Raw genomic sequence first — 57671 nt, forward strand, 5'->3', positions numbered from 1 at the left:
TTATCTACAATATTCACAAACAGGCTGTCATGCTCGGTCACCAGCGTTTCGCGCATGGTTTTCAGCAGCTTTAATAGTTCCGGCTGCAGATCTTTAGGGTTATCCTGCGGATTGAAAGCGTTATCGTACAATAAGGTTTCCAGTTTACTGATGGTATCCGCAAAACCACGGAAGGTGATCCGGCGTTTCAGATTCCTAAAATCGCGGTAGTAACACCGGTAAATAACCTGCCTTAATAAAGATGATACCGAGCGGGTAGTTTCTGTAGTTACGTTGGGGTTACCGTCGCGGTCTCCGCCGGGCCAAAAGCCCAACTCTAACACTTGCGGATTGCCTGCTATATCAAACTCATCTTCCAGTTTGGCCTGAATGCCCGATAATGCATGATAAAATATATTTTCTAAAAACCAAACCAGGCTAACCGCTTCGTCTACCGGTGTTGGCGAAGTTTTATTAAAGAAAGGCGTTTTACCCAGTTGCTGGAGCAAAGCATCTATCGTAGGGATATCGTTGGTTTTTAAAGCCTCTATCAGGTCGGTCATGATCCCCAGCACCGTACCCGGATAAAACTGCGTTGGGTGTGCCGTAAGTACCAGCCTTAACGAAAAATCCTGCAGTTGCTTGCTGATGTTTGCCCTTGCCTGCTCGCTTTGCGATGCCTGCTGCACCATACTTTGTAAGGTGCCCGTATCATCTATCCGGCCAACTTTGCTGAATGATGAATCTTCGATAGCATCAAACAAAACCACCTGGCGCTCAATATATTGTATAAACCTAAATAAACGGTTTATTTGCTCCCGCTTATCAATACCCGGTACATATTTTTTAAAAAAAGATTCGATGATATCTGTTGGAGAAGCCTGTTCTACCGCCCCTTTATCGCAATGCGAACTAAAGAAAGGCAACAGAATACCGGTATCCTTTACCTGATAAAAAGGTAATGTTTGAAACAAGCTGTTGTACAACTCAAACCGTTTTACAACTTCGTGATTAAATATCGATTCTTTTTGACTGAGCCTTAAGGTTGATGGCATAACTGAACAGGTTTACTGGGGTTGTATATTAATATCGGCGTAATTTAACTATCTAAAATTAAATTACTGTAAAAAGTAAAAAATTAATAATACTAAGCTCATTTTAATGCAATAATTGTTATTGCAAAACCATAGCCATAATATTTGTTTAATTTTGTATGATAAAACCAGCACCCAATAAACAGTAAATGAACCACCACAAAAGAGAAATAAAAAGCTTTTTTTATAGCCAGTATTTTTCTGACGGTTTGCGTATGACCATTGGTATTATTACACCAGCGCTGGTAATGATGAAACTTGGGCACTTTGATTTGGGCCTGACCCTATCTTTAGGTGCGCTTTGTATTTGCACCATAGACGGGCCGGGGCCTATTTCGCACAAGCGTAACGCTATGGCAGCAGGCAACGGAATTTTACTTGCCGTTGCTTTAATTACCGGCTACGCACGCTTTAATGTTTACACGCTGGGCTTAGAGATAACGGCCTTCTCGTTCCTTTTTTCGATGCTTATTGTTTATGGCAACAGGGCAGCATCTGTAGGCACATCGGCATTAATGGTGATGATTTTTATGATGGACAAAGCAGTGCCACCACCCGAGGTACCTCTTTTCAGCCTGACCATTTTAGCCGGAGGGGTGTGGTACATGATCTTTAGCCTGGTATTTTTTGGTATCCGCCCCTATCGTGCCGCGCAGCAAACCCTGGGCGAAAATGTTGCAGATATAGCCCGTTTTTTACGTATTAAAGCAGATTTTTATTTACCGGGCATTGATGTAGACGAAAATTATAGAAAACTGGTTATGCAGCAGATACAGGTAAGTAACCACCAGGACGCTGTAAGAGAGATATTATTTAAAAGCCGCATTCTGGTAAAAGAATCTACCGCGGCAAGCCGGATACTGGTACTAACCTTTATTGACCTGGTAGATATGTTTGAGCAGATCATGGCTACCCACTATGATTATACACAGATCCGCCATAAATTTGAAAGTACCGGGGTACTTTCAGAAATAGCCGATTTTTTACACCACGTAGCCGACGACCTGGATAACATTGGCTATGCCGTATTGGCCAATACACGCCCCGAAAAATTAAGCAACCTGGAGCTGCGCCTGGAGCATTTAAAACGCCGTATTGATACCATTGGCGCCGATGATAAAGAAACCAGCAACCTGGTGCTTAAAAAGATCCTGATCAACCTACGCGATCTGAGCAAAAGCATATCAAATATTTACAAATACTATCATTCAAAAGCATCAGATAGCCTGGTGCAGAATAGCGCCAAGGTTGAGTATTCTAAATTTGTTACCCACCAGGATTATGCCCCGCATATTTTTTGGGATAACATCACCTTTAATTCGGGCGCATTTAAACACGCGCTAAGGGTATCTTTAGTGTGTTTAATAGGTTTTATTACAGCGAAGAATGTATCGCTTGGCGGCCACAGTTATTGGGTGCTGCTTACTATTATTGTTATACTTAAGCCTGGCTTCAGCCTTTCTAAACAACGCAATTACCAAAGGCTGATAGGCACAATAGCAGGTGGTGCTATAGGGATATTGATATTAAACTTCATTCCGGGTAAAACCGCCCAGTTTATAATTTTGGTTGCGTTGATGATAGGCACCTATAGTTTTTTGCGCATTAATTACATTATAGCAGTTATTTTGATGACGCCCTATGTATTAATACTATTTAAATTTTTAGGATTGGGTACCATTAACGTTTTTCAGGAACGGGTGCTTGATACTTTGATAGGTTCGGGCATTGCATTTATAGCCAGCTACGTGATATTCCCAACATGGGAGTTTCAGCTGGTACAGGAAACGCTGAAATCTGCTATTAATGCCAATATCAACTATCTGCAAAAGATCTCTGAAAGTATTGCGGGTAAAATGGTTGAATTAACCGAATATAAACTGGCACGTAAAGATGTATATGTAAACTCGGCTAACTTATCTGCAACATTTGACCGCATGACATCCGAACCTAAAAGCAAACAAAAAAATGTGAAGGAACTACACAAGTTTGTAGTGCTTAACCATATCCTGTCTTCTTATTCAGCAAATATCGCCTCGGCACTGATCCGGTCGGGCCAGAAAACACCGCATGCAGACCTGCTTAAACTGGTTAAGAAAAGCATTGCCGTATTAAAAGAAATTGAAAGAAAATTAAGCGGAGAGCATATTACACTGCCTACAGCAACCGCCAGTACGGATGCTGTGCCCAAGCCCGAAATACAACCGATCCCGCTTACGGCTGATGATGTACTGATGAAGGACCAATTAGGCTTTATCAATAAAATAACACTCGATATTGCCAAAATAACCGATACTATTTTGCGATAGTAGAACATCAGGCAAAATACAGATCAATATTTATGCGTTATCATCGCCTGCAATAAAACCTTCTGTGCGTTTGCCATAAAATTTGGTTTCGGCAACATGTAAAGATCCGGGCTTTATGGGTGCATCTTTTTCAACTTTATCTAAAGCCAAACGTATCTCTTCATCAGTTTCGGCACTGATGATACGCCCTTTTTCATACAATGGCAAAGCAAGCAAATTGGTTACACTTACACCTGGCAACTTTACCTCATCATCTTTAAGGTTAAAATCTGCAATACCTATAGGTATAAGTACGCGCCCCTCCTCCAGATCAACATCGCTGCTCCCCATATCTACAACAATGTAGTGTACTTTGCGAGTATCCGGATTAAAAAGCAGCTCATAAACTTCGCCAACTTTATTTTTATGCTTATCTCTTACGTCCCATCCAAAAATTTCGGGCTGTCCATCTACTATTTCAAAATCGCTGTTGCTTAATTCCTGCAGATTGTATTTACCTGTAATATCTTCCGTATCCATTATTTTATAATTAATTGCATTATTGATTTTCGCCGTTTGTGTAAGCCACAATTTCTACACTACGATTTTGCGCCCTTCCCCTATCCGTATCATTAGTGGCTAACGGCTGCTTTTCTCCCAGTGAATGAACAGACAGCTTATCTGGTAAAATACCTCCTTTAGTGGCCAGCCATTCTTTTACCGCATTAGCGCGGTCTGCCCCGAGCGCTTTATTATCGCCGGCATTACCAACAGAATCGGTATGCCCATATATAGCTATTGCAGCCATTTTATAACGTTTTTGAAGTGACGCTGCTACCTGCTTTAATTTTTCAGCCGCACCTTGCTGTAATGTGCTTTTACCTGCGTTAAATAAAATATTTTCTCCTAAGCTATAAATGGTGTACTTATCATTACCCCTAACAATAATTGCGGTATCAGTCACCTCTGCCATTGATGATCTCGGGATAGTAAAATCCACCGAATTCCAGTCGGGTTGTGTGGTTACAATAACACTGCTGTCTGTTTTTACAGTATCTTTTTTAATGGTGTCAGAAGTATCCAATTTTAAAGGTTGTGTACGGTTACAGCCACGATAAAGTAAAACTGCCGTTGCAATAGCCAGTATGGCAAATATGATCCATATAAAGGGAGAGCCTTTTCGCTTAGGTTGAACGTCTAACTGTGCCATGTAGTTTTATTGATGTTGGTTGTTTATAAATAAGCATTAATCAGGCCAATAAGTTTAATCTGCAACTAATCATTTACTAAGATATTTTAACCTAACAAACTTGTTACACCATACAGCATCAGCCAAATATGTTTTAAGCTGTGCATTTTATACATTCGCTATTTAAACTAAGCCCTACATTAAATACATGAAAAACTTAACTAAACTACTTATTGCTTCGGCTTTATTTGCAGGTGGTAATACCTTTGCGCAAAGCAAAAATGCCGTAGTTGATAACATTGTAAAAGAAGAGACAGACAACTCGCAGCTGGAAAAACTTGGACAGGAATTACTTGACGGCATTGGCCCGCGGCTGGTAGGTACACCAGAGTTTGACAAGGCCGGCAAATGGGCGCTTGATAAGTACAAAAGCTGGGGCATTACCGCACGACAGGAAAAATGGGGAGAATGGCGCGGCTGGGAACGTGGCATATCGCATATCGACATGGTTTACCCCCGCATAAAATCATTAGAAGGTACACAACTGGCATGGAGCCCCGGCATGAAAAAGGCAGTTACCGCCGAAATCATTATCCTGCCCGAACTGGCCGATTCTACCGCCTTTCAGAAATGGCTGCCGGCAGTAAAAGGTAAATTTGTAATGATATCCATGAGCCAGCCAACAGGGCGCCCGGATGACAATTGGAAAGAATTTGCGTTAAGTGGTTCAATAGATAAAATGAAAGCTGCGCGCACCGCACAAACTGATGCCTGGCGCAAACGTATCACTAACACAGGCTTAACCACCCGTACCTTACCTGTAGCATTAGAGAAAGCAGGCGCAGCGGGTATCCTTACCTCTAACTGGTCGGCAGGATTTGGGGTTGATAAAATATTTGCGGCTTATACCAAAGTGGTGCCTACTGTTGATATTGCATTAGAAGATTACGGCATGCTTTACCGTTTAAACGAAAACGGTGTGAAACCAAAAATAACCATACAAACAGAATCTAAAGAACTTGGTGTAGTGCCAACCTTTAACATTGTGGGCGAAATAAAAGGCAAAGAAAAGCCTAACGAATATGTAATGCTATCGGCCCATTTCGATTCATGGGATGGCGGCACAGGCGCTACAGACAATGGAACGGGTACTTTAACCATGATGGAGGCTATGCGTATCCTTAAAAAAGTTTATCCTAACCCAAAACGCACTATTTTAGTAGGCCACTGGAGTAGTGAAGAACAAGGCTTGAATGGATCGCGCGCATTTGTAGAAGACCATCCCGAAATTGTGGGTAACTTGCAGGCTTTATTTAACCAGGATAATGGTACCGGCCGTGTAGTAAACATTGGCGGACAAGGCTTTGCTAAAGCCGGCGATTTTATTAGCCGCTGGTTAGAAGCTGTGCCTGATACCATTCGCCATCAGATAAAAACCAGTTTCCCGGGCGCTCCGGGTGGTGGCGGCTCTGATTTTGCCTCGTTTGTGGCAGTTGGCGCTCCGGGGTTTTCTCTTAGCTCAAACAGCTGGTCCTACGGTAACTATACCTGGCACACCAACCGCGATACCTATGATAAAATAGTTTTCGACGATTTGCGCAGTAATGCTATCCTAACTGCTATTTTAGTTTACATGGCCAGCGAAGACCCTGCAAAACTACCACTTGATAAAATTGAACTGCCTGTTAACAGCCGCACCGGCCAACCCGGCAAATGGCCGGAGCAGGTTAAAGCTAACCGACATGGCGGGTTAGATTAATCATCTGTATTAAATAAAAAGATCCCGTTTCGAAATAGAAACGGGATCTTTTTATTTAAAGCCGGTACATCATCAAATAGTGTTAAAATGCTATCAGTTGATCACCCTGAAGGTTAGATTTATTCTTTCGTTTATTGCTTTAGTTGATTTGGGTACCTGGTGTTCCCAATTATGCTGCAAGTCGCCTTTCATGATCAGCAGAGAACCACTTTCCAGTTCCACGGCGTACTTTAGTTTATGATTTTGTTTGTGCCTGATATCAAAACGGCGTGACTGCCCAAAACTTACGGATGCAATAACAGGGTTAGTACCAAGCTCTGGCTCGTCATCGGCATGCCATGCAACCGAATCATTACCGTTACGATAATTATTTAACAGTACGCTGTTAAATGTTATACCGGCTCTTTCCTCAACTTTCTGTTTAATGTAAAGTAGTTCTGGCGTCCAGGGATAGGGCTCGTACTTTTTTCCGCTAAAAGCATAGGTTTTACTGTTATCGCCATACCAGGCGGTTAGTCGTGGTGTATTGAGCAATTTGCCATACATTTGAATAGTTTCCTGCTGCCAATTAACAGTATCTTTCAATTTTTGCAATAAGCCGTCACTTTCGTAGCGGCTAAAAAGCCCGGGACAGTAATCTATCAAGTCTGCAGGGAGTCTTAGCGATTGGGCATTATCAAAAAAGCTTAGTTGTTCCATTAAGTCAAAACAAATCTTATTCAACTTTTAGCTGGCCGTTTGCATTGGTTATTTCATGTTTAAGTGCCACATCTGTAACTTTAAGCGTATCGATAACTACGTTCCCAGTAATATTTTTACAAGATGTAACGCTATCAGGCAGCGCTGATAGCGTCTTGATTAATAACTGCATTTTTTTTAACAAAAAATTCAAACGTTGTTCCCTCCCCAAGTCGCGATTCTACGTTTATCGATCCTTGTAACTTATCAATTAAAAGTTTAACAGTATGCAGGCCCAGCCCGTTACCCTTTTTATTAAATCGGTCTACAGCATTAAGCGTAACCGCTTTTTCAAATATTTTCTCCAAATTATTTGTTGCTATACCCGTGCCGTTATCATTTATTTTAAAAGCATAGTAATTACGCTCTTCTTTAAAAAGCACGTTAATAATACCTTTAGCTTTATCGTTGTAACGTACTGCATTAGTAAGCAAATTCAGGAAAATTTGTTCTAAAGCAACAGACGAGCATACCAGCTTATGATCCAGCTTTGGCAGGTTAATGGTGATACTGTGGGGTACATCTATCAATTCAATTACGTTTTTAAGCAATTTATTTAGCTGTACGCATTTTTGATCGGTAATGAGTAAAGAAGGTTCGGTAGAATAATCCAGCATTTCATCAACCAAACCAAGCAGGCGTTTAGATGCATTAATGGTTAATCCAACCAAACTACGGCTTTTGTCGTCTCCTGTGTTTTTAAGGCGCATTTGCAGGGCCTGTGAGGTAAGCAGGATACTGCTTAAAGGGTTTTTAATATCGTGAGCAGCAGTGCTGGCAAATTTTTGTACAAAGGTGTTTGTTTCCAGCAACTTTTCGTTAACGGCTTCTAACTGGGTTAGTTTTTTACGCAGTTCCATTTGCGCAACAACCTGTTTGCCCAATATTTTTAATGATTTTTTTTGCTCTTCAGTAAGTTGCTTGCTTGTGGTGTCAATAACACATAACGACCCTAATGCATAGCCCTCATTATTTATTAATGGCACACCGGCGTAAAAAACAATATTAGGGTCGCCGGTAACCAACGGATTAGATGAAAAACGATCATCCTGACGTGCATCGTTGATTTCCATTAAATCGGCATTTTGTGTAATTGTATGCGCACAAAAGGCTTGCTCTTTTGGTGTTTCTTTTAGATGGGTACCTACAACAGATTTAAACCATTGCCTTTTATCATCCAGTAATGTGATAAGCGCAACTGAGGTTTGGCAAATTTGTGAAGCAAGCAGCGTAAGGTCCTCAAAGTCTTCCTCCGGAACGGTATCTATAATATTATAAGAGGCTAATGCAACTAAACGTTCGCTCTCATTTTCTGGTATTGGAAATTCGTTCTTGCTCAAAAGTATTTAAGTAGTTTATAAATGTAATTATTATACCGGTAGTTTTAAATTATTTATAAAACAATTTAAAGTAATGGCAGCGTGAACCAAAAAGTGCTTCCCTTGCCAAATTCGCTATCTACACCAATTTCCCCTCCATGTTTCCTGATGATCTCTGCACTGATGAACAGGCCTAAACCAAGGCCGGAATTTTGATAACCGGAAGCATCTGTACGGTAATAACGTTCAAAAAGGTGCGACAGTTTTTCCGGCGCAATACCCGGCCCTGTATCCCTTACCGAAATTTTGGCCCAGTTCCCCTTTTTCGCTATATTAAAAAAAATTTGTTTTGAATTTGGCGCATATTTCACAGCGTTGTTAACCATATTTACTACCACCTGGTCTATCCGGTGCTCATCGGCATATATCTGCAGCTTTTTATCGCCCTGCAACACCAATTCGTGCTTGCCGGTAACACGCACATGATTACAGCATTCGTTTAGCATATCTGCTACAGTAAACGTTGTTTTCTCAAGCTTTAGCTGGCCTTCGTTCATCCGGCTAAGGTTAAGCAAATCCTCTATCAGGGTGCTTATCTTATCCATACTTCGGTTGCTCTGGTCAATCAGCTTTGATAGTATGTTTGGCGGCGGGTTATCCTTCATTCTATCAAGCAATTGCAGAGCTGCCTTTAAACTGGTTATCGGTGTTTTCAGTTCATGGCTGGCAATACTTATAAAATCATCTCTTTGCTGGTCATAAGCTTTACTTTCGGTTATATCTATCATAGTCCCTGCAATACTTTCGGCGTTGTTATCATCATCATAATATGCTTTGCCGGTAGCCTTAAGCCACTTTTGCTTGCTGTTATCAAACGGGGTTATAATATATTCAACATCAAAACTTTGTTTGGTATCAATAGCATGCTGTATGGCGTTCTGTACTTTCTCTATATGTTGTGGCAGTACCATTTTTAATGATTGCCTGAGTGTAAAGTTTGAATCGGCCGCCAAGCCATGAATCTTCCTGGCCTGATCAGACAACACTAACTCATCTGTAGCAATATTTACCGACCATGTACCAATTTCTGCCGAATCTATCGCTTGCTTTAAAATATCTTTGGCCTTTTGCAACTCATTTCTTGCACTAATCTGCTCGGTAATATTTATTACAGTAGCTAATATAGCCTCTACATTACCATTTAAATCAAATAATGGATCATAAGCAAAATCTACAATATAGTTAAGCTCGCCTAAAGGTGTGTTGATTTTTACAGGTATCTCTGGTACGGCAACACGGTTGCCACTATCAAAAACCTGCTGCAACATTTTTGGAAAAGGTTGATCATGCAACTCGGGGAAAACTTTTAAAAGCTTTTTACCCAAGGCCTGCTGCGGCGAGCGCCCCCAAATCTCATACATGGGCTGGTTGGCCATTTCTATCATCAAATCGCGGCTTTTTAAAACCGTCATCCCTATTGGTGCCGTCATCACCATGCTTTTAAGCCTGTTTTCGCTTTGCTCTATCCTTTGGCGGGTTAAAACCTGTTCGGTTACATCAATAGCAATAATCATCACCGCACTAATGGTGCCATCTGCAAAACGTAAAGGCTCGTACACAAAATTTACAAAAGCCTGCTCGGTAACACCATGGCGCATCACTTTTAGTTCGGCTTCGTTAGCGTAAAAGGGTATGCCCGTATCAATTACATCATTCATTATTGGTGCATACGCTGCAGCAGCTTCGGGTATGGCTTGCCATATGGTGCGGTTTTCTACCTCGCCCATTTGTTTACCTGTCAGTTCTAAATAAGCATTATTAACCTCCTGTATCACATGATCATGAGCGCTTACAATACAGATCCCCACAGGCGCCTGCGTTACCACACTTCTAAAACGCGCTTCGCTTTCGGTAAGCGAATAATTAAGCGATTGTAATATATCTTTAGATTCGGCAAGCTCCTCGTTGGTAACTGTAAGTTCTTCTATAGTTGATGCCAGTTCCTCATTGGAAGCACCTAACTCTTCATTGGCGGCTGCCAGTTCTTCATTGGTAGAAGCTAATTCTTCATTTGTGGCTTGCAGTTCAGATTCAAGCTCTAACTCGCGCTGGCGGCTCAAATAACGTTCGGTAACATCGGTAGCCGTATGCAATACACAAATTACATCGCCGGCATTATTTTTTATAGCACGATACTCAAAATCAAAGTAAAACTGCTGCTTTATGCCATCAACTATAAGTTCGGCCATGGTATCGCTGCCAGATATCGTTTCGCCGGTATGCAGTACGCTTTGCAGCATACCTAAAAACGGCTGACCTTTTAATTCGGGCAAAGCATCCTCGATAGGTTTACCAATAACATCACGATCTTTACCCCAAATAGATATCATGGCATCATTTGCAGTTTCGATGATCATTTCATCTGTACTATGGATAGCGGTGGCGGTTTTGGTCTGGGCTAATATTTCCAGTAACTGGGCATTGCTAAAGTGACTCGGGTAATTGCTCATTTAATAGTTGCCGGGTAATAATTTTACTTATAATATGATAACTTTTACTGGTAAAGAAAAGCGTTCGCTGAAAATACCGAACAATTTTCAGTCCAAACTACAGAGCTACAGGTTGTAATTTATAATGGAAGCGTAAACCAGAAAGTACTCCCTTTACCTACTTCACTATCGGCCCCTATTTTACCGCCATGTTTACGCACAATTTCTGAACTGATGTACAAACCAAGCCCCAAACCGGAGTATTGAATACCCGAATAATCTGCCCGGTAATACCTATTAAACAAATGCGGAAGTTTCTCAGGTAATATACCAGGCCCATTGTCTGTTACTGATATTTTAGCCGTATCGCCTTCCATTGCAACCGACAAATATATCCGGGGCGAGTTTGGCGCATATTTAACCGCATTATTTACAAGGTTTACAACTACCTGATCTATTCGATCTTCGTCTGCAAGTACTTCTAACGCTGTATCGCCATCAAAAATCAGATCGTATTTATCTGACGCCCTGATATGGCTGCAGCACTGAATAAGCAACTGTGAAATATTAAACCTTGATTTATTGAGATGTAACTGTCCTTCGTTCATACGGCTTACGTTAAGCAGGTCATTTATCAGGCTGCTTATTTTTTCCATACTGCGGTTACTTTGCTCAATTAATTTTGGCAACATTTCTGGCGATGGGTCATCCTTCATTCGGTTAAGAAGTTGCAGGGATGATTTTAGTGTGGTAACAGGCGTTTTTAGTTCATGGCTGGCAATGCTTATAAAATCATCCTTACGCTGTTCATTCATTTTACTTTCGGTAATATCGTAAGTTACGCCAACCATACGTATGGCTTTCCCCTGTTCGTTATAACGCGGCTTGCCTGCTGCTCTTATCCAGTGCCTTGATTCATCCGGCCACCGTATCTGGTACTCGGCATTGTAAACTGTATTATGCTTTACAGCGTTTTTTATCTGCTTGTCAATAAATTTATGATACTCGGGCAATATCACATCCATCAGATCCGGAAAGTTGAACGGTTTATCTAACGGCCGGCCAAAGTTTAACTTGCACTGTTCGGTACATAGCATCTCGCCGGTTTCCAGGTCCAGGTCATAAGAGCCAAACTTACCGGCATCAAGCGCTAATTGTAAGCGTTGGTTAGTTTCGGTAAGTTCTTCACGTGCTTTACGTTCTTCGGTTATATCTTGTAAGGTACCACTAAAACGTATCGCCTCATTATCAATATTAAACAGTGCTTTACCGCGTGCCTTTACAATGCGTGGTATTTGGCTTTTGGGGTTTATAATGGTGTATTCCACATCATAATCACCGCCCGATGCAAACTGCATTGCATGCTGTATAGCAGCTATAACACGCATCTTATCGCTTTCGGCAATCACATCAGTAGCCTTTGTTAATTCGATCTCTTCCTCAGGCTCAAGCCCAAACCATAATTTCAACCTGTCGTTACCAGAAAACTTATTGGTAACTGGGTTCAAATCCCAGGTACCCAGGCTGGCAGCATCAATAGCAAATTGGAGTTGAGCTTCACTTTGGGCCAGGTTGCTGTTCATTAGCAACAGATTTTCCTGAGACCGGTTAAGCTGGCGGTTGGTAATTATTAATTCATCATTTAGTAATTTTTCTCTGGCCTTGCTTAAATACCTTTCGGTAACATCTGTTGCGGTATGTAAGATACAACGCGTGCTGCCATCGGGGTTTTTAATGCCGCGATAACTAAAATCATAATAAAAAGTTTGCAAAAGGCCATCTACCTCTAACACCGCTTCGGCATCAACCCCCTCTATAGTATTGCCCGTATGCCAAACTTTTTTTAACATATCTATAAAAGGCTGGCCCTTTAACGACGGAACGGCTTGTATTAATGGTAACCCGATAATGCTTTTACCTTTGTCCCAAAACTTGAGCATAGCATCATTAGCGCTTTGTACAATAATATCATCACCGGTATAAATAGCTGTGGCATTATGAGATAATAACAGGATATCTAAAAGGTCTTCACTGCTTAAATGGTTTATATGAGTACTCATTAAAATAGTAAAGGCTAAAATTAATAAACTTTACATGTTTAGTTACAATTTTTAAAGTTTAATCTTAACACCTGCATTTACAACTATACCATCCAAAGGCGCATAAATATCCCTAAAAACCGGGTTGCTGATACTGCCGGTATAAATAGTATCAAACCGGGTTTGGCGTGTATCGGTAATGTTTTCGAAATTTATGAATACCGAAAAACGCTCCCATAATTTTTCGGCCATCAGCCCGGTTGTCCAATAAGCTTTCCCGGTAGCACCGTCGTTAAGTTTTTGCGGACTAAAATAGTAAGCCTCGGCCCCTATTTTCCATTTATCTTCTATTTCGTACATCAGCACATTGTTAAGGCGATGTTTAGATACCAGCGTATATTTGCTTATGGTATTACCAATATGTTGCGTTACATCTGCAAGGGTGTAGCCTATAAATAACTTAAAATTACTGTAAGTTACTTTCACATTTGTTTCGATGCCTTTTGTATTCAGATCGCCGGAAGGCTGCTGATATTGCAGATTGCCGTTGGGCAGCAACGTAAGTAAAATAGGATGCTCTATCCTGGTATAAAAAAACAACTGGTTAACACTAAAACTACCCGCTCCGTTAAAAATCGGTGTGCGGTAATTAATATCGTAATTGGCACCGTATGAACGCTCGGCGCGGGTATTGGCTACATCCAGCGGCAGCACGTTACGAAACTGGATGCGCTCGGCATCTTCTGTAAATACATTCGGGCCTTTATAACCTAACCCACCGCCCAAACGGGTAGACCATTGCGGGCTTATCCTCCACAAGGCTGATATGCGTGGCAAAAACATAAAGCCATATTGGTTATGATAATCGCCACGGATACCGCTCTCCAGCGTAAGAGCTTTATTAACGTTCCATGTGTTTTGTATAAAACCGCCAATGGTATTATTTTGATAACTTCTTAACGGAAAATTGCTGTTACGGCCCTCGTTAAATTTATCTGTCAAAAAATTCAGCCCAAAAACCCAGTCGGATTTCACTGTATTTTTAATATAGTTTGCCTCGCTGTAAGTAGATAACTGTTCGCCCGAGAAAACATAGCCCGGAAGGTTAATAGTACGATCATAAAAACTAACGCTGTTTTTTAGAACAAACTTTTCATTATCGTTTAATTTATGCACCAGCTCTGCCTGGCTACTGTAACGGCCGGTTTTATTTTTCTCAAAATAGGAATGAGTGGCATCGCCATTCCCTTTAATATAATGTAAGTCGCCACCAATCCTGTTCTCTGCTGTGGCATTAATACCTGCGGTTAATGTAGTTTTAGCATTAAAATACAAAAACAGTTTTGGGTTTAAGGTATATCTGTCAAATTCTGGTATGGCGGTAAGATCTGTACCCGATGGGTCATATGCTGTGCCGTGGTTATAAGCCGCATAAATTGTTGCCCCCATTTCTTTAAACTTTTGCGCATAAAAGATACTTGCATCAAGCCCCAGGGCCGATGTACCGTTTAATAACAAATTTAACTGCCGCTGTTCTGTTGGGGTTTTTGATACGAGGTTAACAAGGCCGGCAATTGCACCGCCACCATACAATGTAGAGGATGACCCTTTGATCACCTCAACCTGTTTAAGATCAAGCGGGGCTACCTGTAACAAACCTAATCCACCCGAAAACCCGGAGTACAGCGGGAACCCGTCGCGGATGATTTGAGTGTACTTACCATCCAACCCCTGGATACGGATACTGGAGTTGCCGCTGGTAGCTGATGTTTGCTGCGTTTGGATACCTGTGGTTTCGGCTAACACCATCCGGATATCGCCGGGTTTCATATTGCTTTTTTCATCGAGCTCCTCGCCAGATATTACCTCTACCCGTGTTGGGATATTGGCAATTGTACGGCTGCTGCGTGTAGCCGAAACTACTACCTCGTTCAGCTCATTCTGGTCGGGTTGTAATACAATCAGTATTGGTTGCTGTATATTTAGCGGGAAGGTAATCGTATCTGCCCGGGTAACATAACCTACCGAACGGAATACTACAATATATTTACCGTCGGGGATATTTTTCAATATGATTAATCCGGCTGTATCTGTTGTTGCGGCAATAGTTGTACCTTGTAATAAGGCTGTTGCGCCTATTAATGGCTGGTTTGTTTCAGCATCTTTTAATAAGGCCGAAAATGTATTTTGGGAATAAGTTATAGTAGTGCAAAACAGTGCTGTAAAAAGCACAATAATTTTTTTCATGTTTTTTGATTAGTGTTAATACCATAATTTGGCCCTGTAAGGCCATTGTAAGGGTATTAACCTAATTGTGGCGGTTGCCAAATAGAAAGCACTACATCTTTAACATCCGGTTGTTGATAGGCAGGGTACATTGTGCCTGTTTTGACTGGGCTTAACAGTAATGTTATGATAACAGTTTTGGTAATTGTGAACCCGGCGCAGGCCCCGCATGAAAAGAAAGGCGAACACCCGGCGCAATCCTGCTTTTTTGCTTTGCCTGCCTGCCCGGTTCTTACCACCGCATCGCAATCGCTATCAGTACAGCATGGCTTAACCGATAGGAAGATCACGATAAACGAAAACAGGATGCAAAGCAGTTTCACGGGGCAAAAGTATCAATTAAATAAGTATGTTGCCGCAAATTATATCAGTTACAGGCATATTAAAAAGCAATAACTGTAGATTCCTGCAATAATTCCGTATAACTAAAAAATTTACGCACAGGTAAACTGGTGTTGTAACGAATTTTCGCCCGGATCGCTTTTAAACCTGACACCCCCTGCAGATCTTCTACCGTCAGCATCTCTATATCGCTCTCCAGCATGTTTTTTGATTGCAGGAAACCGATATATCTAAGGTATTCAACCTCTTCGTCGTGGTTAGAATATACGATGGTAATTTTACCAATAGCCGTTAAACGTTCGGTAGTACCTTTTATAAAAGCTTTATCTATGCGCTTTTTAACAATTTCGAAACGCGCATTATAACTGCCATCTACATCAAAGCGTTTTTCATCCATCCGGAAACGGATGGACATCGGTAAACTAAATGCCAATATCAGCGAGGTTACATCAAGCGGATAAGGTAAGGTGTTCTTAAGATAATAATGCTCCAGCTCCATTTCGCAAAGCATTTGCAACTGCCATAAACGCAGGTTATACAAATTAGTAATATCAAACTTTTTTGCAGGGGCTATAGACTGGCCTATATACAAATTATGCTCTATACCATCGGTTTTAAAGCGTTCGTAATAATGCGGGTAAGCGGCTTGCGCATCAATTTGTGCCCTATCAAGCAGCAAAGCCATTTTTTCGTTGATCAAAGCAACTGTAGTTTCGTACTTACGCCGGTGTTGATGAAAATCGCCTTGTTTATCGGCCTGTGAAAAATACTGATCAATATCAGCCCGATAGCTGGCCGTAAGGCCACGTGCTTCTTTTAACAATGGGTGAATGTAAAGCTCTAAATAATTTTGTATTTGCTGCTCTGTATCGGCACGTAGCAGGGTTTGTACATCCATTACCATTTCCTGCAGGTTTTGCACATGCTGCTGTATATCACCGTCATCAGCACTACTCTGCAACTTCTCTATCAGCGGTATCAAGGCCGAGAGCTGATCGTGAAGATCCAGTTGCACACTATGATTGCGGGTTTCGGAAGAGCCTTTTATATCTATTTGGCCGTAAAGCGGATAAACCTCTTCAAACGTTACTTCTTTTAAAATATAATCTTCACTCCCACGGCGGTTGGTTATAAACTTTACCGCCTCTTTTCTAAACTTCCAATAAACGCTGGGATGTATAGTTGTGTATTCATTTTGTATAATTGCCCGTATCTGGTTTTGTATATAACTGAATTGCCTGTCGATAGTATCGGTTATGTAAGGCATCACAATTTCTAATTGGTTGGCGTTAATACTGTTAAGCACACCAACCTGGTTAGATACCAGCTCTATTATACCAAGCAGATGTTCGTTTTTTACTACCGGCGCCAATATGGCGCTTTTTACGCCCTGTTCTAAAAAGCGCCGGGCCATAATGTTCCCGGGGTCGCTGCGTAAAAAGCCTTCTACATCAGATATGGCAAAATAGGTTTGCTCCTGTACAAGTTTTACCAGCGAACGTACACACAGCGTATCAAAACATTCTTCTTCTGTATCTTTTGGTAGCAGATAACTTTTAAGCTGCGGGTTAAATGCGGCGGTGGTAAATTTACTTTCATTATCGTCAAATGAAGTAAAACCGATCTCCATATCCGGGATCTTATATATCGAACGGAAAACTTCCAGGATGTTCTCTTTTACTTTACTACCATATGATGCACCTAACAAAGTCCCTTTTAAAGAAGATACTGCGTTTTCCAAGGTAGCATCAAACAAGTTGATTATGGCAAAACCTTTTAATATCCAGCTGCATGCCGGGAAATATTTTTTCCATAAATCCAGGTCATTGTAATTATCGCGTAGCAATTCAATATCTTCTGGAGTAAGGGTTGGTGCTTCCGGCCCCGGCATCAGGTCCATAAAATCGGCATTATATAAAATACGATAATGCTTCATTATCCCTTTAGCATCCGGGATATCATAAAACCAGGGTTTAGAAAAGTTAAAGTTTGTACCGTAAAACTCATTCAGGATGAGGCAGCAGGTACTCACATATAATTGGTGTTCGGTAAAATCCCTTATAGTGATATCAAATGCAGAACCTGCTTCGGCAAGTATTTTTTGCAGGCGCTGTGTTTGATTAAAAAGCACATCCTGAAATGGAACGGTTATAGCTTTTATCTCGTTAGGCGAAAGTACTTCCGGAAAAATGTCGGCTGTTAAACGTTTAATGATCCCGGCGTGCTTAATTAACTGATCGGTATCTGTTATACCTTCTCTAAGCTCGGGATAGGGCGCTATCTCATCCAAAATTTCTTGCGCCATAGCAGCCCGCGTGCCGCTTTTTGATGCGGCCTGTTCCTCCAGTTTTGCTATCAGCACATGGAATGATATATGGATCTGGAACGGACTGTCTGTAAATGGTTTAAGATTCATTTTTCGCTTTAAAAGCACTTATGTACCAATTAAAAAATCAATACAAATTTAATATTAATTCAAAATGTACAATGCAACCTGCAATTGTTTATGACTTAAATTACAAACAAAGCCGCCAAGTTTACTTTAAAATGGATTATCTTTTTAATGGCAGCAGCAACGCAGTCCCGGTACCTAAGGCAGCACCTGCTAAAACATCCGACGGGTAATGCACGCCCAGATACATCCGCGAGTAACTAACCGAACCTGCCCATAAAAAAGCAGGCGCAATAACATACCACTTAGGGTAAGCATTTGATACAGCCATAGCAGTAGAAAAAGTAGTAGCCGCATGGCCGGATGGGAACGATGTACTGCCTGCACGGTACACCGGCACAATATTTATATTTTGTACAAAGGGCCTGCGGCGTTTTACCAAGTGTTTTATCAGTAACATGGCGCCGTAAGATATAGCTGTGCTGCTGGCTACATATAATGAGTTTTCGCGCATTTTCCAATCGTTACGGATAATGCCGCCTGCCAGTAAAGCCGCAGGTACGCCTATATCCCCATACTTATAGGTTCTTGATAAAAAAAGCATTACATCGGTTTGGGCCGGTGTACGGCTTGCCTGTAAATCAAGCATTATTCTGTCATCAAACTGTTGAATTTGTGGCTGGGCAAATACCCGCCCTATTCCGGAAAGCACCGTAAGTACCTGTATTGCAATTAAAAACAACCAAAAGTATTTATTACAGGCTAACTTAATATAATACACAGCTAAATATTTAATTTTACTTTTATACCAAAGTAAGTAATATTTAGCGGTTACGAGGGTCAGCCATGCGTAATAATTGGCACCCGGCACTGTTTACATCTAAACACACAACATGAACTACCCCGAATTGCTTCAAAAAGTTAGGGACTACGCCTTGCAGTATTATAAAAAACATGCCGATGACAGGTTGGTGTACCACGATAAGGAACATACGGAAGGGATGGTAACAGCTGCTGCGCAAATAGGCAACCACTACCAACTTAACGACCGCGACTTTTTTATTATACAAACGGCAGCCTGGTTTCATGACTTGGGTTACATGGTAGATCTGGAACATCACGAAGCCCAAAGCGCTGTACTTGCACAAAACTTTTTACAAAAGTACAATGCTGCAGATGAAGATATCGAAGCTGTAAAAAGCTGCATCATGGCTACCAAAATGCCGCAAAAACCTGCATCGCTTTTAGATATGATAGTTTGTGATGCCGACCTTTTTCACTTAGGCACTGATGATTTTTTTAAAAATGACAAAAAGCTTTTTAAAGAGATGAAAGCCCTTTATGCTACTGATATGAGCAAACTGGAGTGGCGGCAAAAATCAATAAAATTTCTAGAAGGCCATCATTATCATACAGATTACTGCCAGGTATTACTTAACAGCGGCAAACAGGAAAACCTTAATATCCTTAAAAATAAAGTAGCCAAAGCAGAAAAAGAAGTGGAACAAAAAAATGAAACAGCATCTGAAAAATATATACAAACCATGCAGTTAAATGATACACCGGCAACTATTGACGATTCTGAAAAAAAGAAAAAAAAAGACCGGCCGGAAAAAGGCATCGAAACAATGTTCAGGATAAGTTCTGCCAATCATCAGCGCTTAAGCGATATGGCTGATAACAAAGCCCATATCATGATCACGGTTAATTCCATCATTCTATCAGCCATTATTAGTTTACTGCTGCGTAAACTTACCGAGTATGAATACCTAAGCATCCCAACTTTCATCCTTTTATCAATTAGTTTACTGGCCATGACTTTTTCTATACTGGCCACACGCCCGTCTATCCCATCGGGGATATTTCAAAAATCTGATGTTGATGAAAAGCGTGTTAACCTGCTTTTTTTTGGTAATTTTTATAAAATGCCTTTGGAGGATTACACCTACGGCATGGTAAAAATGATGGAGGATAAAGAATTTTTATACGGCAGCCTGATAAAGGACGTATATGCCCAGGGTGTTGTATTAGGTAAAAAATACCGCCTATTACGCGTTGCCTATAACATATTTATGTTTGGGCTAATTGCATCGGTAATTGCTTTTATCATTGCATCCGTAATTTATAACAATAGCAAAGGCCACAAATAAGCATGCCAAAAACTACCTATTTTAACAGGGATATCAGTTGGTTAAGCTTTAACGGCCGTGTGCTGGAAGAAGCTGCAGCTACAACCGTGCCTGTTATTGAACGCATCCGTTTCCTATCAATCTACTCATCCAACCTGGATGAATTTTACCGTGTACGTGTACCTGTTATTAAAGCCTTAAAAAAAATAGGTAAAAAAAATGATGATATAGACGCTGATGAGCAGGAAAGTATTTTGCAGCAGGCATCTGATATTGTTTTGTTGCAACAAAAACGCTTTGGAGAAATTTTAACGCAACAGCTTATTCCACAGCTTAAAACAAACGGAATAAACCTGTTGTACAACGGCAAATTGCCCCAAAGCCTGGAGAAGGAAATAACAGATTATTTTTTGTCAGAAGTATTGGCTTTTTTACAGCCGGTTACTTTAGATGCAAATACCACCTTCTTCCCGGAAAATAATAAGCTGTACTTTGTTATTCAGCTTCGCGATGCCGCCGGTGATGAAAAACTAACGCTGCTAAATATTCCATCAGATAATTTGCCACGTTTTTTTGTTACCAAATGTGATGACGAGCAGTTTATTTGCTTTTTAGATGATATTGTACGCTTTAACCTGAGCAAGCTTTTTAAGGACGAACAACTTGGCTGCTACAGTATTAAAATAACCCGGGATGCAGAACTTGATCTGAAAGATGAGTATCCCGGTGAGCTATCTGAGCAGATTGAAAAACAACTATTAAAGCGCGATAATGGCCTGGCTACTCGTTTTTTATATCAGGCGGATATGCCCTTAAGCATGCTGCAATTGGTAGTACAACACCTGGGCCTGCAAAATGCCGGCAGCATAGAAGGCGGCCGGTACCACAACCTTAAAGATCTTTCGGGCTTCCCGGTAAATAATCCGGGGCTTGTGTACGACAGATGGCCCGCTATTGCCCTGCCGGTAACGAATGATGAGCCTTTGGTAAATACCATGGCACGGCAGGACCTGCTGGTGAACACGCCCTATCAATCTTACCACACCATATTGCGTTTTTTTAACGAAGCTGCCAATAACCCGGATGTTGAAGAGATAAATGTTACCCTTTACCGTGTAGCCAGCGATTCGAGGATAGTAAATGCACTCATCAGTGCAGCCCGGAATGGTAAGAAAGTAAACGTTGTAGTTGAGTTAAAAGCACGTTTTGACGAGGCCAATAACTTAAAATGGGCCAAAAAAATGAAGAACGCCGGTGTAAGTATTATTTACAGCGTAACCGCTTTAAAAGTGCATGCAAAAGTGGCTTTAGTTAAAACCCGTAAGGGCGATAGAATTATATATTCGGGTTTGCTGGCAACCGGCAACTTTAATGAAGGTACTGCTAAATTTTATACCGACCACATACTGCTAACCACCAATCACAAGCTATTACGCGAAGTGGAATTGCTGTTTATTTTTTTAGCCAAACGTGATAAGCCAGATAAAAATAACCAGATAAAATTCAACCATCTGCTGGTAGCAGGCTTTAACCTGCAAACCCGTTTCCTGGAATTAATTGATCGCGAGATGAAACTTGCCAAGCAGGGCCTTGCTGCTTCTATTATTATTAAATTGAATAACCTGGAAGAACAGGTACTGATAGATAAATTGTATAAGGCATCACAGGCGGGGGTAAAAATACAACTGATCGTACGCAGCATATGCTGTTTGGTGCCCGGCATACAAGGCCTTAGCGAAAATATCACTATCAAACGAATTGTTGACCGCTACCTGGAGCATGGGCGTATTTTCATTTTTAATAACAACAATAAACCCGAAATTTTTATGGGATCGGCCGACTGGATGAATCGCAATATCTATCACCGTATTGAGGTTTGTTTCCCGGTTTATGATGATGCGATAAAACAACAGATAACCACACTGGTTAATTTGCAACTGAATGATAATGTACAGGCAGTAGTAATTGATTCAAAATTGAACCACATTAAGCCCGCTATAAACGGCGATGCCGTGCAATCGCAAAAAGCTATTTATCAATATTTAACATCTATCAAGTAATTATGAAAACAGCAGCCATTATTTCTATTTTAGTGATAGGCATTATCGGTTCATCCTGCAGCCAGGGTAAAAAAAAGAAAGGGCATAATAAGGATAAAAACAGCAAAGAAGCGCCTGCGGCAAGTACCCCTGCTGCCTACGATCTAAGCAATCCGGTAAAATATAACATGCCTGCAGACCTGCTGGAGATTTCGGGCATTGCCTTTAATAACGGTGATGCAGGCACCATTTATGCCGAACAAGATGAAGATGGAAAAATATTTTACTTTCGCCCCGGCGACAGCAAAGTGAACCAGGTAACGTTTGGCAAACCAGGCGATTACGAGGATGTGGCCGTTATTAATAACCAGACCGTAATACTGCGCAGCGATGGCAGCCTGTTTAGTTTCCCGCTTAAAGAGGTTAAAGCAGGGCAAGTAAATACTGTAAAAGAATTTAAAAAAATGCTGCCACCGGGTGAATATGAAGGACTGCATGCAGACGGCGGCAAACTTTATGCGCTTTGCAAACAATGCGCAGGTACCGATCATAATAAAGAAGACAAAGGTTACATACTAAACCTGGCTGCCGATGGCAATATTAACCAAAGCGGTACCTTTACTATCGACGTAGAGAAAATTGCTGCTTTAACCGGTAAAACAAAATTAAAATTTCACCCATCTGCATTAGCTAAAAACCCGGTAACCAAACAATGGTATGTTTTATCATCGGTAAATAAGCTGATTGTAGTGCTGGATGAACAATGGAACGTGTTGGAAGCCTACCCTATCAGCAGCAAAATATTTTTACAACCCGAAGGTATTGCTTTTGATAAACAAGGCAACTTATACGTATCTAACGAGGGTGATAAAGCAAATGCAGGCAATATATTGCTGTTTAAATATAAATAAAGCAAAGCCGGTTCATACTTAATAATTATCCAGATGCTAAAAAAACTACTTATTACTACTTTTATATTACCGTTAGCCATAACATGGGTGCATGCGCAAAAAGTATTATCATCAAAAGCAGTTTTACGCGATAGCGTGGTAGTAGCCGTGCATCCGGCATATAATAAGGTTGGTAGCGTACACCGCTGGTTTTTTGGCACTAATTACCGCAAGGAATGGGCAACACCTGTAAACTTACCGGTGATACGTATATCTGAGATCTTCGGTGGCCTAACGCCCGAAAAAGAAGGCGGCGGTATGCAGTCAAAATCATTAAGGTTAAAAGATAAAACCGGCAAGGAATGGGTTTTACGAAGCGTTGAAAAAACGCCTGATAAACTTTTGCCACCCGCCCTGCGCGAAACCTTTGCAGTAGACTGGCTGGATGACGCACTAAGCGGACAGCACCCGTTTTCGGCATTGGTAGTGCCACCATTGGCTGCAGCAGCACGTGTACCCTATGCCAACCCAATTATTGGAGTAGTTGCAGCTGATAAAGCACTTGGCGAATACAGCAAGATATTTGCCAACCTGGTTTGCCTGCTGGAAGAGCGCGAACCGATAGGAGAATCAGACAATACGATTAAAATGATGGCCAATCTCATCAAGGATAATGATAATACCTTTGATGGCGAAGGTTTTTTACGTGCCCGTATGCTGGATTTGATGATTGGCGACTGGGACCGCCACGAAGACCAATGGCGCTGGGCCGAAACAAAAAAAGATAAAGGTAAGGCCTATATTGGCGTTCCGCGAGACCGGGATCAGGTGTTTCACCTGGAAGAAGGTCTGTTTCCGGATATTGCAGCACAGCCGTATATAAGCCCTTTACTGGGCGATTTTACTTATAAACCAAATTACAAATACGGCCCTTACAAAACGCGTTTTTTAAACCCTTATCCTAATGCGCAAATGACGCATAAACAGTGGATGCGGGTTGTTGATGATTTTGTAGCTGCAGAAACCGATGACGTGCTGGAAGCAGCATTACGCCGCCTGCCCGGTGATACTTATAAAATGGGGCATGATGTTTTGTTGGTCAAACTTAAAGCCCGCCGCGCTGCAATGCCCGCAACAATGGATAAATATTATCGCCTTATTTACCGCATTGCAGATATACGCCTGAGTAACAAAAACGAAAAGGTGACAATAACCGGCCTGCCCGATAGTAGCCTGCAAATAATGGTAAATAAAATAAATAAAGAGGGCAAGGTAAAAGATACTATTATGAATGTGGCTTATAGTCCCGATATCACAAAAGAGATCAGGCTGTATGTTTCTGAGGGTGATGATAATATTGTTATTAACAATACTACATCACCTATAAGCTTAAGACTAATTGGCGGTAAAGCCGGCAATAAGGTGTACAATATGGTACAATCTACTGCTAATGTGCGTGTTTATGATACCCAAAATGCAACATTTGAGGGTTTTACAAATAAAGTAAGCAAGCATTTAAGCACCGATACCCTGAATACTCTTTTTGTACAAACCAACCCGTACAATGTGTGGATGCCGCTTGCTACAGGGGCTATTAATGCTGATGATGGTTTGCTGATTGGCGCCGGCTTTAAATACACTAAAAATGATGGTTTTCGCAAATTACCTTATACCAGTTCGCAGCAGTTTACGCTTACACATGCTTTTGCCACAGACGCCTTCCGTATAAAATATGTAGGCGAATGGATGCAGGCGATCGGTAAGGCCGATTTAGTGGTACAATCTGCCATACAAGCGCCGGATAATACCGTAAACTTTTTTGGCCTGGGCAACGGCACGGTACTTAATAAACAAATTCCTAACTACCGCAGGTATTATCGCACTCGTTTTGATACTTATGAGGTAGATGCTGCGCTTCGCTGGCATATCAGCAAAAGCAGCACCATTAGTGCAGGCCCTTCTTTTCAATTTTATCATTTAGATAAAGGAGATAATGCAGGCAGGTTTATTAATAATGCGCCATTAATAGGTTCATACGATAGTTTGATTGTGGATAGGGATAAAGCGCATTTAGGCCTGTCTGTAAACTTCAACAGCAATAAACGTAAAGGTGGAATTTTAGTAACCGGGGGTTACTTTATCAACGTAAATATACAGGGATACACAGGCCTCAACAGCTATTCAGAAAATTTTTTACAAATCCGCCCCGAATTTACCTTTTATCAAAAGCTAACTGCTAATGGGTCTGTTGTGCTATCAGATCGTGTTGGCGGCGGGGTTAGCTTTGGCAAACCGGCGTTTTACCAATCAATGTTTTTAGGCGGCCAGGGTAACCTGCTTGGGTATCTGCAATATCGTTTTGCGGGCAGGCATATGGTTTTCAATAACCTGCAGGGCCGTGTAAAATTATTTAATATTGCCAGCTATATCATCCCGGGGCAACTGGGCTTAACCGGCTTTTACGATACCGGCAGGGTTTGGGCCGATGAAGAAAAATCTGATAAATGGCACCATGGCGTTGGCGGCGGTTTATATTTCTCGCCGGCGAGTTTAACCGTTCTGCAGATTTTAGCAGGCCATTCTGAGGAAGGCTGGTACCCCTATGTATCTTTAAACTTCAGGCTTTAAAAGCTTATCATAAATATTCTTATTTTTAAAGGATGGCTTATTTGTGTATTTAATACACTATAATCCATGCTTCTTTATTTTTAAAAAATCACTGTATAAAACCAGTGTTTGTCATAGCAACATCTCTTAGCCTGACTATTGTCATCAAAAAGTTAAATATTGTTAAATTAGTAAATTTGGTTGACTATATTAGTCAACTTGGTTTACATTTGTAGTGTTATTAAGCATTACAATGAAATCGTTAACTATACCTCAGCCCAATATTAACTCTTTTTTTAAAAGGACAACTCATCATACAGCTGTTCCACAACAAGAGGCTGCCAGTTCAACTTCAATATCAAAGCCCAAGCACACCACAACTCCAAGTGAATATATCATCAATGTTTTAGGCGAAGGATTCAAACAAAATTTTTTGGGTGCTGATATTGATATGGAGTTTTTAACCCTTACTGTGCGCAGCTATGCAACAGCAACCGTTAATGCCATTCGCAAAATAGTAGTTAAACCTGCAGCAAATAACAATTTATAATTCATTAAACTTTTGCCTTTACCCAATCACACCATATAATGAAACATTTCTTTACAACAATATTTAACAAAGCAATATTTACGGTGTTTGTGCTGCTTACATCATTTACTGCACTACATGCACAAACAGTTGTACACGGTGTAGTAACCGATGCTAAAACAAAGCAGCCAATGGCTTATGTAACGGTAACCTTTAGCGGCACAACCCAGGGCGCAGGTACTAACGGGCAAGGGCGCTACAGCATCGCCACAACCGACAACAGCCTAAATCAGGTAAAGGTATCATTTGTAGGGTATCGCAGCGCGGTACGTAATATTACACCCGGCCAGGATCAAACCATCAACATTGCCCTGGTAGAAGACAATCACTCTTTAAGCGAAGTAGTAGTAAAATCGGGTAAGAAGAAAAAATACACTAATAAAAATAATCCCGCTGTTGAATTGATCAGGCAGGTGATTGCCCACAAAGCACAAAATCAGGTAGAAAATTACAATTATGCCGAGTACAAGCAGTACGAGCGTATGAATTTCTCACTAAGCAACCTAAGCGATAAATTCCGTAATAAAAAGATCTTTAAAAATTACCAGTTTCTGTTTCGCGAGCAGGATTCTACAGCTATAGGCGGTAAAACCTTGCTGCCAATGTACCAGGAAGAGAAAACATCTGATAACTATTTTCGTAAATCGCCTTACGCCAAAAAGCAAATAATTACGGCCAATAAGCAGGTGAAATATGATGAGAACTTTGTAGACAACCAGGGCCTCACCGCTTATTTTAACCGGATGTATCAGGATATCAATATTTATGATAATAACGTATCACTGTTAAGCAACCAGTTATTAAGCCCTATTGCTAATAGTTCGCCAGAATTTTATAAATTTTTTATTACCGATACACTTAAAGATGTACAGCCAAACTTAATTGAGTTGAGCTTTACCCCACGTAATACCAATAACCTTTTATTTGAGGGAAAAATATATATTACGATGGATGGCAACTATGCTGTTCAAAATGCCCTGTTAACGGTTAACAAAAACATTAATCTTAACTTTGTGCGCCAGATGCAGGCAGCGTTATCATTTGAGAAAAATAACGACGGCCGTTATCACCTTAGTCAAAGCGACCTGAAAATTGAGTTTGGTATCAACAAAAATAAAGGTGGCGGCATGTATGGCGAGCGCCTGGTTACCATCAACAACTTTGTAATAAACAATGCCCGTACAGATGATACCTATAAAGGCCCTGCCCAGGTTGTAGCCCTTAATGCCGAGGATAAAGACGATACTTACTGGCAAATGACCCGCCCCGATACGCTGGACGCTGCATCTGCAAGTATTTATAAAAATATTGACAGCTTGCAAACTATTCCTTCGTTTAAAAAAACAATGGATATTGCAACGCTTGTATTAGCCGGTTACAAAAACTATGGCGCTTTTGAGGTTGGCCCTGCTAATACTTTTTATAGTTTTAACCCGGTAGAAGGCTTCCGTTTACGTTTAGGCGGGCGCAGCACGCCTGCCTTAAGCAAACGTTATTATTTTGAAACCTACGGAGCTTATGGTACACGAGATGAAAAGTTTAAATACTTTTTAAGCAGCACCTACTCTCTTAATAATAAATCTATCTATTCATTTCCGCAAAATTACATCAGGGCCAGCTTTCAGCACGATACAAAAATACCCGGACAGGAATTGCAGTTTGTGCAGGAGAGTAACTTCCTGTTATCATTTAAGCGTGGCGCAAACGATATCTGGTTGTATAACGATATCTTCCGTTTAGATTATGTTAAAGAGTTTACCAACCACCTTTCCTATTCATTAGGCTTCAAAAAATGGAACCAAACGCCTGCCGGTGCCTTGCTATACCAAAATGTTTTACCTAACGGATCATTAAACAACATCGATCTGGTAAAAACAACCGAACTTTCTGCACAGATCCGCTGGGCTCCGCACGAAAAGTTTTATCAGGGCAAACTGTATCGTACACCTATACCTGATAAATACCCAATATTTACACTAAATTACACCCAGGGCATTAAAGGCTTATTAGGCGGCGAATACAACTATCAGAATGTGGTAGGTAACATTAGCAAACGTTTTTACCTTTCGCAATTAGGTTTTACAGATGTAAGCACCGAAGGTGGTTACCTGTTTGGTAAAGTGCCCTTCCCCTTAATGGATATACACCACGCCAACCAAACCTATGCATTCCAGTTGCAATCATATAATTTAATGAACTTTCAGGAATTCGTAAGCGACCATTACGCCAGCATTGCTATCGATCATAATTTTAACGGCTTTATATTTAATCGCATACCGTTGTTAAAAAAGCTTAAACTACGCGAGATCATCGATGTTAAAAGCCTTTGGGGTGGTGTACGCAGTGAAAACAACCCGGCTAACGATCCATCGTTATTCCGTTTCCCGGGTGCAGCCGGTGGTGGTGCAGGCACTTATGCTTTAGGCAGCACACCTTATGTAGAGGGCAGCATTGGTATAGGTAATATATTTAAATTACTGCGTGTAGATTTTGTTAAGCGGTTTACTTACCTGGATAACCCTGGTGCACCCAAATATGGTGTAAGGTTTTTTGTGAAATTTGATTTTTAATATATATTCGTAAACCGGGTTGACTTTTACTTGTTATAGATACTGATCATGCAACAAAATTGTACATTAACGGAAGAAAACCAAAGGGTTGCCCCAAAGCTGGTTTACGTGCTTAAGCGCCTGCTGGATGAGTGGATGGGTAAAAAACTTTGCCGTATAGATCAGCCCGGTTTTAACAGTGCCCACCTGCCATTATTTATGAGCATAGGTAAAACCGGCATCTCTAATAACGAACTGGCCGCCAAAATGAACGTAAGCAAACAGGCAACCAGTAAAATAATAAAAGAGCTGGAAGCCATAAATATGGTAAAAAGCGAAAAAAGCCCTGATGATGCACGTGTTGTGATGCTGTATTTCACAACAGAGGGCGAGGCTTTTTACCATAACCTTAAAAACCAGGTTATGGATCTGGAAGCGCAGTACAAAAAAGTTGCAGGTAGTAAAAATTATGAAATTGCTATTGAAGTAATGCTGAAACTGGTAAAGTTTCATGAAGAATATAACTGCAGCGAAGAAAAACCATAAAAATATTTTTTTTAATTAAGCAAATGACAATAAGATGAAACGGTTTATAATTTACCCTTGTACATTTGCTTAACAGTGTTAAATAATCTAATAAGAATAAATAATGGCCAGCAAGGATAGGATATTACGTTTGAAAGAAGAAACCAGGACTAACATTCTGGAGGCTGCTTTACAAATTGTAAAAGAAGAAGGATGGCAGGCGTTAAGTATGCGTAAAATAGCTGATGTAATTGAATATACTGCCCCTATTATTTACGAATACTTTGCCAACAAAGAGGCTATTTTATTAGAATTGACGCGCCAGGGTTACCTAAAACTATCTAAGCAACTACAAGAGGCTAAAGATCAGCACGCTTCACCGGCAGATCAGTTGGAAGAAATGTGGTTAACCTACTGGAATTTTGCTTTTGCTAATAAAGAACTTTACCAGATTATGTTTGGTGTTACAACCAGTTGCAGCTGCGAAATGGTGAATAAGCTGCCGGAAGCGGAATGCCCATGGAATATTTTTTCTGCCTCTATCGGGCAATTAATGGGCATTAGCGATATGGATTCTGATATTATATGTACTAAGTATTATACCTTTTGGTCGATAGTACATGGTTTGGTTTCTATTAATCTTTTAGATCGTGGCGACTCTGATAAAATTAACAGGCAGGTTTTAAGAGATGCTATTACAGGTATTATTAAGTCTATCACCCCTTAAGCTTTTTATACTCCATAATACAACCTAATAATTTATTATAAATATTATTCTAAACATAAACTCATGGAAAACAAAATAAATTCTGCGTTTAAATACTTAACACTGTTAAATAGTTTACCGTTGTTAATAACAAATATATGTTACCGTTAGCTGCAGTAATCATCATCCCTAAAAACTTATATTATTAGCATACAATAATACTTACAGCAATGTACAATACAACTAAAACAAACGACAACACTATATATATCAATAGCTTACGCGCTGCTTTAACGCCCATCAACTCACCTTCAAAATTAATCATCATGAAAATCATCCTTATTGCAATCATTGCATTAGCTATATTTAGCTGTTCGCCCAAGCCCCAATCGGCACAGGCTCCCCCTCCACCGGCATTACCTGTTGCAACCGTATCAGCGGGTAACGAAACAACTTACCAGGAATATCCTGCGTCTATAGAAGGCACTGTAAATGTGGAAGTACGCCCGCAGGTAAGCGGCGCTTTAGACAAAGTATTTGTAGACGAAGGTGCCTTTGTTAGCAAAGGGCAATCGATATTTAAAATAAATGAGCAGCCCTACCGCGCCGCATTAAATAATGCAGTAGCAAGTTTACACGCAGCAGAAGCAGCACAAGGCAATGCACAGATAGAAATTGATAAATTAACCCCGCTTGTTGCCAATAAAGTAGTGTCCGACTATCAGTTAAAAACAGCTAAAGCAACATACCAGGTAGCAAAAGCCAATATCGAGTCTGCCAGAGCTAATGTTGCAAGCGCACAGATCAACTTAGGTTATACTTTAATTAAAGCACCGGTGAGCGGGTATATTGGCCGCTTATTAAAAAAACAAGGCAGCCTGGTATCTCCGCAGGATGTGGAGGCTTTAACGCAATTATCCGATGTGCATGATGTGCATGTTTACTTTGCACTTGGCGAAAAAGATTTTGTGGGGTTCAAAGACCAATATGCAGGCGCTACACTTAAAGATAAACTGAAACACCTGCCTTCAGTAGCCCTATTATTAGCTGATGGCAGCGAATACGCCAAATTAGGTAAGATAGATGTAATTGACGGCCAGTTTGATAAAACTACAGGCGCTATTACAGTAAGGGCAACTTTTGCTAATCCGCAAGGTTTATTAAGATCTGGCAATACAGGGAAAGTAAGATTAAGCCTGCCACACCCTGATGCCTTAATTGTACCGCAATCGGCTACGATAGAAATGCAGGACAAGGTATTTGTTTTTGCTTTGGCCGATAGTAACAAGGTTAAAAAAGCACCTATAACTATTATTGGCACAAGCGGCACCAATTATCTGGTTAAAGATGGTGTTAAAGCCGGCGACCAGATCGTATTAAGCGGCGTAGACCGCCTGCAGGAAGGAACCGTTATAGCTCCTCAAAAATCTGTTGATAAAGCAGCTGCTGTAGCAAAAAACTAATTCAGGGAATAGACACAAGAATTCAAGAATCAACAATAAAGATAGGAGGAAAAAGGGTGATACCGAATGGTGTCTTGTCTCCTGCTTCCTTATATCCTGGCTCTCTAACTAAAAGATCATGTTTCAAAAATTTATAGAAAGGCCTGTACTATCAACCGTTATCTCCATATTGCTGGTGATACTGGGTGTACTGGGTTTAACAAAACTCCCCTTACAGCAATTCCCTGATATTGCCCCGCCGGCAGTATTGGTAACCGCTGTTTACCCCGGCGCAAATGCCGAGACCGTATTACGTTCTGTAGCGCCATCGCTGGAAGAATCTATTAACGGTGTAGAAAATATGAGCTACATGAGCTCCACCGCAAGTAATGATGGTTCATTAGCTATTACCATTTATTTTAAACAAGGCACCAATCCTGATCAGGCTGCGGTTAACGTTCAAAATCGTGTAACACAGGCTACCAGCCAGTTACCTGCCGAAGTTGTACAACAAGGGATCACCACCACCAAACAGCAAAACAGCTTAATTGGTGCTGTTGGTATTTATACAACCGATCCTAAAAAATATGACCAGACATTTGTTGCCAACTACGCGCAGATCAACATCATTCCGGAAATCAAACGGATCCCGGGCATTGGTTCGGCCATAATATTTGGCGGTGTTAAAGATTATAGCATGCGCGTTTGGTTAAACCCTAACCAAATGGCCGCCTACAAAATAACGCCTGCCGAAGTAATGGCTGCTATTCAGGATAAAAACCTGGAAGCTGCCCCCGGTAAGCTGGGCGAACGTAGTAAAGAAGTTTTTGAATATGTTATCAAATACAAAGGTAAGCTTACTAAACCCGAAGAATATCAGAATATTGCCATCCGCGCCAACGCAGATGGATCCATATTGCATTTAAAAGATGTTGCCCGTGTTGAACTTGGCGCATATTCATATAGTAGCTTCACTCACCTAAATGGCAAGGATGGTATTGGTTTCGGTTTGATACAGCTTGCCGGTTCAAATGCAAACGAGATCCAGTTAGCGGTAGATAAAGTAATGGAAAAGGCCGCCAAAGATTTCCCCAAAGGCATAGAGTGGAACCAGTTTTACCGCACTAAAACCGCATTAGATGAATCTATATCACAGGTGCAGCACACACTGATAGAAGCCTTTATACTGGTATTCATCGTGGTTTATATCTTCCTGCAGGATTTCAGATCGACATTGATCCCGGCAATAGCCGTTCCGGTTGCTATCTTGGGTACGTTTTTCTTTATGCAATTGTTTGGTTTCTCTATCAACCTGTTAACCATGTTTGCGCTGGTGCTTGCTATAGGTATTGTAGTGGATGATGCCATAGTGGTAGTAGAGGCTGTGCACGCCAAAATGGAGAACAGCCATCTTGCACCTAAAGCTGCCACTACAGAAGCCATGCATGAAATTACAGGCGCTATCATTTCTATTACATTGGTAATGGCGGCGGTATTTTTACCGGTGGGCTTTATGGATGGTTCTACCGGAATATTCTACAGGCAGTTTGCCTTTACCATGTCTATCGCTATTGTTATATCTGCAATCAATGCGTTAACCTTAAGCCCTGCTTTGGCAGCTTTGTTCTTAAAAGATAACCATTCTGTAAAAGCAGATGGTACACTAAACCGAAAACGCAGCTTTAAACAAAAATTCTTTGATGGTTTTAATACCAGCTTTACGGCGGTTACCAACCGTTATGTAGGTGGCCTTAAATTTCTCATCAACCACAAATGGTTAAGTATGGGCGGTTTGGCATTAATCACTTTGGTTACTATTTATTTGGTAAATACAACCAAATCGGGCTTTATCCCAACAGAAGATCAGGGCTTTGTGGCTATTTCGGTATCTACCCCATCGGGCACATCATTAGATGGCACTACCAAAATCCTGAATGAAGCTGAAGCTAAATTGAGGGCATTGCCTTCTGCAAGATTTGTTACGGCAATTTCGGGCTTTAACCTGTTAACCAACTCTAACAGCCCATCGGCAGCGGTAGTGTTTGTACTGCTGAAACCTAATGAAGAGCGTGGCGAAATGAAAGACATTAACGCCATACAAGATGCCATACGTGGCCAGTTAGCAGCTGTAACAGGCGGTACATTCTTTGTGTTTAGCTTCCCTACTGTACCGGGCTTTAGTAACGTAGAAGCGCTTGACCTGGTATTACAAGATAAAACCGGTGGCAAGCTGGATAAATTTAGCGGTGTAGCCAACAACTTTATTGGTAAACTGATGGCTAAACCTGCTGTAGCTTATGCATTTACCACCTTTAAAGCAGACTACCCACAATTACAATTAGAAGTTAATGATGATAAAGCTAACCAGCTTGGCGTAAATGTTAAGGATATTTTGCAAACCATGCAAGCCTACTTTGGTAGTGCCCAGGCATCAGATTTTAACCGCTTTGGTAAATATTATCGTGTAGTTATACAGGCTGATATTGCCGACCGCACTGATCCTGCATCTATCGACCGTGTATTCGTAAAAAACAAAACCGGCGAAATGGTGCCTATCAACACCTTGGTAAAATTAACGCGTGTATATGGTTCAGAAACTGCTTCGCGTTATAACCTGTTCAACTCCATCCAGGTAAACGCCATTCCTAAACCGGGTTACAGTTCTGGTGATGCAATTAAGGCAATACAGGAAACCGCTAAAGAGGAATTACCGCAAGGTTTTGATTACCAATTCTCTGGCCAAACCCGCGAAGAGATCTCATCGGGCGGGCAGTCGGCCATTGTATTTGCGCTGTGTTTAGTGTTTGTTTACTTCCTGCTATCGGCACAGTATGAAAGTTATATCCTGCCGCTGGCGGTTATCCTATCTATCCCTACAGGTATCTTTGGTGTGTTTGTAGTATTGGGCTTAACCGGCATCGAAAACAACATTTATGTACAGGTAGCGCTGATCATGCTGATTGGTTTGCTGGCTAAAAATGCCATCCTGATCATTGAGTTTGCAGTACAACGCCGCAAGGCAGGTTATGGACTGGTTGAATCAGCTATCGAGGCATCCAAATCAAGGCTCCGCCCTATCATCATGACGTCTATGGCATTTGTATTCGGTTTATTCCCGATGAGTATTGCAACCGGCCCTTCCGCACAGGGTAACCACTCCATTAGTATTGGTGCCGCAGGCGGAATGGTATCAGGCGTAATTATCGGTTTATTCCTGATACCGGTATTATTTGTGGTATTCCAGCATCTGCAGGAAAAAATCACCGGTGCACCACTATCAAGGCATCTTGATAAAAATTACAATCCGGATGCTAAAGATGATAAATACGTGGAAGAACTGGAATTGAAATAAGAACCTTTTCCCCTCTCTTTTTGAGAGAGGTATATAAAATTTGCTTCTGCCACTTCGCTTCATGAAAGGGTTGCGCAGAAGCTACATATTAATCATACAACACAATGAAAAATATAATTAATACAACCGCTGTTATACTGCTTACAATATTAAGCGCTTGTAATGTTTCTAAAAATGTAGAAACACCTAAACCTGCTTTACCTGTAGCATTTAGAAATGCTGTTGAAAGCAGTGATACAACCAGCATTGCCGATATACAATGGAAAAACTTTTTTACAGAAGCCACACTGCAAAAACTGATAGACAGCGCTATTGTAAACAATTATGATATGCAGATAGCTGTTAAAAACATCGAGGCATCGCAGCTTTTATTTAAACAGGTAAAATGGAATTATACCCCACAGGTAAACCTGAATGTTACGGCCAGCACCAGTCGCCCGTCTGACAATAGTTTGAACGGTTTAAGCCTGAGCACTTTTGGTGTACCCACCAAACATATCGAAGATTACTCGGCCAATCTTGCGCTTTCCTGGGAGGCTGATATCTGGGGTAAGATCCGCAACCAAAATAAAGCAGCCCTGGCTGCTTACCTGCAAACCACCGAGGCCAAGAAGGCTATCCAAACCAATATTGTAGCAAGTGTATCCCAGGGATATTATAATCTGCTGATGCTGGATGAACAATTGACCATCGCCCAAAAGAATGTTAAGTTAAATGATAGTACCCTGCGTATTATTCGCTTACAGTTTGATGCCGGGCAGGTAACTTCTTTAGCTGTACAACAAGCCGAAGCACAACGCCTGGCAGCTTCACAACTGGTGCCACAATTTGAGCAGAATATTACTATACAAGAAAACGCTCTGCGCATCCTCACGGGTGCATTACCTAACCGGATTGAACGAAGCAGCACGTTATCTGATCTACAGATCGCAGAGAACTTACCTGCCGGCTTACCATCGGCCATTGTTAGCCGCAGGCCCGATGTTAAAAGCGCCGAACTGGCCCTTAATATTGCTAATGCACAGGTAGGTATTGCTAAAGCGAATATGTATCCCGCTTTAACCATCACCGCATCGGGTGGTGTAAATTCTTTCAAATCAAGCAACTGGTTTAACATCCCTGCTTCGTTATTTGGTACGGTTGCAGGTGGTATAACACAGCCTTTGTTTAATCGCAAAAAACTGAAAACCCAATATGAAGTAGCTAAAGTAGATCGTGAAAAAAACGTATTACAGTTTCGCCAATCGGTATTAAATGCAGTTGGCGAAGTATCTGATGCCTTGGTAGCTATCGAAAAATTAAAATCGCAGCAAGCAATAGCAGCCAACAGGGTAACTACCCTGCAGCAGGCAACCGGTAATGCCAACCTGCTATTTAAAAATGGTATGGCCACCTACCTGGAGGTAATAACCGCGCAAGGTAACGTACTGCAAAGCGAATTGGAACTGGCTTCTTTAAAACGTGCACAGTTAAGCGCAATATCTAACCTATACCGCTCATTAGGCGGAGGTTGGAAATAAGAACGTCAGGATGAGTGATGAGTGATAGCCGCCGCCCTGTTTTAGGGTGGTGGCTTTTTTATGGCAAATTATCGCCAAAGGCTGTAATTAAAAGGAAAAGAAATAAAACGTTGACTGCCAAACTTATTAAATGCTATCTCATCATCCAAAGAAAATGTAAAGGAACGCTGGTAAACGGCTATGGCACCTCCGCAGATGCTGCATTGGTACAAAGTTAAACACGCGCTGCTAACTTGTACTTATTTAGTCGCAAAACATCAATAGCACAATTGGCTTTTGTGTTATTATTATTCGTTCTAAATTACTAAAAATGTGCGATTTATGTGCGTAAACATTTGTATAGTACTTAAACTTGCAGCATGGATAATTTTATGGCCGCCAGGTCGCAAATGGCATTGTCCCTGGGCTTTCACATCATCTTTTCGTGCATAGGCATGGTGATGCCATTCTTCATGGCAGTATCGCATTTTTTGTGGCTGCGCACAGGCAACCCGATTTACCAGAATGTAACAAAAGCCTGGAGCAAAGGCGTGGCTATCTTTTTTGCTACCGGCGCGGTGTCAGGCACGGTACTCTCTTTTGAGCTTGGGCTGCTTTGGCCAACTTTTATGAAACATGCAGGACCCATCTTTGGCATGCCCTTTTCTTTGGAAGGAACAGCCTTTTTTATTGAAGCGATAGCCCTTGGCTTTTTCCTGTACGGGTGGAAGAGGTTTAACCGCTGGTTCCACTGGTTTACGGGTGTTGTGGTGGGTATCAGCGGCTTATTATCTGGCATACTGGTAGTTGCAGCTAATGCGTGGATGAATAGCCCGACAGGTTTCGATCTTATAAATGGCAAATACACCAACATCGACCCTGTAAAAGCGATGTTTAACCCGGCCTGGTTTTCTCAGGCGCTGCATATGTGCGTTGCTGCCTTTGCGGCAACTGGATTTGCCGTAGCAGGTGTACATGCGTTAATGGTGATGCGTAAACAAAACATTAACTTTCATACCAAAGCCTTTAAAATTGCAGCTATATTTGGCGTGATAGCCGCCATACTACAGCCTTTAAGCGGCGATATATCGGCTAAAATGGTTGCCAAAAGGCAGCCTGCCAAGCTTGCCGCGATGGAAGCTCATTTCGAAACCAAGCCCTATTCCCCGCTCATTATTGGCGGGATACCGGATGTAAAAAACAAAAAGGTAGATTACGCCATTGAGCTGCCCGGCATGCTCAGTTTTATGGTTCACGACGACTTTAAAACGCCCGTAAAAGGCCTCGATACGATTCCAAAACGCGATCAGCCGCCCATTGCAGTAACACATTACGCTTTTCAGATCATGGTAGCCCTGGGGATGCTGATGATGGGCTTGGGAGTGCTATATCTCATCGCCCTCTGGAAAAAGAAAAGCTGGTTTGATAAGCGCTGGTTTTTGCGGCTGTTTGTATGGGCAACGCCGGTTGGCTTTATTGCCGTAGAAGCCGGCTGGACAGTGACCGAGGTTGGCCGCCAGCCCTGGATCATACAGGGTGTAATGCGTACTGCCGATGCCGTAACGCCGATGCCTGGTATCCATTATTCTTTTTACCTGTTCACAGCCGTTTATTTTACGTTGAGCCTTGCGGTTATATTCCTGTTATACAGGCAAATAAAAATGGTACCCGAAATTTATGATAACCCTAAACCGGTAAAAGCATGATATACGTTGTAATTGTTTTTTTATGGGTTGCACTACTGCTTTACTTAGTGATGGGTGGCGCAGATTTTGGCGCGGGCATTATCGAGCTGTTTACATCAACCAAAAACAAATCGCGCACACGGCGCATTATGTACAACGCCATTGGCCCCATCTGGGAGGCTAACCACATGTGGCTTATCATCGCTATTGTAATATTGTTTGTAGGTTTCCCAGTGATCTACGCCACCATGTCTACCTATCTGCATATCCCGCTTACCGTGATGCTGATGGGGATCATTGCACGGGGTACGGCCCTCACCTTCCGTAATTATGATGCGGTGCATGATAACATGCAGAAAGTTTATAACAAGATCTTTGTTTACTCCAGTTTTATAACGCCACTGTTTTTGGGCATCATTGCAGGTAGCGCCGTATCCGGGCGGGTAGACCCGCAGGCCACTAATTTTTTGGATGCCTACATTTACAGCTGGCTTAACTGGTTTTCGGTAGCTATTGGCTTTTTTACGGTTGCGCTGTGCGGATTCCTGGCAGCTATTTACCTTATCGGCGAAACGGATGACGATGCCGAACGAAAAGGTTTTATCCGTAAAGCCCGTATCATGAACGTGGCTGCGGTTGTAGCCGGCTCGGTGGTTTTTATCGCATCCGTTAAAGAGAAAATACCCTTGGTGCAATGGGTGTTCGGTAATATTATCGGTGTAGCGGCCGTAAGTGCGGCTACGATTTCGCTCATCGTTTTATGGTATCTGATAGGCAAGGGTAAGCGCTATATCATCCGTGTGCTGGCCGGTTTCCAGATGACGATGATCCTGCTGACCACAACCTACAGGCACTACCCCAATATCATCATCCTGAAAAATGGCGGGCATCTGTCGCTCTTAGCAGATCAGGGGACCGAAAAAACCATTCAGGCATTAGGGATAGCTTTACTGGCCGGGAGCATTTTCATCCTACCTGCGCTGATCTACCTGGTTTGGAGCTTTCAACAAAAGCCAGAGCAGGCAGATGGTGATGTGCATGGGCATTAGATGCCCCGAGGTCGGAAAAGTCTGCAAGTCCGAAAGATAAAACGAAGCATCTTCCAGACTTGCAGACATGAAACTTTCGGACTGAAATTTATTTTACTTTTAATTCCTTACCGGCTATATCTTCCCAGCGGTAATAATGGAATGTTCTATCGTCGCTCATCACCACAAATAAGCCATGCTTAAAGGTATTGTTCAACGGCACATTCACTACGTCAGATCCATCGCTTTGGGTGGCCTGTACATCGGCTATCTTTAATAGCTTATGCTCAAAAGGGTTTTGCTTGGTACCCTCGCGGCTAAAGATCTGGAAACGGTTTGCGCCCTGGTCTGACACCAGGATATAACCGGTGCTATCCGTTAGCTTGTAGATCGAGATCCCTTCGTGATCGGCCTTAAAGCCGGTGGTACCAAACATGAATAATTGCTTGTTACCCTTTTCAGGGTCGGCATAGTATTGGCGAACGCCCGTTTGCTCATCAGAATAATAGATGTAGCCCAGTTCGTTATCAACCGCTATAGATTCTATCTCCTTTTTACCGCTATATTCGCCAAATTTGCGTACCAGAGTAGCTTTTACATTACCCTTGCCATCATCACCCAGCAGATACTGCCAGATATAGCCGCCGGTTTTGGGGCCGTTCTTACGGCCAACAATGGCATACATTTTACCATTTTTGGCTGTGTAGATAGAAATACCCATCAGGTCGCGATACTCCATACCTGTTTCGCCTACAAACATATCAATACCGCCATTATCAACCGGTTTCATATCCGGCAGCGAATAAATTCGCAGCTTGCGGCTCATGCGTTCGGTTGTAATTGCAATATCAGTTGGTTTACCGTTCAGCATCAGGCCATAAGCCAGGTCAACATTGTTTGGGCGCTTCAGTCCCCTTACCACTTTATCAGCAATGATCTTCCCCTGCAGGTCAAACACGTACAAAGCGCCATCGGCATCTTTGTCTGTACCTATTACCAGGCTTTTGGCCGGGTCAGCCTTATTTATCCAGATGGCAGGGTCATCACTGTCATGCGCCACAGCTTCGGTAATAATTGCCGGTTTAACGGCGTTGGTATCAACCACAGGCTTGCAAGACATTAACGACAGTAATGCCAACGGTGCCAAATAATATATATTTTTCCCTATCATCCATTTACAATTTAGTACCGTAAGCACCAACATAAACAGCAGGCTCCGGCGAAACGTAAGTAATACCATTTGCAGTAGTGATACCTGCTTTGTGGTTACGTGTAAAGGTAGTGATGCCTTTACCCAAAGCCGGTGAGTTACCCTGCAGGTGAAAATCCCAGGCGGTGTTAAAATCTGCGCTTAATACCGGGTTATCCAACGGAAAGTTAACAAATTTAGGATCGTTTTGGCCTGCAGTTGTACCGCGTACATCATCTGTACCGGCAACAATATCATTTTTACCCACCTGGAACTGATTTACCGTTGTTTGGTCGAAACCATAATACCAGTTGTTGCTATAAACAGATCTTTTATCTTCCGGCTTCTTTGGATCGCGCTTAACACCAAAACGGGTATTGGCAAACAGGTTGTTATACAAGTCGGCACGCACAGTAGCCTCTAACCAAACAGAACCACCTTTAGCAGTTGGCCTTCTCCAACCGGTATTAACCATAGTATTGTTATAGGCTATAATATAAGCCTGTGGCGTGCGGTCGCCACTGTTTGATAATTTAAGGGCATTGGTATTTGTGCTGTAAACCAGGTTGTAAGCCACATCTGCCAAACAGCCCGATTTAAAGTTCATGGCCTCACCACCTGTAACACCGGTTGTGTAAAATACATTATTGGCAAAAATGCTTTTACCACCTTCTATATAGGTACAATCTTCCTGAAAGTTACGGATGATGCTGTTTTGAACAATGAGTTTACCGTTAATGTTAGAGAACCATAGGGCCGGCAGGTTTTCGCCGGCTACTGCTTTATATAAACCCATTTTTACAGATGTTGATGCATCTGAAGTGGTTGCACCGCCATACTCTAATATAGTATGGTCAAGCACCAGTTCGGCACAGGTTGGGCCGGCTAAAATACCACCCCATAGTTTACCAAATTTATTTTCAGTTGTTCTGTAAGCATCACTTACGGTAAACTTTACAGGGTTTTCTATAGTACCTAACGAGTATAGGTTGCCCATTACCACAACTTCGGGCTTTGCGGTTACATCCATTAAAACGGTTACCCCTTCTTCTATAGTGAGGCTTTGCCCTGCCGGGATGATGATATCTCCCTTGATTTCGTGCACACTGCCTTTTGACCAGATACCGGATACTTCACCTATTGCCGAACCATTGGTAGGCGTTGTATCCACGCCTTTATTCGCTTTTTCGCAACCTGTAAAAGCTACAGTGCTGATAGCTAATACTGCTAAAACTTGTTTTAATTTCATCTTGATTATGTTTGAATGCTTATATCAGTTAATTGAATTTATACCTTACACCTAATAAATAGCTTTGGCCATAGTAATCGGCACGTATTAAAGTTTGGCCGTTTGAAACCAGCTTTTCTTTAATAGTTTCATTAGCGGGATTGGTACCTTTAATGTACAATTTGGTTGGCGTGTTTACAATGTTACCGGCCTTTACAAATACGCTTATGTTGTTTTTAAATCGTTTTTCTGCCGATGCATCTACCTGGATGAAACCTTTTTGCCAAAGATCATTATTCAGAAACTGTGATACGGTATTGATACGCGGACCGGTGTAAGCACCCGCCAGTTGCAGGTCCCAACCTTTTTTGGTGTCTTTATATAATAAAGATACGTTGGCAATATGCTCTGACTGGCCGTAAAGCGGGCGGCTTTGATTAACCAAAAACGCTTCCTGGTCGCCGGTGGTTTCGTTTATCCTACGCGATTTTTTAGGCGTGGTAATGCGTGAATGGGTATAAGTATAGTTGGCTTTGATGCCTATTTTGTTAAAAAATTTAATGTAGTCTATCTCGGCACCATAGTTATTGGCTGTACCAAAGTTGCCGGGGGTATAAAAAATATCCTGCGGGCGGGTAGCATCCGACTGGAAGGTAAATTCAATTGGGTCTTTTATCCTTTTATAAAATGCACCTACTAATAACTGCTCTGATGCACCCGGGAATAATTCGTAACGCAAATCGTAGTTATCGGCAAGGGCACGTTTCAAGTCGGGGTTACCGCGTTCCTCATACTCTTCATTCACGATTTTGCTTGGTACAATTTCATAAAAACCCGGGCGGTTCAATGCTTTGTAATACGATGCATGTAACTGGGCTTTATCTGTTAAGTGATATTTTAAGGTTGCACTTGGCAATACATCTGTATAAACCTGGCTGCCAGTAGGCCTTGTTTCACCCTGTGGGAACAGCATGTTATAACCCTGGTCGGTATGTTCTACCCTGGCACCGGCAATAATCTCTAATTTATTGGATGTGTATTTAAACATACCATAACCTGCACCGGTTTTTTCGTGTGCATCATAGGTAAGCGAATTGTTTACACCTCCCTGTTGGTTACTTACCTCCAGATTCAGGTCTGTATAGTTTTGGAAATCAACCCCATATAACGGAGATCTTGTTTCACCTGTAGTTGAACCCGGAACAGGAACCTGCGGAGCATAAAGATTATATTTGTTAAGATAGCTGCTTCTTTGTTTATCGCGGTATAAACCACCGGCCATAAAATCTATCTTGTTATCTCCTGCTGTTTTAACGGTATAGGTAAGGTCTAAATAGCCGGCCTTATCTTCATCGGTATTGCGCTCCCAGCGCCTTTCTATGGGGTTGGTGTTCACTAAAGATAATTTGGCTATTTGATCACCTGTTTTTAAAGCATTCAGGTTTACGGTTGCATTATCAGGCACATCATTTTTAGCTGTTGAATACACGCCAGACCATTGTACTTTAAATTTGCCGTCAAAAAACTTATGATCGCCATGTAAGGTACTGTTGTAGATCTGCTGCTCGGTTAAACGGCTGCGGGTGCTGTAAACCAATTCGGCATTGTTTCCATTGCTTTCGCTGTAAACGCTGTTGTTGTAATTTGTAGTAACCTGATCACGCAATTGCTGATTTTTTAAGTTTACGTACACATTGTATAGGCTAATTTTGTTATTACTGTTGAAAACATAATCCAGCTTACCGTGTAAGCCTAAACGCTTTTGCTGTTCAGAATACTGGCGATAGCTTTGGCTGGTAATTTTAGCATAAGCATCGGTACCCACAACATCCGAGTTATAGAAGGTACTGTTGCTACCGCGATAGGTATTTTGGTAACTACCTGCTAAAACCACGCCCAATTTGCTATCCAAAAAACGCTGACCGATTGACATACTGCCCACCATATTTGGTGCCGGTTTTTTAGAGGTATAATCTAAAGTACCTTTAGAGAAATCGGCCTGGGTTGCTTTGTATTGACTACCGTTTAAATCATAAGGAGATTTATGATTAATGCCCGAGGCATCGTAGCTGGTAAAGTTACGGTCGAAGAATAGCTGGCTGTAACCGGTAGCAATGTTGGCGTTGATCTGGAAATGATCGGGCGCATTCTTCATCACCATGTTTACGGCACCACCAATAGCATCACCCTCTAAATTTGGGGTAAGTGTTTTATAAACCTCTAACCTGTCTAACAAGTCGGCAGGGAAAAGATCCAGCGGTACATAGCGGTATTTATTATCCGGGCTGGGGATTTTTACGCCGTTAACCAGCGTGTAGTTATAGCGTTTATCCATACCGCGCAAAATAGCATACTGGCCATCGCCGTTGCTGTTACGCTCGATAGATACGCCGGATACACGCTGCATTACGTTGGCAACTGTCAAATCGGGCGACACCTCAATGGCGCGGCCAGAAACGATGTTCATTACCTGTGTGGCGTTCTGCTCTATCCGGCGGGCATCACGTTCATTAGAGCCGCTTGCTGTGGCACGTACGGTAACTTCACCCAGATCTTTAGACGCCGATTCCATGTAGATCTTTACGTGCGGGTTATCCTTACGCAAAACGGTTATAGCCTGCACAACGGTTTTATAGGTAAGGTAGCTAATGCGAATAGTAGCAGGCCCTTCTGCCACGCCTTTTATTTCGAAAGAACCATCCAGCCCGGTGCTGGTGGCTTTGCCCGTGTTATCTAAAACAACGGTTGCACCTACCAGTGCTTCGCCGGATTTTTTATCGTACACGTGGCCTTTAATTTTTTGGGCACTGGCTATTGAGGCACAAAATAGCAGGGCTAACAGGATCTGTAAAGTTTTATTCATTGCTGTGTGATAATATTCATTTTTAAAATGACACTGCAAAGGTGTGTACACATCAGGTAACAAATGAAATTTAAAGGGTTACCAAAAGGCAACACCGTTACAATGCTTGTATATCAAAAAGCAACAACAATAAATAAATTATTGATTATCAATAACTTATAATTATAAAAAACCTCCATTACCATTTTATTACCGTTACATTAACTTAATGTTAACACATTAAAATTGACGGTGAAGCACATTATTTAAAGGCTGCCTGTAACGGTGGCTATAAGGTTTGGATAAACGCGGTAAGGTTATCACCTTGCGGAATATTCAGTTTTTTGCGCAGCCTGTAACGCGAAACCCGCAGGCTATCGGTAGAGATACCCAGCAGGGTTGCAATATCAGCCGAATCGAGATTAATGCGCAACAGGGCTATCAGGCGCATATCCGCCGAGGTCAATTCGCTGCTGTATTTTTTGATATTATTAAAAAACTGCTGGTGCACCTGTTCAAAGGCGGTGGTAAATTCCTTCCAGTGCTGTTCGTGGTTAAAGCTTTCGTTTATCTGCAGTATCAGTTGCTGCATCTGCTTTTTCTGGTCGCGCTTATCTTCTTTCACCATCGCCTGCAGGGTGCTGCGTAAATGCTCTAAAAACTGATTGTTTTTAATGAGGTTGAGCGTGTGGGCAGATAATTCGCGACTTTTTATTTCCAACTGCTGTTTAAGGCTTTCCTCTTCCAGCTGCTGGTTTTTCAGCTGCAGCTGCATCAGGTTGTGCTGTGCCTCTTTTTGCCTGGCAAGTGCGTTCTGATCTTTAATTTTAAGGCGCTGCCGGCTAAATACCACTATACCCAGCGCAATTAAAAGCACAGCAACTACTACAACCGCCACCCCAATTATCCGGTTTATTTTGCGGATGTTATTAAGGCGGCTGATCTCATCGCTTTTTTTATTCATATCATATAGCACCTGTAAAAAAGCCGTTTGGCTTACCCCATCCTTTGAATATACATCAAGCGAATATTTGCGGCTTAGTTCGGCGTAGTGATAGGCGCTGTCCATGCGGTTCATTAATTCGTAAGCCCTTCCCAGGTCCTTGCTGCAGGTAGCCAACTGGTAAATGTTACCGGTTTCCTGCGCCATGGCCATCGCCCTGCGGGTTTGCACTATACTTTGAGCATACCGGCCTGTTTTACGCAAAATATCACCCAAATTATTTACTACTTCTATGGCGCCTATCTCGTTATGGTCCTCTTTATACAGTTGTAACGAGCGGTTAAAACTGGTATAAGCCGAATCATACTTAGCCAGATCCTCGTAGATGCTGCCCAGGTTTTCGTAAATTTTGGCGGCCCCCTGCTTATAGTTTACCTGGGTGTAGTAGTTTAGCGCCAGGCGCTGATAATAAAAGGCACTATCGTACCGGTGGCTTTTCTCGTACAAGTGGCCTATGTTACCAAATACTTCGGCCTGCCCTTTAAGATTGCGGTTTTGCTTGTATATAATTAAGGCTTTATTATAGCTGGCGCGGGCTTTGTTAAACTGCTTATTGTAATAATATAGCACCCCCATTTCGCTCATATTAGCGGCCAAAAGGTTGGTATTGTTCAGGCTGGTAAATACTTTATCGGCATGCAGATAAAATTCAAGTGCCTGGGCATAATGGCCCTGGTTATAACATATTTTACCCATTTGCTGCAGGCATACCCCTTCTGTCAGGGCATCCTTTTTATCAATAGCATCCGCATAAAACTTTTTGAGGATAAGCAATGCCGAATCCGGATGTTTTTGGCTAAGTGAACGGATAGCGATTAATTGCTTATCCTGCGCCCTAACATTCAAGCTACCAAGCATGATCAGGGTAATAAAAAAAGAGTAAAAGATCTGTTTAAGCATTTGTCAGTATCGCGTTAGCAAAAAACATTAACAAATGAACAGGTTTTATATGAATTTAATGTTAAGTACCTGATGATATATTTAACACACCTTATGCCATCACTAATTCTTGCGGCTGTTTTACGGCCAGGCTACATATCTCTTCAAAATAAACCTGGGTAAGCTGTTCCCAACTTATCTGGCGGGTTATTTTTAAGCCCTCGGCAGATAGCTGGATGCTCAGGAGCTTATTATTTAAGATCAATCGGATCTTCTCTACATAATCGGCGGCATTGTACGGGCTGCATTTAAATCCGTTTACGCCCTGCTCAATAAAATCTTTAGAACCGCCTCCGTCGGCAATTACGCAGGGCAGGCCACTTGCCATCGCCTCCACAACTACATTTCCGTACGTTTCAGAAACCGAAGGGAACAAAAAAACATCTGCCGAAGCGTACAATAGCGAGAGGTAGGCATGCTCTATTTTACCGGTAAATACAGCCCCTGGCATGCGCTCTTTACAGGCCTGTTTTGCAATACCATCGCCAATTATTAAAAAATTCACCGGCGAGGTATGTTTTTGCATCAGATCGTAAATGGCAAAAAGGGTTTCCAGGTTTTTCTCCCAAACTAAACGGCTGGCAAATATAATCGTAGGGTTACGGTTACCGGTAAGCCGCTCCAGAATGCTCTTACTGCGTTTATACGGCGAAAATAAAAGCGTATCTATACCGCGTTTCCAGATCTTTAATTTGAAGGGATTGATACCCATATCGCATAACTCGGCCTTGATACTTTCTGATGGTACGTACACTTTATTACAGCGGTTGTAAAAGCTTTTGTGGCCTTTGGCTATCTTATGCTTTAAACCATTGATCAGCACCGGGGTGTGCTTAAAATAATAATCAACGTAAGATATAAAGTGCGTATGATAAATACTGATAACGGGCAACCCGTTCCGCGTGGCGTAATCCAGCCCAAAGTTACCCAAAAAAGATGGTGTGGCCAGGTGTACTACATCGGGGCTAAAAGCTTGCAGGCGGGAATTTATGGTTTTATGGGCGAGTACCGGCAGGGCTATGGCGTAGTTTGTATTGATAGGCAGCGGTATAGCAGGGATTTTTAAGCTTTCAAAATCCAGGATCTTATCAGGCCCCGAGCCGTAGATAAACAGGTACTGAAACTTTTGCGTATCAATATGCTTTATCAGCTGATACATGGTGCGTACTGCACCGTCAAAGTCTTCCACCAATATATCGGCAAAAAACGCGACCTTAATTTTTCTCAAGCCTACCCCCTTTCGCCGTAAAACAATACCCCTGTGTTTACGATACCGAATGTGAATGTTCCCTGCCGCCTTTAAGGCCCGGGCCCATCAATCTTTTAGATGTACCATTGTTTTTTACCGGGGTGCGCGATGCGGCCCATATTACAAATGCTGCAATCAGAAGCATTGCCAGATCAAGTGATGAATATCCCATTTCCATTTGTTTTATGTTATAACGTAAAGTTAAGGCCTTAGTTTTACAGAAATGTTAACTATAAGTTATCAGATGAACAAATATTACAGCCTATTTGCGTTAAGCCTGGGGTTTTGACTGGCATTTACCTGGTAGGTATAGATCTGGTTAAGGTGGTTTACTTCTACCACCCTGTAACCGCGGTAATCAGTCCCCCAGTCGCCCCCGATATGCGAGTCGAAAAAATGTGGGAATTTGTTGCCCGTATATCGTACCCCATCCAGCAAATGATCGTGCCCGTGGAAAGCGGCCTTCACGTTCGGGTAAGTATGCAGCAGGTCTACCGTTTCGGAGCAATCCAAAAAGCCTTCGTCCTGCAGCCATTTAACCGGTGGGATGTGCAGTATCACAAATACGATCTTCTTATCTGCAAACTTATCAAGCGATGCTTTGATAAAGGCATTATCCGGGCATACATATTTGCCTTTTGTATTGGCTGTATTTGCTAATACAAAAGCAATATCGCCATGTTCTATGGTGTAGTGGTCCTCATAATTAAAAACACTTTTCCATAATGCCGTGTCAGCATAATCGTGGTTACCGGGTATAGTTTGATAAGGTACGTTCAGCTTATCCAGGTATCTGGTTTTGATCTCGGGCAATAAGTCGGGGCGGTTATGCACCAGGTCCCCGTTAATGATCACCATATCCAGATGGTTTTGGGCATGGTCGTCATTCAGCCATTTAACCATATTAGCCGTATTTTCTTCAAAACGGGTACCCGGCTGCCCGTAATGAATATCAGAAGCCAGCGCGAAGCGCAATTTTAGCTTTTCGGGTTCATTTGTATAGCTATTACCGGCATTAGCAAAACTATTAATAGCAGGAAGCAGAAAAACGCCCGCTAAACCTGCAGCACTTGTATGGAGAAATTTACGGCGGTTAAACATATAGCTGAATGATAATAAAACAGGCGTACCTTATTAAGATACGCCTGTTACAAAATTATATAGTAATATGCTAAAGCAAGTTAAGCTATTGTTACGTTATTATTTAAAGCGTTTTTAATTTTATCACTTTAAAAGTATTGGGCGCAACACTAAGCTTTACGGCTTTGCCATTAACCACCATTGTGCTGGTAATGGGGCTTATTGCCATCGGTTTATCCAAAGAGTTCATAATGGTTTTATCTGTATTCCCCAATGATATCATTGTAGCCCTGCCGCTGATGTTTATCCCGCTGATGTTAAATTCTACCGATTGGCTTTTGTCTGTACTATTTACAAACTTTATGATCAGTTCTTTCTTGCTTTTATCCAAACAGGCGGTGGCATAACTACCATCCTGGCCGCTAACTGCTTTATCACCATCTAAAAGCGGTATTACATCCGTGCCTTTATTTAATGAATATAGTTGCTGCACGTAATAATTCGGCGTACCGTATGATCGCAGATTGTCAAACCAAATCAAATCGGGTGTCCATTGCCAGGCATCCACATGGGCAAATAAAGGTGCATAGGATGCCATTACAACCACATCTGCATTACGCTCCAGGCCGGTCATAAAAGCAGCTTCGGCTAATGCACATTCCAGCGTATTCTTGTTATCAGGGCTGCCTGTGGTTTTGCTTTGGGCAGCATACTCGCCTGCAAAGATCTTAGGCCCCTTACGGTCATAATTATCATACCGGTTGGCATGATCTAAAAACCACTTTGGCGAATTGTAATAATGCTCATCTAAAATATCGGCATTAAGCCCCCTGAAGGTGGTATTAAGCAGATCAAATTCCTTACCCGATGCATAGGGGCCTACGCTTGATATGATCTGGATATAGGGGTACTTATCTTTAATAGCCTTGGTAAACACCTTCCACCTGTCGATATACTGCTCGCCCCATTGCTCATTACCTACCCCCATCATTTTTAAATTAAATGGTTTAGGGTGGCCCAGATCTGCCCGCAATTTACCCCACTTCGTATTTAAGCCGCCATTGGCAAACTCTATCAAATCAAGTGCATCCTGCACATAAGGGTCTAACTTATCCAGGGCTACCAACTGGCCGGTATTAAACTGGCAGGCCATACCGCAATTAAGAATAGGTAAAGGCGATGCGCCAATATCCTCGGCAGTTAAAAAATATTCCATAAAACCCAGCCCAAATGTTTGGTAATAATCAGGCGTAGGGCGATGGGCAAATTCGGTATTCCAGCGGTTAATGATATTTTCGCGTTTATCAATATCGCCTATACTTTTCTTCCACTGATAACGGTTAGCCAGATCGCGGCCCTCAACAATACAACCACCCGGGAAGCGCAGGAAGCCGGGTTTCAGATCTGCCAGTTTTTGTACCAGATCTGCCCGTAAGCCTGCAGGCCGGTTCTTCCAGGTATGTGCCGGGAATAATGATATCATATCCAGGTCTACACTGCCTTTGCCCTTTAACCATACAAATAACGATGCCTTGCTATCAGTAGCGGTAGCCACAAATTGTACATGGTACTTTTGCCAGTTGGTTGATACCGGCGCCAGTTGCGCCTTACCAATTACCAGGCCCTTTGCGCTATGCAATTCAACCTGTATAGCCGTACTGTTTTTTGACGGTTTGCGCGCCATTACTGTAAAGTTATAGGTTTCGCCTTTTTTAATACCCATACCCCGGAATCCCTCGTTTGATAACCCAAAGTAACCAGCCGGCGAGGTAACATCCACCGTTATTACATGCGGGTTCTCGGGCCTGTCGTCGGCCCTGTTCACTACCGTTACTTTACCGGCACCACCGTTCTTTTGCTGTTCTTTCCAGCCGGTTAATGCCGTGTTAAATTCAAAAGAGCGGTTTTTAACCAGTTCGGCATAAACACCACCGTCGGCAGCCATATTAATATCTTCAAAAAATATCCCATACATATATGGGGATACCTTTGCCTTTACCTGGTTTGCAGCAATGGTGTAAACTTTTGTTTGCTGGCAAATACCCGCAAAGCAAACAAAGGTTAAGGCAAAAAGTATAATAACTCTTTTCATATCAGATCTTTTTTGGGGTTGATACCGGTTCTGGTAAACTATTTTTCAACGCTGAATTTATAGGTACTTACAGTATGATAAGCCTGCCCCGGCAGTAATGTAGTGGACGGAAACGCCGGCTGATTTGGAGAATCAGGAAAATGCTGGGTCTCCACACATAAGGCCGAACGATATGCATAGGCAATACCGCCTTTACCCTTCTTTTCTCCATCCTTAACAAAATCACTATCCTTTATAAAATTACCGCTGTAAAACTGCAGGCCCGGCTCGCCGGTATATATTTCCATTTTAATGCCGGTTACAGGGCTTGTTAAAGTTGCCACCGGCTCGCCGCCTTTATGCTTGTTCAATACAAAGTTATGGTCATACCCTTTGCCATATTCCAGCTGTTTATCTTTAATGGCAATATCCCGCCCAATAGTTTTAGCGGTAGTAAAATCAAAAACCCCACCTTTTACCGGTTGTATTTTGCCGGTTGGTATCAACGTACTGTCTACAGGCGTGTAGGCATCCGCATTTATTTGTAGCAGGTGATTAGTAATTCCTTCTGTACTTACTGCGCCATTTAAATTAAAATAGGCGTGGTTGGTAAGGTTAACCACCGTTGCCTTATCGGTTGTGGCGTTATAGGCTATCTCTAACGAATTATCGTCTTTAAGCGTATAAGATACAACTACCTTAAGATTACCGGGATATCCTTCCTCCCCATCTTTAGACAGGTAGGATAACTCCAGCGTTTGTCCGTTTACTTTGGTAACATCCCAAACCTGTTTAAAAAATCCTTTGGCCCCGCCATGTAAGGAATTCGGCCCGTCATTTATGCTTAACTGATAAGCCTTACCATCAAGCGTAAATTTGCCTTTGGCAATGCGGTTACCATATCTGCCTATTAATGCGCCGAAGAAATTCTCCTTCATTTCGCGGTAGTTCGTTAAATTATCATAGCCTAAAACCACATCTACCGGTTTACCATCTTTATCCGGTACAAGCAAGCTTACCAGGCGGCCGCCGTAATTGGTAATGGCAGCCTCTGCACCGCTTTTATTTTTCAGCGTATATAGTTTCACCTGCTTATCATCAACTTTCCCGTTAAAAGCCGTGCTATCCGGAATGGTATAGGCAACACTATCGGCTGGGGTTGCAGTCTGTTTTTGTTTGGATGCATTATTACAGGCCACGGTCAATAAAATACCTGCTGCAAATAGGGTGCTGTTAAAAAAAATCTTACGCATAATTTTTTTATTTTTTAATAGCGGGCTTATAACCCGTATTTGATGTTTATAATTAGATCGCTACTCTCTTCCCTTACCAGAATTTTACATAAAGCATAGCAACTAAAAATAAGGTTACTACGATCAACGCAAGGGTTGATTTATCGACCTTAAACATTTGTTTAGGTATCTCCAGTGCTTTAGGGTTTATTTTAGGGCCGGCAAAACTTACAATAACCATTACCAAAACCGTAAAGAAGAACGATAAGCCCATACAGATGAGGAATGGAATTTGCCAGGTGCCTTTAGCATCACCGGTTGGGAATGCGGTGTATAACAGTGTTTCGTGGCCGAATATGGCCGGTGCAAAATTGTTAAACAATACCGACATGGCGAAGCTGGTTAAGATCCCCACTATGGCAGCCGTACCTGTGGTACGTTTCCAAAAGAAACCTAATATGAATATGGCAAAGATACCCGGACTAATATAACCGGTGTACTTTTGAATGTAAGTAAAACCTCCCTCTCCGCTGATGCCCAAAAGATCTTTCCAGGTGAGTAAGATAGAGAAGAACAGCGCCGCCACAATTACCAGTTTGCCTACAACAACCATCTTTTTTTCGCTGGCCTCTTTTGCGATATGCTTTTTATAAATATCAAGCGTAAAAATAGTACTGATGCTGTTTGCCTTACCCGCAAGCGATGCCACAATAGCGGCAGTAAGCGCTGCTACCGAAAGCCCCTTTAAGCCGGTTGGTAAAAATCCCAACACCGCCGAATAAGCGTTATCAGAATTAAAATGCCCGCCGGAATTCATCTCTTGCTGTAAACCGCCATTTTTATAGATAACATAGGCTGCAATGCCAGGCAACACCACGATGATGGGCATAGCCAGTTTCATTAAACCGGCAAACAGGATACCTGTACGCGCAGTTTTAAGATCGGCACCCAAGGCTCTTTGCGTAATGTATTGGTTACAGCCCCAGTAGTTCAGGTTCACTATCCACTGGCCGGCAAAATACATGGCTATACCCGGCAAAGCCAGGTATTTGTTGATCTCGGCCTGTGGTGCACCCGGTTTGGGTTTTTCCATTATCATCTTAAAGTGATCCGGCGCGGCCTTAAACATGGCACTTAAACCTTTCAGGGCGCTATCGCCAAAACCAAAATGCTGGCTTACCAGTGTCAAAGCAATATATGTGGTGGCCAGGCCGCCAACAACTAAAACCAACACTTGTATCACATCGGTATAACCAATAACTTTCATCCCGCCAAGGGTGATAAATAAGGCAAATATGGCCAGTGCGATAATGATCTCGTGGAGATACCCGCCACCAGCAAGGCTGTTGATAGCCAGTGCGCCCAGGTAAAGTATTGATGTTAAGTTTACCAGTACATACAGCAGCAGCCAAAAAATGGCCATAATAAAGCTCACCGTTTCGTTATAACGGGTGTGCAAAAACTGCGGCATGGTAAATATTTTGTTTTTGAGGAAGATGGGGATAAACCAAACTGCCACGATGATCAACGCAATAGCGGCTATCCACTCGTATGCGGCAACGGCCAAACCAACGGCAAAGCCCTGCCCGCTGGTACCAATAAACTGCTCTGCAGAGATATTTGAAGCGATAAGTGATGCGCCGATGGCCCACCAGGTTAAAGAGCCTTCTGCAAGAAAGAAATCCTTACTATCTGATACCCCTTTATTTTTTTTGCGGCTGTAAACCCAGTACCCGTAGCCGGATACTACGATAAAATAGATCACAAAAATGGTGTAATCTATGCCTGTAAACTTGTTCATATTTTAATTTAATTAGGTTTAATTGGTAAACAAAACAGGCAGCCATCTCCCATCCGGCTGCCTGTTTTGATGAATTTCTATTTATACGCTATCTCGTTCCAACGCAATTCATTTCTAAACTGCTCTATCGTAGTGCCTTTGCCTATACGTAAAAATTCGATTCCTGCCATATCTGCAAAATCCTGCAAATGCTCGGCAGTTAAATTTTGGCTGTAAGCGGTATGGTGCGCGCCACCTGCATAGATCCAGGCTGCACAGCCGGTTTTCATATCGGGCAGTGGTTTCCAAAGCACCCTTGCCACCGGCAATTTAGGTAAATCATTTTGTGGTTCAACAGCTTCTACTTCATTTATTAATAAGCGGAAACGGTTACCCATATCTATTAACGATGCATTCAAGGCATTACCCGATGCTACATTGAACACTAAACGGGCCGGATCAGCTTTGCCGCCAATACCTAACGGATGCACCTCTAATGCGGCTTTACCATTAGCCAAAGATCCATCAATCTCCAGCATGTGCGATCCTAACACCAGTTGGTTATCAGGGTCAAAATGGTAAGTATAATCTTCCATAAAGGCGTTGCCGCCGGCAAGGCCGCTGCCCATTACTTTAAAGGCACGTACCAGCGCGGTTGTCTTCCAATCGCCCTCGCCGGCAAAACCGTAGCCATCGGCCATCAGGCGCTGTGCGGCTATACCAGGCAGTTGTACCATTCCGTGCAGGTCTTCAAACGTATCTGTAAAACCTTTAAAGCCACCATCCTGTAAAAACTTACGCAGGCCAAGCTCAATTTTAGCAGCCTCGAAAACAGATGCATGTTTATCCCCGCCGCTTTTAAGTGAGGCATCCATCGTATAAGTATTTTCATACTCATCGGTCAAAGTTTTTACTTCTGCTTCGCTAATGCTGTCTATTACCGCAACCAGGTCACCAATGCCATAAGTATTTACCGAAAAGCCAAATTTGGTTTCGGCTTCTACCTTATCACCATCTGTTACGGCTACAAAGCGCATATTATCGCCAAAGCGGGCAAATTTGGCACCCTGCCAATCATACCAGCCAGCGGCGGCACGTGCCCAGCTTTCTACCTGGCCCAATAATTCAGGGTCTTGCCAGTGGCCAACCACCACCTTGCGGTTTTTGCGCAGGCGCGATACCATAAACCCAAACTCACGGTCGCCATGCGCACTTTGGTTCAGGTTCATAAAATCCATATCTATCGAACTCCACGGAATATCGCGGTTATACTGGGTATGCAGGTGCAGCATAGGTTTCTGCAGGATATTCAATCCCCTGATCCACATTTTGGCTGGAGAAAAGGTATGCATCCAGGTGATGATACCGATACAGTTTGGCGCCACGTTAGCCTCCTGCAGGGTATTGTAAATTTCGTCGGTTGATTTTACTACCGGCTTATATACCACACGCACCGGGATATTACCCGCGTTGTTTAGTCCATCTGCAATGTGTTGTGAGTGTATAGCTACCTGCTTAAGGGTTTCCTCGCCATATAAGTTTTGACTGCCGGTAATAAACCATACTTCAAACGTTTTTAAATCTATCATTATAATATTTAGTGATTGAGTGAATTATTGATTTAGTGATTTTTTATTGTGGTGATAGTTTCAACAAGGCCGATCCGTGCAGATTAATATCCTCGCTGTAGCCTTTTTTAAACCGGCCGGCGTCCTGCTTTTTCCATAGGTTGCGCACTTTCACGTTGCCTTTTAGGCCAAGTGCAGCAAAATCTACCGATACCTTTTGGTTGCTATCGCCGATATTGAACAGGGCTACATACACATCTTTGCTTCCCTGCACATGCGAGTACCACACCATTGCACCATTCTTTTTATAAAGCTGCTTGGGGTTTTCTCCCTGCTGGTTTACGGCAAGCACTTCTGCATTGGTAAATAGCTTCAATTCCAGTTCGCGGTTCTCGGGCAGGTTGCCACCTATCATTAGGGGCGAACGGTAAATGCTCCAAAAGGTCATGTGGGTGTATTGCTCATCTTCGGTAAAGCGGCTGTAGCGCTCCTGGCCAACCGGGCCGCGTTTAGATAGCTTCCCTATTTGTATCATATCACAATCAGGCCAGTGGCCGGGGCCACCCACGCCCTCCCAGTTTTTAGCGTAATCAAACATGTGCAGTATCTCTTTCCAGTTATCCCAAAAATCATCGGCCATGCGCCACATGTTGGCATATTTGGTAGCGTGTGCAGCCTGTGCAACGGGTGTTTCGCCGGGCGACAGGCTCAGTACCATCGGCCTGCCGCAATTGGCTATAGCCTTTTTATAACCTTCTACTTCAGCAGCGCTGTATGGGCGCGACAGATCATCAACTTTAATGAAATCAACTCCCCAAGAGGCATACAGTTCCAATATTGAATTTAAGTATTCCTGTGCGCCGGGTTTGCTCATGTTTAAACCATACATGTGGTTCATCCAGGGGCATTTGGAGTTTGTATCGGCAACCATATCGGCAGTAATGCCATTAGTACCTTTAACCGGCGACTTTGACCATACCGCCTGCCTTGGGATGCCGCGCATTACGTGGATACCAAACTTTAAGCCTTTGCTATGCACATAATCTGACAGTGGTTTAAAACCATCCCCCTTAAAAGCAGATGGAAATTTGTTGGGCTGTGGCAATAGCCTTCCCCATTTATCCATCGTAAGCCAGGGCACGTAAGAGCCATCTCCCAGCCTTAGCTGAAACGGGTTACCAATGTTGCTGCCCGGCGGATTATCGTACGACCATAAGAAGTCAACCACGATATACTCCCATCCATAGGTCTTTAGGTTTTGGGCCATGTAATCGGTATTGGCCTTCACCTCATCCTCGTGCACGGCGGAACCAAAGCAGTTATAGCTATTCCAGCCCATAGGCGGTTTTGCTGCAATTAAGCTTTGTGCCGATGTATTCTGGCTAAACCATGCGCAGGCTATCAATATAAACAGGTAACGAAACTTCATATATGATTTAAATTCTAAAACTTTAAACGTTATTAAATTTACTACTCACTATTCACCATTCTCTAACTCTGCCCATAATAAGAAGCCGGGCCGTGTTTACGTTCAAAGTGCTTTTTTATTAGTGCGTCTTTAAGGCGGGGGGCATTGGCGTTTATCTGCTGGGTAAGATAGGCCATGTGGGCAACGTTCTCTAACACCGCGCTGTTGTAAACAGCTTTTTCAGCTGTTTTACCCCAGGTAAAGGGCGCGTGATTACCAACCAGTATCATCTCCACTTCTTCGTAACTTAAGCCAAGTTCCTTAAAATGATCCATGATCTGAAAACCGGTTTGGTATTCATAATCGCCCTGTATCATGTCATCGCTCATCGGCGGTGCACAGGGAATATCAGCCGTAAGGTGATCGGCATGCGTGGTACCAAATATGGGTATGCAGCGCTGCGATTGCGCCCAGGCCGTAGCAAAAGTAGAATGGGTATGCACTATCCCGCCGATTTTTGGCCAGTGCTTATACAATACCGCATGTGTTTTGGTATCTGATGATGGGCGCATCTCGCCCTCAATGGTATTACCATCAAAATCTACGATCACCATTTTATCCGGCGATAATTCATCGTAAGGCACGCCGCTTGGTTTAATGGCAAATACGCCGGCTTCCCTATCTGCAGCGCTTACATTGCCAAAAGTAAAAAGTACAAGTCCCAATTTTGGCAACTGCATATTAGCCTCAAAGGCTTTTTGTTTAAGTTGTGTGTAAAGGCTCATTTTAGGCGTTTTGCAGCTGTTTTTGTGCTTTTAAAGACGTTTGCTGGGCGATATATGCGCCAAAAGTTTTGTATTGTTCGTAACGTTTTTGGTAAACCGCGTGCAATTGTTCATTAGGTTCATAGCTTTCTTCAAAGCCGCGCCCCATGGCTTTCATGGCGGTTTCTACATCAGGATAAACACCGGCTACTACGGCTGCAAACATGGCAGCACCCAAGGCACAGGTATGTGTAAACTGATGAATGCGAATAGGCATACCTAATACATCAGCCATCATTTGCATTACGTAGGGCGATTTTTTGGCCACCCCGCCAATACCGATAATACCTTTAACCGGGATACC

General features: G+C 42.3%; 40 protein-coding genes (2 of these 40 running past the window's edge). 15 read left to right on the forward strand and 25 right to left on the reverse strand.

Translation table 11 applies throughout. From position 1 onward, the window contains the following. Positions 1 to 1034 carry the start of a phosphoenolpyruvate carboxylase gene (locus E2R65_RS00530; RefSeq protein WP_134334524.1) on the reverse strand. The gene continues 1540 nt to the left of window position 1, outside the view, so the window shows 1034 of its 2574 coding nt (coding positions 1-1034); the start codon lies at positions 1032 to 1034; its stop codon lies off the left edge, out of view. 188 nt (positions 1035 to 1222) lie between these two features. Here E2R65_RS00530 and E2R65_RS00535 point away from each other — a divergent pair, with 188 nt between their 5' ends. Beyond that, positions 1223 to 3382 (forward strand): FUSC family protein, encoded by a 2160-nt coding sequence (locus E2R65_RS00535; protein ID WP_134334525.1) that lies wholly within the window; start codon positions 1223 to 1225, stop codon positions 3380 to 3382. Positions 3383 to 3412: 30 nt separating this feature from the next. Here E2R65_RS00535 and E2R65_RS00540 read toward each other — a convergent pair whose 3' ends face one another. Next, positions 3413 to 3901 carry a PRC-barrel domain-containing protein gene (locus tag E2R65_RS00540; protein ID WP_134334526.1) on the reverse strand — a complete coding sequence of 163 codons (489 nt, stop codon included), beginning with the start codon at positions 3899 to 3901 and terminating at the stop codon, positions 3413 to 3415. Between the two features lie 19 nt (positions 3902 to 3920). Continuing rightward, positions 3921 to 4571, reverse strand: a complete 651-nt coding sequence (locus tag E2R65_RS00545) for an OmpA family protein (protein WP_134334527.1) — start codon at positions 4569 to 4571, stop codon at positions 3921 to 3923. A 187-nt stretch (positions 4572 to 4758) separates the two neighbouring features. On the opposite strand from E2R65_RS00545, the gene E2R65_RS00550 reads away from it, so the two are divergent. Continuing rightward, on the forward strand, positions 4759 to 6309 hold the full coding sequence (locus E2R65_RS00550) for a M20/M25/M40 family metallo-hydrolase (protein ID WP_134334528.1): 1551 nt from the start codon (positions 4759 to 4761) through the stop codon (positions 6307 to 6309). A 93-nt stretch (positions 6310 to 6402) separates the two neighbouring features. On the opposite strand, the gene E2R65_RS00555 is transcribed toward E2R65_RS00550, so the two are convergent. The 8 genes from E2R65_RS00555 to E2R65_RS00590 form a co-directional block, all read right to left on the reverse strand. Beyond that, entirely contained in the window at positions 6403 to 7008 is a 606-nt protein-coding gene (locus E2R65_RS00555) for an alpha-ketoglutarate-dependent dioxygenase AlkB family protein (protein WP_134334529.1), read from the reverse strand. A 134-nt stretch (positions 7009 to 7142) separates the two neighbouring features. Further along, entirely contained in the window at positions 7143 to 8387 is a 1245-nt protein-coding gene (locus E2R65_RS00560) for a sensor histidine kinase (protein WP_134334530.1), read from the reverse strand. A 65-nt stretch (positions 8388 to 8452) separates the two neighbouring features. Beyond that, positions 8453 to 10876: a PAS domain-containing protein gene (locus E2R65_RS00565; protein WP_134334531.1), complete on the reverse strand. Its 2424-nt coding sequence runs from the start codon at positions 10874 to 10876 to the stop codon at positions 8453 to 8455. 119 nt (positions 10877 to 10995) lie between these two features. Then, positions 10996 to 12915, reverse strand: coding sequence for a PAS domain-containing sensor histidine kinase (locus tag E2R65_RS00570; protein ID WP_134334532.1), 1920 nt, complete (start codon positions 12913 to 12915; stop codon positions 10996 to 10998). 51 nt (positions 12916 to 12966) lie between these two features. Next, positions 12967 to 15141, reverse strand: coding sequence for a TonB-dependent receptor (locus E2R65_RS00575; protein ID WP_134334533.1), 2175 nt, complete (start codon positions 15139 to 15141; stop codon positions 12967 to 12969). A 56-nt stretch (positions 15142 to 15197) separates the two neighbouring features. Continuing rightward, on the reverse strand, positions 15198 to 15503 hold the full coding sequence (locus E2R65_RS19975; RefSeq protein WP_373867781.1) for a DUF6660 family protein: 306 nt from the start codon (positions 15501 to 15503) through the stop codon (positions 15198 to 15200). 59 nt (positions 15504 to 15562) lie between these two features. Then, a complete protein-coding gene (locus E2R65_RS00585) occupies positions 15563 to 17938 on the reverse strand; it encodes a GAF domain-containing protein (RefSeq protein ID WP_134334535.1) in 2376 nt (791 codons plus the stop codon). A gap of 136 nt (positions 17939 to 18074) precedes the next feature. Then, the gene (locus E2R65_RS00590; protein ID WP_240043107.1) at positions 18075 to 18626 is read right to left on the reverse strand and encodes a phosphatase PAP2 family protein; all 552 of its coding nucleotides are present in this window, start codon (positions 18624 to 18626) and stop codon (positions 18075 to 18077) included. A gap of 181 nt (positions 18627 to 18807) precedes the next feature. Between E2R65_RS00590 and E2R65_RS00595 the strand changes: the two genes are divergently transcribed. The 13 genes from E2R65_RS00595 (at position 18808) to E2R65_RS00655 (ending at position 38975) form a co-directional block, all read left to right on the forward strand. After that, positions 18808 to 20064 carry a Pycsar system effector family protein gene (locus E2R65_RS00595; RefSeq protein ID WP_134334537.1) on the forward strand — a complete coding sequence of 419 codons (1257 nt, stop codon included), beginning with the start codon at positions 18808 to 18810 and terminating at the stop codon, positions 20062 to 20064. 2 nt (positions 20065 to 20066) lie between these two features. Continuing rightward, entirely contained in the window at positions 20067 to 22103 is a 2037-nt protein-coding gene (ppk1, locus tag E2R65_RS00600) for a polyphosphate kinase 1 (RefSeq protein WP_134334538.1), read from the forward strand. A 2-nt stretch (positions 22104 to 22105) separates the two neighbouring features. Further along, positions 22106 to 22993 (forward strand): SdiA-regulated domain-containing protein, encoded by an 888-nt coding sequence (locus E2R65_RS00605; RefSeq protein WP_134334539.1) that lies wholly within the window; start codon positions 22106 to 22108, stop codon positions 22991 to 22993. Positions 22994 to 23026: 33 nt separating this feature from the next. Then, entirely contained in the window at positions 23027 to 25600 is a 2574-nt protein-coding gene (locus E2R65_RS00610; RefSeq protein WP_134334540.1) for a BamA/TamA family outer membrane protein, read from the forward strand. 232 nt (positions 25601 to 25832) lie between these two features. Next, positions 25833 to 26129, forward strand: coding sequence for a hypothetical protein (locus E2R65_RS00615; RefSeq protein ID WP_134334541.1), 297 nt, complete (start codon positions 25833 to 25835; stop codon positions 26127 to 26129). 38 nt (positions 26130 to 26167) lie between these two features. After that, positions 26168 to 28738 (forward strand): DUF5686 and carboxypeptidase-like regulatory domain-containing protein, encoded by a 2571-nt coding sequence (locus E2R65_RS00620; RefSeq protein ID WP_134334542.1) that lies wholly within the window; start codon positions 26168 to 26170, stop codon positions 28736 to 28738. Positions 28739 to 28786: 48 nt separating this feature from the next. After that, positions 28787 to 29263 (forward strand): MarR family winged helix-turn-helix transcriptional regulator, encoded by a 477-nt coding sequence (locus E2R65_RS00625; protein ID WP_134334543.1) that lies wholly within the window; start codon positions 28787 to 28789, stop codon positions 29261 to 29263. Between the two features lie 103 nt (positions 29264 to 29366). Then, a complete protein-coding gene (locus E2R65_RS00630) occupies positions 29367 to 29969 on the forward strand; it encodes a TetR/AcrR family transcriptional regulator (RefSeq protein WP_134334544.1) in 603 nt (200 codons plus the stop codon). Between the two features lie 305 nt (positions 29970 to 30274). Next, the gene (locus E2R65_RS00635) at positions 30275 to 31411 is read left to right on the forward strand and encodes an efflux RND transporter periplasmic adaptor subunit (RefSeq protein WP_134334545.1); all 1137 of its coding nucleotides are present in this window, start codon (positions 30275 to 30277) and stop codon (positions 31409 to 31411) included. Positions 31412 to 31529: 118 nt separating this feature from the next. Next, positions 31530 to 34742, forward strand: a complete 3213-nt coding sequence (locus E2R65_RS00640) for an efflux RND transporter permease subunit (RefSeq protein WP_134334546.1) — start codon at positions 31530 to 31532, stop codon at positions 34740 to 34742. 104 nt (positions 34743 to 34846) lie between these two features. Beyond that, positions 34847 to 36262, forward strand: a complete 1416-nt coding sequence (locus E2R65_RS00645; protein ID WP_134334547.1) for a TolC family protein — start codon at positions 34847 to 34849, stop codon at positions 36260 to 36262. A 359-nt stretch (positions 36263 to 36621) separates the two neighbouring features. Continuing rightward, on the forward strand, positions 36622 to 37947 hold the full coding sequence (locus E2R65_RS00650) for a cytochrome ubiquinol oxidase subunit I (RefSeq protein WP_134334548.1): 1326 nt from the start codon (positions 36622 to 36624) through the stop codon (positions 37945 to 37947). Next, complete coding sequence (locus E2R65_RS00655) at positions 37944 to 38975, forward strand: cytochrome d ubiquinol oxidase subunit II (protein WP_134334549.1); 1032 nt, start codon at positions 37944 to 37946, stop codon at positions 38973 to 38975. Before E2R65_RS00650 ends, E2R65_RS00655 begins: the two co-directional genes overlap by 4 nt. A gap of 88 nt (positions 38976 to 39063) precedes the next feature. Here the strand turns inward: E2R65_RS00655 and E2R65_RS00660 are convergent, their stop codons facing one another. The 14 genes from E2R65_RS00660 to E2R65_RS00720 form a co-directional block, all read right to left on the reverse strand. Then, entirely contained in the window at positions 39064 to 40074 is a 1011-nt protein-coding gene (locus E2R65_RS00660; protein WP_229704585.1) for a phytase, read from the reverse strand. 55 nt (positions 40075 to 40129) lie between these two features. Then, entirely contained in the window at positions 40130 to 41392 is a 1263-nt protein-coding gene (locus tag E2R65_RS00665) for a right-handed parallel beta-helix repeat-containing protein (protein WP_134334550.1), read from the reverse strand. 28 nt (positions 41393 to 41420) lie between these two features. After that, the gene (locus E2R65_RS00670) at positions 41421 to 44234 is read right to left on the reverse strand and encodes a TonB-dependent receptor (RefSeq protein ID WP_134334551.1); all 2814 of its coding nucleotides are present in this window, start codon (positions 44232 to 44234) and stop codon (positions 41421 to 41423) included. 268 nt (positions 44235 to 44502) lie between these two features. Next, positions 44503 to 46116: a tetratricopeptide repeat protein gene (locus tag E2R65_RS00675; RefSeq protein WP_134334552.1), complete on the reverse strand. Its 1614-nt coding sequence runs from the start codon at positions 46114 to 46116 to the stop codon at positions 44503 to 44505. Positions 46117 to 46207: 91 nt separating this feature from the next. Then, positions 46208 to 47383, reverse strand: a complete 1176-nt coding sequence (locus tag E2R65_RS00680; protein ID WP_134334553.1) for a glycosyltransferase family 4 protein — start codon at positions 47381 to 47383, stop codon at positions 46208 to 46210. Between the two features lie 37 nt (positions 47384 to 47420). Next, positions 47421 to 47582, reverse strand: coding sequence for a hypothetical protein (locus tag E2R65_RS19520; protein WP_158285183.1), 162 nt, complete (start codon positions 47580 to 47582; stop codon positions 47421 to 47423). Between the two features lie 77 nt (positions 47583 to 47659). Beyond that, entirely contained in the window at positions 47660 to 48505 is an 846-nt protein-coding gene (locus E2R65_RS00685; RefSeq protein WP_134334554.1) for a metallophosphoesterase family protein, read from the reverse strand. A gap of 103 nt (positions 48506 to 48608) precedes the next feature. Beyond that, the gene (locus tag E2R65_RS00690) at positions 48609 to 50576 is read right to left on the reverse strand and encodes an alpha-L-arabinofuranosidase C-terminal domain-containing protein (protein ID WP_134334555.1); all 1968 of its coding nucleotides are present in this window, start codon (positions 50574 to 50576) and stop codon (positions 48609 to 48611) included. Positions 50577 to 50614: 38 nt separating this feature from the next. Then, positions 50615 to 51808, reverse strand: a complete 1194-nt coding sequence (locus tag E2R65_RS00695) for an aldose epimerase family protein (protein WP_134334556.1) — start codon at positions 51806 to 51808, stop codon at positions 50615 to 50617. 73 nt (positions 51809 to 51881) lie between these two features. Next, a complete protein-coding gene (locus E2R65_RS00700) occupies positions 51882 to 53588 on the reverse strand; it encodes a sodium:solute symporter family transporter (RefSeq protein WP_134334557.1) in 1707 nt (568 codons plus the stop codon). 77 nt (positions 53589 to 53665) lie between these two features. Then, on the reverse strand, positions 53666 to 55156 hold the full coding sequence (araA, locus tag E2R65_RS00705; protein WP_134334558.1) for an L-arabinose isomerase: 1491 nt from the start codon (positions 55154 to 55156) through the stop codon (positions 53666 to 53668). Positions 55157 to 55199: 43 nt separating this feature from the next. Next, entirely contained in the window at positions 55200 to 56564 is a 1365-nt protein-coding gene (locus tag E2R65_RS00710; RefSeq protein ID WP_134334559.1) for a glycoside hydrolase family 27 protein, read from the reverse strand. A gap of 62 nt (positions 56565 to 56626) precedes the next feature. Continuing rightward, positions 56627 to 57328, reverse strand: coding sequence for an L-ribulose-5-phosphate 4-epimerase (locus tag E2R65_RS00715; RefSeq protein ID WP_134334560.1), 702 nt, complete (start codon positions 57326 to 57328; stop codon positions 56627 to 56629). Between the two features lies 1 nt (position 57329). Further along, positions 57330 to 57671 carry the 3' portion of a ribulokinase gene (locus tag E2R65_RS00720; RefSeq protein ID WP_134334561.1) on the reverse strand. The gene runs 1362 nt beyond the window's last position, so only the last 342 of its 1704 coding nucleotides appear in the window; its start codon lies off the right edge, out of view — the gene reads right to left on this strand; its stop codon occupies positions 57330 to 57332.

The organism is Mucilaginibacter phyllosphaerae, from assembly GCF_004378255.1.
Lineage (GTDB): Bacteria > Bacteroidota > Bacteroidia > Sphingobacteriales > Sphingobacteriaceae > Mucilaginibacter > Mucilaginibacter phyllosphaerae.

What these genes read in the sequence shown, in the direction of transcription:
- E2R65_RS00535 (WP_134334525.1), top strand. Translation starts at nt 1,223, where the DNA reads ATGAACCACCACAAAAGAGAAATAAAAAGCTTTTTTTATAGCCAGTAT.
- E2R65_RS00540 (WP_134334526.1), bottom strand. Translation starts at nt 3,901, where the DNA reads ATGGATACGGAAGATATTACAGGTAAATACAATCTGCAGGAATTAAGC.
- E2R65_RS00545 (WP_134334527.1), bottom strand. Translation starts at nt 4,571, where the DNA reads ATGGCACAGTTAGACGTTCAACCTAAGCGAAAAGGCTCTCCCTTTATA.
- E2R65_RS00550 (WP_134334528.1), top strand. Translation starts at nt 4,759, where the DNA reads ATGAAAAACTTAACTAAACTACTTATTGCTTCGGCTTTATTTGCAGGT.
- E2R65_RS00555 (WP_134334529.1), bottom strand. Translation starts at nt 7,008, where the DNA reads ATGGAACAACTAAGCTTTTTTGATAATGCCCAATCGCTAAGACTCCCT.
- E2R65_RS00565 (WP_134334531.1), bottom strand. Translation starts at nt 10,876, where the DNA reads ATGAGCAATTACCCGAGTCACTTTAGCAATGCCCAGTTACTGGAAATA.
- E2R65_RS00570 (WP_134334532.1), bottom strand. Translation starts at nt 12,915, where the DNA reads ATGAGTACTCATATAAACCATTTAAGCAGTGAAGACCTTTTAGATATC.
- E2R65_RS00575 (WP_134334533.1), bottom strand. Translation starts at nt 15,141, where the DNA reads ATGAAAAAAATTATTGTGCTTTTTACAGCACTGTTTTGCACTACTATA.
- E2R65_RS00585 (WP_134334535.1), bottom strand. Translation starts at nt 17,938, where the DNA reads ATGAATCTTAAACCATTTACAGACAGTCCGTTCCAGATCCATATATCA.
- E2R65_RS00595 (WP_134334537.1), top strand. Translation starts at nt 18,808, where the DNA reads ATGAACTACCCCGAATTGCTTCAAAAAGTTAGGGACTACGCCTTGCAG.
- ppk1 (WP_134334538.1), top strand. Translation starts at nt 20,067, where the DNA reads ATGCCAAAAACTACCTATTTTAACAGGGATATCAGTTGGTTAAGCTTT.
- E2R65_RS00605 (WP_134334539.1), top strand. Translation starts at nt 22,106, where the DNA reads ATGAAAACAGCAGCCATTATTTCTATTTTAGTGATAGGCATTATCGGT.
- E2R65_RS00610 (WP_134334540.1), top strand. Translation starts at nt 23,027, where the DNA reads ATGCTAAAAAAACTACTTATTACTACTTTTATATTACCGTTAGCCATA.
- E2R65_RS00615 (WP_134334541.1), top strand. Translation starts at nt 25,833, where the DNA reads ATGAAATCGTTAACTATACCTCAGCCCAATATTAACTCTTTTTTTAAA.
- E2R65_RS00620 (WP_134334542.1), top strand. Translation starts at nt 26,168, where the DNA reads ATGAAACATTTCTTTACAACAATATTTAACAAAGCAATATTTACGGTG.
- E2R65_RS00625 (WP_134334543.1), top strand. Translation starts at nt 28,787, where the DNA reads ATGCAACAAAATTGTACATTAACGGAAGAAAACCAAAGGGTTGCCCCA.
- E2R65_RS00630 (WP_134334544.1), top strand. Translation starts at nt 29,367, where the DNA reads ATGGCCAGCAAGGATAGGATATTACGTTTGAAAGAAGAAACCAGGACT.
- E2R65_RS00635 (WP_134334545.1), top strand. Translation starts at nt 30,275, where the DNA reads ATGAAAATCATCCTTATTGCAATCATTGCATTAGCTATATTTAGCTGT.
- E2R65_RS00640 (WP_134334546.1), top strand. Translation starts at nt 31,530, where the DNA reads ATGTTTCAAAAATTTATAGAAAGGCCTGTACTATCAACCGTTATCTCC.
- E2R65_RS00645 (WP_134334547.1), top strand. Translation starts at nt 34,847, where the DNA reads ATGAAAAATATAATTAATACAACCGCTGTTATACTGCTTACAATATTA.
- E2R65_RS00650 (WP_134334548.1), top strand. Translation starts at nt 36,622, where the DNA reads ATGGATAATTTTATGGCCGCCAGGTCGCAAATGGCATTGTCCCTGGGC.
- E2R65_RS00655 (WP_134334549.1), top strand. Translation starts at nt 37,944, where the DNA reads ATGATATACGTTGTAATTGTTTTTTTATGGGTTGCACTACTGCTTTAC.
- E2R65_RS00660 (WP_229704585.1), bottom strand. Translation starts at nt 40,074, where the DNA reads ATGTCTTGCAAGCCTGTGGTTGATACCAACGCCGTTAAACCGGCAATT.
- E2R65_RS00665 (WP_134334550.1), bottom strand. Translation starts at nt 41,392, where the DNA reads ATGAAATTAAAACAAGTTTTAGCAGTATTAGCTATCAGCACTGTAGCT.
- E2R65_RS00670 (WP_134334551.1), bottom strand. Translation starts at nt 44,234, where the DNA reads ATGAATAAAACTTTACAGATCCTGTTAGCCCTGCTATTTTGTGCCTCA.
- E2R65_RS00675 (WP_134334552.1), bottom strand. Translation starts at nt 46,116, where the DNA reads ATGCTTAAACAGATCTTTTACTCTTTTTTTATTACCCTGATCATGCTT.
- E2R65_RS19520 (WP_158285183.1), bottom strand. Translation starts at nt 47,582, where the DNA reads ATGGAAATGGGATATTCATCACTTGATCTGGCAATGCTTCTGATTGCA.
- E2R65_RS00685 (WP_134334554.1), bottom strand. Translation starts at nt 48,505, where the DNA reads ATGTTTAACCGCCGTAAATTTCTCCATACAAGTGCTGCAGGTTTAGCG.
- E2R65_RS00690 (WP_134334555.1), bottom strand. Translation starts at nt 50,576, where the DNA reads ATGAAAAGAGTTATTATACTTTTTGCCTTAACCTTTGTTTGCTTTGCG.
- E2R65_RS00695 (WP_134334556.1), bottom strand. Translation starts at nt 51,808, where the DNA reads ATGCGTAAGATTTTTTTTAACAGCACCCTATTTGCAGCAGGTATTTTA.
- E2R65_RS00700 (WP_134334557.1), bottom strand. Translation starts at nt 53,588, where the DNA reads ATGAACAAGTTTACAGGCATAGATTACACCATTTTTGTGATCTATTTT.
- araA (WP_134334558.1), bottom strand. Translation starts at nt 55,156, where the DNA reads ATGATAGATTTAAAAACGTTTGAAGTATGGTTTATTACCGGCAGTCAA.
- E2R65_RS00710 (WP_134334559.1), bottom strand. Translation starts at nt 56,564, where the DNA reads ATGAAGTTTCGTTACCTGTTTATATTGATAGCCTGCGCATGGTTTAGC.
- E2R65_RS00715 (WP_134334560.1), bottom strand. Translation starts at nt 57,328, where the DNA reads ATGAGCCTTTACACACAACTTAAACAAAAAGCCTTTGAGGCTAATATG.